This is a genomic window from Aerococcus sanguinicola (assembly GCF_008726925.1).
In the GTDB taxonomy this organism is placed as follows: domain Bacteria; phylum Bacillota; class Bacilli; order Lactobacillales; family Aerococcaceae; genus Aerococcus.
Genome location: NZ_VYWO01000001.1, coordinates 517121 through 574791, shown reverse-complemented (window position 1 = coordinate 574791; position 57671 = coordinate 517121). Strand labels below are relative to the sequence as shown.

The following is a 57671-nucleotide window of genomic DNA, read 5'->3' as shown; positions in this document are numbered from 1 at the left end:
AGCACTTGCCCATGCCCCGGGCCACGACCGCTGCATGGGAGGTCATGCCACCATGGCAGGTCAGAATGGCTTGAGCAGCAGTCATTCCTTCAATATCTTCGGGCGAAGTTTCTTGGCGGACTAGGATACAGGGCTTGCCAGCTTGGGCCCAGGCTGTAGCCTGGTCTGCGGTGAAGACGATAGCTCCGCTAGCTGCTCCAGGACTAGCCGCCAAACCGGCTTCCGACAGGAGCTCAGCCTGGTTTAGGTTTTCTGCGCTGAAACTTGGGTGGAGGATTTGGTCAAGGCTCTTAGCATCGACTTGTTGGAGGGCTTCTGCCTTGCTGATGACGCCCTCTCTAACCAGATCAACAGCAATTTTGACAGCAGCCTTGGCCGTCCGCTTGCCATTGCGTGTTTGGAGGAAGTAGAGTTTGCCTTCTTCAATAGTGAATTCAATATCTTGCATGTCACGGTAGTGGGCCTCAAGCTCCTGGGCTAATTCTTCAATTTCTTGGTAGAGATTTGGAGATTTTTGAGCAATTTCAGAGAGGCTTTGGGGGGTTCGTATGCCCGCAACGACATCTTCTCCCTGGGCGTTGACCAAGAATTCGCCAAAGAGGGCCTTGTCACCTGTTGCTGGATGGCGGGTGAAGAGGACGCCTGTTCCTGAATTTGGCCCTAGGTTACCAAAGACCATTTCTTGGATATTCACAGCTGTTCCCAGGTCATCTGGAATATCATGGAGTTGACGGTAGACTTGGGCGCGTTTATTGTTCCAAGATTTAAAGACTGCTTCCACTGCATCATAAATTTGTTGGTGGACATCTTGGGGAAAGTCAAAACCCAACTCCTTGAGATAAATCGCCTTGAAGTCTTCTACCAGGGATTTGAGGGCTTGAACGCTGAGTTCATAATCAGCGCTTACACCTTCTTGGCGCCGGGCCTGGCGGAGACGTTCTTCGAAGATCTGACTATCCAGGCCATATACCACATCAGCATACATCTGCAAGAGTCGGCGGTAGCAGTCATAGGCAAAGTGGGGGTTGTCGCTTATCTGGCCTAAGACCTCCACATTGACATCATTTAAACCGACGTTCAGGATGGTATCCATCATGCCTGGCATCGAGATTTTAGCCCCGCTGCGAACAGAGACCAGTAAGAGTCGGTCTTGCCCATTAAATTCTTTTTGGCTTTGCGCTTCCAAATTTTGGATGGCCGCTTGAATATCTGCCTTCAATTCAGGGCTCAAGCCCGATTCTGAATGTTTTAGATAGTCTAGGCAGGCTTGGGTCGTGATGGTAAAACCTTGGGGCACGGGGAGTCCCAGGCGGCAGAGTTCGGCTAAATTAGCTCCTTTGCCGCCAAGCAAAGTACGCATCCCAGCATGGCCTTGGGCGAAAGCATAAACATTTTGTGACATGGTTGCCTCCTTTGAGTCCTAAGTGATACGTCACAAAGAGTATATAATGCATCATATATAATTGCAAGCGCTTTTTTTGCTTGTGAATGGGAAGGAGTTTAAGGCCAAGGCTTTAAAACAACCTGTTAGACTTCTCTGATTTTATTATTTCACAAATTTGAATCAATAAGCTGTGCAATAAATGATATATGATGCATTATATAAAAATTGAAATAAAAAAACAGGAGAGTCTTTGTTCAAGGACTTTCCTGTTCTAATTTCCTATGCTTAGTCTAAGTTAAGGCGCATTTGGAGGTGGGGGATGCCAGCTTCTTCGAAGTAGTCGCCTTCAGCTTGGTAACCGCAGAGCTGGTAGAATCTTTCCCGGCCTGCTTGAGCGTGGAGGATGAGGTGCTTGAAGCCCATTTCTTGGCTATAGCGGCGGCATTCTGCCATGAGGGCCCGGCCGATGCCGCGTTCTCTCTTCTCGCTTAAGACAGCGACCCGCTGAATCTTAACCTCTTCTTGAGAGAGGGGGAGGAGACGGGCACAGGCCAGGGGCAGACCATCTTGGTAGGCGACGAGGTGGCTGGCCCCTTCTTCCAGGTCATCGATTTCTAGTTCTGGGTCAATGCCTTGTTCCTCGATAAAGACCTGCTGACGGATCTTCAGGGCATCTTGGTAACTTGGTGCATTCAAATCTTGAGTCCATTTAAATATCATGCGAATCTTTCCTTTTTTTGTTTTATTCTACCACTTAGCTGAGCCTAAACCTAGGTCCGAGCTCATAAAATATCTAGCGACTATTATTTTACTTGTTTGGAAGTTATGATAGAATGAGGGGATGTAAAAAACAGCTAGTGTTAAATATAAAGGATGAAGAAGATGAATCTTAAAGAAGAAGTTCAAAAACGGCGCACTTTTGCCATTATTTCCCACCCAGATGCGGGGAAAACAACGATTACAGAGCAACTCTTACTCTTCTCTGGGGCCATCCGCCAAGCCGGGACGGTTAAGGGGAAGAAGACCGGCCAGTATGCCAAGTCGGACTGGATGGATATTGAAAAGAAACGGGGCATTTCGGTTACCTCATCCGTTATGGAAGTCGACTATGATGGCCACCAGGTCAATATCGTTGATACCCCTGGGCACGAAGATTTCTCTGAAGATACCTACCGGACCCTGATGGCCGTGGATGCTGCCGTCATGGTCATCGATTCCGCTAAGGGGATCGAACCCCAGACGAAGAAACTCTTCCAGGTTTGTGCCATGCGGGGCATTCCTATTTTTACTTTTATGAATAAATTAGACCGGGATGGCCGGGACCCCATGGACTTGGTAGCTGAGCTAGAGGATATTCTAGGCATTGACGCTTATCCCATGAATTGGCCGATAGGTATGGGTAAAAGCCTGGAAGGGATTTATGATATTTACAACCAACGGATCGAACTTAACCATCCTGAAGCTGATGATCCCTTCCTGGCCTTGGATGAATCCGGGGACCTGGCCCAAAGCCATCCTATCCAATCCTCCATCTTCTATGAAGAAGCCTTGGAGAATGTGCAATTATTGCAGGAAGCCGGCAATGACTTCGATAAAGAAGCTATCGAAAATGGGAAGCTCACTCCCGTCTTCTTTGGTTCGGCGCTCACAGGCTTTGGCGTCCAAACTTTCTTAGATAGCTTTGTTGACTTTGCCCCTGCTCCTGGCCCAGTAGAGAGCCAAGATGGGGAAGTCATCAGCCCGCTCGATCCTGACCTATCTGGCTTTATCTTTAAGATCCAGGCCAACATGGATCCCCGCCACCGGGACCGGATTGCCTTTGTTAGGATCTGTTCGGGGAGCTTTGAAGAAGGGATGTCGGTCAAGTTAGCCCGCAATGATAAGAAGTTGAAGCTGAATAATACGACCCGCTTTATGGCTGATAGCCGGGAGAATGCCAGTGACGCGGTAGCAGGGGATATTATCGGACTCTATGATACTGGTAATTTCCAAATTGGAGATTCGATTTATTCCGGCAGTCATAAGGTCCAATTCAAGCCCCTGCCTCAGTTTACACCCGAGCTCTTTATGAAGGTGACGCCAAAGAATGTAATGAAACAGAAATCCTTCCACAAGGGAGTAGAGCAGCTGGTTCAAGAAGGAGCCATCCAGCTCTATAAGACCTGGTTTACGGAAGAATATATTTTGGGGGCAGTGGGTCATTTGCAGTTTGAAGTTTTCGAAGACCGACTCAAGAATGAATATAATTCAGAAGTGATTATGTCTTCAATGGGTTCCAAGACTGCCCGCTGGATTGATGAAGAGGACCTCGATCCCAATATGTCCTCTAGCCGTAACCTCCTCTGCAAGGACCGCTACGGCCAACCTGTCTTCCTCTTCGAAAATAATTTTGCTGAACGCTGGTTCCAAGACAAGTACCCTGATGTCGAGCTCAAGAGCTTACTCTAATCCTAGGCTTCAGCAAGCAAAAAAAAGAGCAGTCCCATGAATTTGGGATTGCTCTTTTTCAGGTTAAGCTAGGCAATACTTAATTGTCGTTTGTTTCTTCAGCCTTGGCATCGGAAGTCGGTTGATTATCTTCATTGAGGTCACTGACAACAATCTTGTTTTGGTCATCGAGGTCAAAGCTAATGTCATGAAGGTCAGGGTGCTTGAGATAGGTATCCGCTATTTGGTCTTCAATCTGTTCTTGGAGAACCCGACGGAGAGGGCGGGCACCGAGTTTGGGATTGTAGCCAAGTTCTACTAACTCATCTTTAGCTTCTGGACTCACTTGAACTTGGATGCCTTGGCCCTTGAGCAAGTTGTTCATTTCCTTGATCATGAGGTCAACAATCACAATAAGTTCTTCCTTGGTCAGCGGTTCAAATTCCACGATGGCATCAAAACGGTTGAGGAATTCAGGTTTGAAGTAGTCGTCCAACTTATCGAGGACGGTTTTGGTCTTGCCCTGTTGACTGGCTGCGAAGCCCACGCTGGATTCCACTCCGGCAGATCCGGCGTTGGAAGTCATGATGATAATGGTGTCTTTGAAGGAGACAACCCGGCCTTGGGAATCGGTTAGTCGGCCATCATCCATAATCTGCAAGAAGAGATTGAGCACATCAGGGTGAGCTTTTTCAATCTCATCGAGAAGAATGAGAGAGTAAGGGCGGCGACGCACTTGTTCGGTCAAACGTCCTGCTTCTTCATAGCCCACATAGCCCGGTGGTGAACCGATCAGCTTGCTGACACTGTGTTTCTCCATATATTCACTCATGTCAAAGCGAACCATGGCTTCTCGGCTACCGAAGAGCTCACGGGCTAATTGACGGGCTAGCTCGGTCTTACCGACGCCAGTAGGGCCGACAAAGAGGAAGCTGCCGATAGGACGTTCGCCAGCGCTGAGGCCTACCCGGTTGCGTCGGATGGCCCGGCTAACTGCTTCAATGGCTTCGTCCTGGCCAATGACACGGGCTTGCAAGTTTTCTTCTAAGTTAATCAGCTGGTTTTGCTCTTGTTCTTGGAGGTCAGAGACAGGGATCCCTGTTTTTTCTTCGACAATCGATTGGATGTCCTCGACTTCCACCCGAGGGCGTTTCTCAGGGACATCGACGTGGTTCTTGCGCATTTCTTGATATTTAGCTAATTGGTCACGGTAGTAGGCCGCTTTTTCATAGTCTTCAGCTTCGGTTGCCATTTGCTTGAGCTCGTCCAACTGCTTGATTTGCTTGTCTAAGGATTCCAAATCGACAAAGGGGATGGTCAAGTTCTTGCGGGAACCTGATTCATCCAAGAGGTCAATGGCCTTGTCTGGTAATTGACGGTCTGTAATGTAGCGGTCAGACAAACGGACAGTGGCTTCAATAGCTTCTGGGCTATAGATGACATTGTGGTATTTTTCATATTTGTCTGTAATACCTTGGATGATTTTTAGGGTTTCTTCTACACTGGGTTCTTCTACATAAACAGGTTGTAAGCGGCGAGCCAAGGCCCCATCTTTTTCAATTTGTCGGAATTCATTGAGGGTGGTTGCCCCAACTAATTGAAGTTCGCCACGGGCTAGGGCAGGTTTGAGGATGTTTCCGGCATCCATCGATCCTTCGGCACTGCCAGCTCCAACAATTTCATGGATTTCATCGATGAAGAGGATGATGTCATCATTGGCACTGACTTCTTTGATCAATTGTTGCATCTTTTCTTCGAATTGGCCACGGACGCCGGTTCCTTGAACTAAGGAAGCCACATCTAAAGAGATGACTTCCTTGTTTTGTAATTTTTCAGGGACTTCTTTAGCCACAATTTTTTGGGCAAGACCTTCAACGACTGCGGTTTTACCCACACCGGCTTCCCCAATTAAGACGGGGTTATTCTTTGTCCGGCGGTTGAGAATTTCAATGACCCGGCGGATTTCTTGGTCACGTCCAATGATCGGATCAAAGTGGTCGTTTTTGGCCAGGTCGGTCATGTTGGTCCCGTAGCTTGCGAGCAAGCTCTGGTCATTAGCGGTTGTTTGCCCTTGGCCAGCACTGAAATTAGCGAAGGGATTCTGTCCTTGCCCCGAGCTCGCTTGGAAACCGCCAGAATTTTGACGTAAGTTCCTAAAGATATTATCGAGGTCATTCCAGGGCAGGTTTTGATTGTTAGTTGTTTGTTTATTTGTATCTTGGGAGTTGCCATCATTGATGACTTCGCGGTAACAATGCTGGCAGAGGTTGATGGCTTGGCGCTTGCCGTTCACGTTAGCATACATATGGATAGCGGCTTGGCGCTTGCCACAGCGTTGACAAATCATAAGGTCACTCCTTTATCTCTACACATATTTAGTCAAGGCTATTTGACCAATATTGACTATACCCTTATTATACATTGACCTTTACTGACATTCAAGTCTTAAGCCTCAAATACCTGGCAAAAAATGTATAAATTATCTATCAAAAAATAACCCTATGAATCTGCTAAGAAATTAACTAAAAGCTTGCATAAAAAAACTGATAGCGGTATCATATGGTTAAGTAATCTTTACTACAGGCCCTTGTTTCAAGTGCGCAAACGTGGTAAATTATTATTTAGGAGTATGTTCATCTCTTCGGAGGATGAGTATTCTGCTACGAAGTGAAGTGAATAATATAGATTAAGGAGATAATTATTATGCAAAAAGAAACTTTCAATATTACTGCTGAAACTGGTATCCACGCACGCCCTGCGACATTGTTAGTACAAACTGCTAGCAAGTTTGAATCTGAAATTAACTTGGAATATAAAGGTAAATCTGTTAACCTAAAATCCATCATGGGCGTTATGTCTTTAGGTGTTGGTAAGGGAGCAGATGTTGAAATTACTGCTGAAGGTAGCGACGAAGAAGAAGCTATCGCAGCAATTAAAGAAACAATGACAAATGAAGGTTTGTCTGAATAATTAAAACAATGACTAACCGGTGTTCGCACCGGTTATTTTTTTTGAGAATATGCCAAGCTGATTCGTCTTAGAGGACTATGGGGGCTAGGGATATAGGCAGGCGGTCGGGACAATTTCAAAAAGAACTTTCAAAATAAGCGCGATCAAAAACAGGGTCTGGGACTTTTCTCCTAGGCTCTTTTTTGACTTAGTGAGCCTGAACTTAGGGAATTTTTCATGCTTTGTTGAAGAAGTCTTTAGGAGACTGTGCTAGAATAAAGTTAAGGGTTTATAAGTAAGGCCATTCCAAGCTAAGAAATTAAGTAGGAATTGGGGAATAATTGTTCACAGATGCCTAGAATTAGTGTACAATTTTAGCTAAGTTACTTTATGTCTGATAAGGTAATTTTGGATATAGTGAAAGGAGTTTTCTGATGAAAACATCACAATTACAAGCAATTCTTAACCGTTTAGAAGCCATGACGGCAGATGATTCTGAGATTGAGGTAAGACGCTTCGAATTTGAAGGGCAAGAACGTTGTCAAGTTCGCTATGATCGCGAAACTGAGAGCTTCGAATTGCAAGACCATACAATTAATGAAAGTTTCCAATTTGACGATATTGATTTAGTCGCCATTGAAATCTTTGAATTGTTGCAATAAGACGAAATCCGATAATCAGCACGGTGTTGCTGAGGCGCTGGGTCGTGTTTAGCACGGCTCTTTTTTTGAAGCGAATAGGAAGGGTGAAGAGCTGTAGTGAAAGCAAATAAATTGGATAGTCTAGCAGAGCTATTAGCAAAAGCAAATGAAATCGTGGATATGAATTGGCCAGGGGACCTAGAAGTTAAGCAGCTGAGCTATGATTCTAGGGAAGTTGAGCCAGGTTGCTTGTTCTTTTGCAAGGGGGCCCAGTTTGATCCAAAGTTTCTTGACCAGGCTAAGGCTAAGGGAGCAATTGCTTATCTGGGGGAAGCGATTTATCCTCAAGTTGACCTTCCCTACTGCCAGGTACGCGATATCCGCCGGGTCATGCCCCTGCTAGCTGATGCCTTCTATGATTCGCCCTACCGAGCCTTTGAACTGATCGGGATTACAGGGACCAAGGGTAAGACCACAACGACCGCCTATCTCCATGCCATGCTCGATGCTTACCAGGAGGAGAAAGGCCAAGCGCCAACCGCCTTTCTCTCCTCTAACCGTTTCGATGATGGTATCGACAGCGGGGCTTCTCAGCTAACGACCCCTGAATCCCTGCCCTTGTTTAGGCACTTTGACCATGCTCGGCAGAGCCAACGTGCCTTCATGACCATGGAAGTCTCTAGCCAGGCTTTAAAATACCGCCGGGTGGACCAAGTGGTTTTTGATGTGGCTGCTTTCTTAAATATTTCCAGAGACCATATCAGTCCTAATGAGCATCCGACTTTTGAAGATTATTTCCAAAGCAAACTTAAAATCTTCGACCAAGCCAAGTGTGCGGTGCTCGTCAAGGACAGCGATCACTATGACCGAATTCTGAAAGCTGCCCAGGACAGCCCAAGCGTTGAATCTATTATTACGGTAAGCCTTACAGATACGAGTGCGGACTATTATGCGACAGCGATTAAGGCCCAAGCTGGTGGCCAGACGTTTACCTTGCATGACCCTGAAGGCCAGCAAGAGATGACGATGAGCATGCAGGGCAGCTTCAATGTAGAGAATGCCTTAGTTGCTATCGCGATTGCTCGTCATTACGGGCTTTCTTATAGGCTAATCAACCAGGCCTTGGCCCAGATTAAAGCCCCTGGCCGGATGGAGGTCTTCCATTCAGCGGATGGCCATGTCAAGGCCATTGTGGATTTTGCCCATAATCTCTTGAGCTTTGAACAGCTTTTCCATGCGTCCAAGCAGATGTTCCCCAAGCATCGTTATCGGATTGTGTTTGGAGCGCCCGGAAATCGCGGGATTGGCCGGCGGGAAGACTTGCCTCAGGTCGCGGCTAAGGAAGCCGATGCGATTTATTTGACGATGGACGATCCGGATACGGAGTCCGTGGAAGCAATCTGTCAAACCCTCTACCAGCATGTTGTAGAGGCAGGTGGGCAGGCCAGGGTTATTTTGGACCGGCCCCAGGCAATCCACCAGGCATTTGTTGAAGCAGGCGCAGACCAAGTGGCCAATGTCGTCCTCTTAGCTGGTAAGGGCGATGAATGTTTTATGAAGGTTAATGGGAAAAAAGAAGACTATTTAGGGGACGTGCACTATGCTCAGGCTGAGCTCGAGGCCTATGACCAAGCGCAGCTCACTTCTAAATCAGAGAAAGAGGAGGACTAAAAGATGGATAAGTTATATATTGGATTATTAGGTTTAGGTACTGTAGGGGGAGGAACAGCAGAAATCCTGCTCGACCATCAGGACAAATTAAAGCGTATCCTCGGCAAAGAAGTCGTGGTTAAGGCAGCTCTCGTTAAATCAGTGGCTGATGTCTCTGGCCCACTAGCTGACCAAATTCCTCTGACAGAATCGATTGATGACATCCTGTCTGATCCTGAGATTGCCATTGTGGCTGAATTAATGGGGGGCATCGACTTCCCTAAGCAGTGTATCGAAGCTGCTCTCAAGGCTGGTAAGCATGTCGTGACAGCCAACAAGGACTTGATTGCTGTTCACGGGGCAAGCCTTAGCCGCCTAGCCCAGGAGAAGGGTCTGGATCTTTACTATGAAGCAGCAGTGGCTGGCGGTATCCCTATCCTCCGTGCCTTATCCAACTCCCTTGTCGGAGATGAATTAGTTCAAGTACGAGGCATCTTAAATGGCACCACCAATTATATCTTAAGCCGGATGACCCAGGAGGGGGCAGACTATGCTGCTGTCTTGAAGGATGCACAAGAACTCGGCTTCGCTGAAGCTGACCCAACGGCTGATGTGGAAGGCCTGGATGCGGCACGTAAGGTCGTTATCCTTACCAAGATGGCTTTTGGAGCAGAAATCAGCCTGGATGAGCTTCCTATTCAAGGGATTAGCCAAATTAAGCAAGCGGATATCCAAGTGGCCAAACAGCTCGGTTATACCATTAAATTGCTAGGGTCAACTAGCTGCCAGGATGGCCAAGTCTATGCCGAAGTGGCTCCAACCCTAGTTCCTGATAGCCATCCCCTAGCGACGGTTAATGCGGAAATGAATGCGGTTTATACGGTGGGTCAGGCGAGTGGTGAATTGATGTTCTATGGGGCCGGTGCCGGCGCCTTGCCAACTGGTTCCGCTGTCGTAGCTGATATTATCGCCATTGGTCGCAATATGAATGAGAGTACGGTGGGAGCGCCTTTCGCCCGCTTTAGTCGGGAAAGTAGCTGGTTAGCAGCCGAGGATGTGACAGGTCGGGCCTTCTTCCGCTTTAAACTGGTCAACCAAACAGGCGCCTTTGCCCGCTTAACTGAACTCTTTGCCAAGGCTAATATTAGTCTGGCCCATGTCCTCCAACTGCCTAGCGAGAGCGAGGAAGCGGAAGTAGTTGTGGTGACAGATCTCATGACCATGGCAGAGAAAGCCCACTTGCTCGAACTGGTTGAGGCTGCGGAGCAGATGGCATGTGCCGCTTCTTACAATGTTTTAGACTAGGAGGCAGACGATGACACATTTACTTGTCCCCGCTACCTCAGCTAACCTGGGCCCAGGTTTTGATTCCATTGGCGTGGCGGTGAGCCTCTATTTAAGAATCGATATTCTAGAAGCCTCCGATCATTGGTGGATTGACCATGATTTGGGAGAAGATATTCCTCATGGAGAGGATAATCTAATCATTCAAACCATCCAAAAACTGGCTCCTGAAACCCCCGCCCACAAGCTGCGGATGACTTCTGACATTCCCTCAGCCCGTGGTCTAGGTTCTAGCTCTAGTGCAATCATCGCTGGTATTGAACTAGCTGATCGCTTAAGCCATAAGGGCTGGTCGGAGGAAGAGAAGATTAACATGGCCAACGCCATTGAGGGCCATCCAGATAATGTCGCCCCAGCCCTAGCAGGGGGCTTGGTCATTGGTGTGGCCTTGGAAGCTGACCGGGTCTTGTGGACCAAGCACACCTTCCCCCATATTGCTTTTGTGGTAACCATTCCCAATAAGCAGCTCCTAACCAGCCAGGCGAGAGCTGTACTGCCTGAAAGTTTAGACTTTGCCCAAGCGGTTCGAGCCAACGGCATTGGCAATGTCCTAGCCAGTAAGCTGGCTGTCGGCGAATTGGAAGAAGCCGGCCATTTGATGGAAATGGACCTCCTGCATGAGACTTATCGCAGTCCCTTAGTTCCCGAGCTTAAGCAGGTGCGCCAGGACTTGCTTGGACAGCCCGGAGTATACGGCACCTATTTAAGTGGTGCAGGGCCAACGATCATGACCCTGGCTCACAAGGAGAATGCGGAAGCCTTGGCTGCTTTGCTCCGCCGCGACATTGAAGATGCCCAGGTTCGTGTCTTAGACCTCGATGAAGAGGGCGCCCGCTGGGTCGAATAGAATTATTTGCTAGCAAAAAAGGCGCCCAGTCATTTTGGACTGGGTGCCTTTTAAGCACTTAGTTTATTTCAAATATTTAGCAGCGGCTTGGTCGAGGATGAAGATGGCATTGGGGTGGTTTTGGAGGACACTAGCAGGCACTTCCTCTGTCACTGGGCCTTCTAGGGCCGCTTGGACGATTTTTGCTTTTTCTTCACCGAAGGCTAAGAGGATAATCTGGTCTGCCTTCATAATGCTTGCAATCCCCATACTCAAAGCCTGGGTGGGAACCTCCTCAATGCTGTCGAAGAAACGTTGGTTGGCTTCGATGGTCGATTGGGTAAGGTCAACCAGGCGGGTTAAACTGTCGAAGGAAGAGCCAGGTTCATTAAAGCCAATATGTCCATTATGGCCAATCCCTAAGATTTGGACCTGGATAGGATGTTGGTCAATAATAGCTTCATAAGTTTTGACCTCAGCTTGGGGATCCTCCGTAGAACCATCGGGGAGGTAAGAGGCTGAGAAAGGCTTAGCGTCAAAGAGTTCTTTGTGCATGAAGTAATGGTAGGATTGGGGATGGTCAGCAGCTAGGCCATAGTATTCATCCAGGTTAATGGAAGTGGCTTGGCTGAAATCAAGATCAGATTCTCTGAGAAGTTGGTAGAGTTTCTCAGGTGTTGACCCGGTAGCTAAACCAAAAACACTCTGTGGATTGGCAGTCAGTTCTTCCTTAAAGCGTTCAAAAACAGCTTGAGAAGCGCTTTCTTTGTCGGCATATACTTGGTAGGGCATGTCTAAGTCCTTCTTTCTATTTAAAGCTTTAGTCCTATTTTACCATGAATGAGCTTGAAAAAACTTTCATTCTATCTTATTAGGAGGATTTGCCTTAGCGAAAGAGGCTTGAATTTCTAGGGGGACAGAGTAAAATAGGGTCAATAAGAGCCTGTAACGGTTTCGATTGTTCTGGGCAGTGATGAGAAAGGAATGAGTAGTGATGTCAGAAATTTATAAGGCCAAGCAGGTTATCTTAAGTCATGACGAATTAGAGGATGCCTATGTTGAAGTGGCGGATGGAAAATTTGTAGGGGTGTATGACGAACTTGAGCCAGGCCGCGATTATGTCGACTTGGGCGCAGTCACCCTAGCTCCTGGTCTCTTTGACCTTCATATCCATGGCTTCTTAGGCCATGATGTCATGGATGCAGATCCTGAAGGTCTGGCAGCCATTGCGGAAGGCCTATTGAGCTGTGGGGTGACCTCTTGGTTGCCAACGACCTTGACTGCACCGACGGAAGAGCTCAACCAAGTTTGCCAGATGGTTGGCGAAAAGGCGCCTCAACTAAGGGGCGCTAAGGTCCAAGGAATTTTCTTAGAGGGGCCATTCTTTACTGAGAAGTACAAGGGAGCACAGAATCCAAATTATATGTTGGACCCAGAAATTGACCAACTGAAGACTTGGCGGAAGCTTTCCCAAGGCCTGGTTAACCGGATTGGTATTGCGCCAGAAAGGGAGGGGGCTGTCGACTTTGTCAAGGCGGCCAAAGCCCTTGGCGTCCATGTGGGGATGGGCCACTCGAATGCGAGCTATGACCAAGCCAAGGCCTGCTATGAAGCCGGGGCTGATTTCTTCGTCCATACCTATAATGGCATGTCGGGCCTCCACCACCGTGAACCTGGTATGGTTGGAGCGGCTCTCAGCTTGAAGGAAGTCTATGCTGAATTGATCTGTGACGGTTACCATGTCCATCCACGCGCTGCTCAAATCTTAGTCGACCAGAGAGGGAGCCAAGAAACCCTCCTTGTCACGGATTGTATGCGGGCAGGTGGCCTCGCTGAAGGGCCGTCTAAGCTCGGTGAATTTGAGGTTATTGTCAAGGACGGTGCTGCCCGCTTGAAAGAAGGGGGCAATTTGGCCGGTTCTATTCTGGAATTAAAAACAGCTGTCAAGCACGTGGTTGAATGGGGCTTGGCTTCCCTCCCTGAAGCTGTCCGGATGGCTTCTTACTATCCAGCCAAGTCACTAGGCTTGGAGAATCTTTGTGGACAGATTAAAGCAGGAATGGACGCTGACTTTATTCTCTTGGATGAAAACTTAGAGCTCCAGGCCACTTATCTTAAGGGAGAATGCCGCTACCAAGCCTAGGCTAAGGATAATAAAGGAGTTGTCTAATGACCATTTTCCTGTTTGTTATCGCGCTAAGCCTTCTTGCCCTCTTGCTCTGCCGGGCGATCAAAGCCCGGCTTTACCGCTATGACCTAGCGGAGGACCTGGTTCTTGCTTTGGGGCCCCGGGCTTACCGGCAAGCGGTCCAGGTGCGGGGCCAGGATCGAAGCAAGCCTCTCTTGATTTGGCTCCATGGTGGTCCGGGCGTCCCCAATCCAGCACTTAGCTATAGCTACCAGCAGCGTTTAGCCAAAGACTTTATCATCTGTTATTGGACCCAAGCTGGTTCGGGCCGGTCTTATTATTTCAATCCAGACAGAAGCCAAGAGGGGCCTAGCTTCCAAGAATTGGAAGCGAGTTTGGATGATTTGGTGGACCAAGTCTGCCAGCGCTATGGCAAGAAAAAAGTTGTCTTACTCGGGCATTCTTTTGGCTCTATGCTGGGCCTGCGCTATGCTAAGTCCCATCCAGAAAAACTCTGGGCCTATGTTGGAGTCAGTCAAATTACGGATATGATCGCCGGCGATTTCCTTATTTTGGATTTGGTTGAGGGGCAGATGAACCGTCTGGCTGACCGCCGAGCCCTAGCTTATCTAAGCCAGGCTAAGCAGGCCACCCGTCACGCCCTGCAGTCGCGTTACATCGAGGCAAAAAATTACCTAGCAGTTGAACGCTTGGCTCAAAATTACCTGCGGACAATCTCGTTGAGGGACCAAGCCAGGCTCGTATGGCAAGTTTTGACCTCGCCGGACCTCAACTGGGCTGACCTGCGTTGGTACGGGCTGATTGCTTGCCAAACGCAGCGCTTTACCCAAATCCAAGCGGACCTGATGGAAGAGGCACAGAAGATGGATTTGTCCACGATTGAGCGTTTAGAAGTCCCCCTGCTCTTAATTTCAGGAGCCTTGGACTGGCAGGCCCCTTTAGGTCAGGTTTTTGATTTCTTTGACCAGGTTCGTGCGCCCCAACAGGCCTTTCGCATGCTTCCTGGGGCAGGCCACAGTCCCTTTCTCTCACATCCTAAGCTCTTTAGCCAGTGTGTGAAAGACTTCCTCTCCTACCACTTGAAATAAGAGCTTGTGCGATAGCTCCTTCTGACTTGGATTAAGGGAGCTTGGCAAAGTTTGAAAATAATTTGTTGATAATATTCACAAGGAGACTGAAAGTTACAGTCTCTTTTTTTCATCATTTTCTTTTGCATCCGAATGAGGAATGATTGACGATGACCATAATTGATTAGTTCGGACCTTCATTATCAAAAAAAGTGATCGAATATGATCGAAAGTGATTGAAACGCTAGTTAAAACATGGTATTCTATTAAATGAGAGGGGGTGTTGAAAACGCTTGCGACAGAAAGAAGGCAACTCATAGTTGAGATGCTCAAGAAAGAAGCCCTAGTCAAGGTAACGAATTTGGTTGATGAACTCGGGGCTTCTGAGGCGACAATCCGCCGCGACTTGTCAACTTTAGAAGATGAAGGTAAGCTAACTCGTGTCCATGGTGGTGCAAGACGGCATTATTCGTTGGATAATGAGAAGTCACTCGATGAGAAGTTAAGCCAACATATCGAAGACAAAGAAGCAATTGCTAAAGCAGCTGCCGCCCTGGTTCAAGCTAAGGATATTATTTATTTAGATGCCGGGACCACTACCCTGCAAATGGTGCCACACCTCGCGGGATTAGATATCTTGGTTGTCACTAACGGCATTGAACAGGCTATGGCCTTGAATGCTCAGGCAATTGATACCATCATGTTAGGTGGCCACTTGAAGAAGAACACGCGGGCTGTAGTCGGTTCCCAAGCTTTTCAGCAACTTGCTAATTATCACTTTAACAAGGTCTTTATGGGAATCAATGCCATCCATCCCAATTTTGGGATGACCACGCCTGATGTTGAGGAAGCTAATATTAAGCAACAAGCCATCAGCCAGGGTGGCCAGGTCTATTTCCTCGCTGACAGCAGCAAGTTGGATAAGATGTCCTTTGCCAAGGTGGCTGATGCGGATACCGGAATTGTGATAACGACTGAGTTGAGCCCCGAGCTCAAGCAACAATGTAGCGAACAAATTAACTTAAGAGAGGTGAAGGGATGATTTACACAATTACTTTCAATCCGGCCGTCGACATGGTCTACCAGTTAGATCAATTAGTTGAAGGCGGATTGAACCGCTCAGCTGAAGAGAGCTTTGTGGCTGGAGGTAAGGGGGTCAATGCCTCGATTCTTCTGCGCCGCTTGGGTCACGAGAACCGGGCGACTGGCTTCCTAGGTGGCTTTACCGGTCAGTTCATCAAAGATGAGCTCCAGGCTGAAGGCATCGATCCTTACTTTATTGAGGTTGATGGTTTTACCCGGATCAATGCTAAGATCAATACTCGCCAGGCAACAGCGACTGAGGTCAATGGCGAAGGCCCACAAATTCCACCAGCCAAAAGGGAGGAACTGGCAGCTTTCTTTACCAGAGAACTCCAAGCAGGTGATGTGGTCTTCTTAATGGGGAACAAGGCCCCTGGCATGACCGCTGATGACTTCAAGCAGATTGCTGATATCTGCCTGGATAAGGGAGCACGCTTCGTCTTAGATACGAACCGTGACCTTCTAAGAGCTTGCCTTGCTTCCAAACCTTTCATTATTAAACCCAATAATGAAGAGTTGAGTGAAATCTTCAAGGTCAAGATTGAAAGTGTTGAGGACATCATCCACTACGCCAAGAAGCTGCAAGAAGAAGGGGCAGAGAATGTCCTCGTCTCCTTAGGGGCTAAGGGAGCCCTCCTAGTCGCAGCTAACGGCGAGGTTTACCAGTCTGATGTGCCGGATGGCCAAGTGGTCAACCCGACTGGAGCTGGCGATTCCATGCTGGCAGGCTTCATGGCTAAGTACTTAGAGACCGAAGACTATGCCCAGAGTCTAAAACAAGGGGCAGCGTCAGGTTCTGCCACTACCTATTCCGCAGGGATTGCAACAGCTGACAAGGTTTATGCCCTATACGAAGAAATTAATGTCAATCAAATTAAATAGAAGCATCTGAGGGGAGTTATTTATGGCATTAGCAGATTTATTCATCCAAGACGCAATGGACTTGGATTTACAGACAACAACGAAGACAGACACACTCAAACACCTAGCAGCGAATTTTGCCCAAGCGGGTGGTGTGACAGATGTTGATGAGTATGTGGCTAAATTGGAAGCCCGCGAAGAGATGTCAACCACGGGTGTGGGCGATGAAATTGCGATTCCGCATGCCCAACATCCTTCCATTAAACAAGCAGCCGTTATCTTTGGCCGGAGCAAGGAAGGGATCGAATGGGAGTCCATGGATGGTCAACCCGCTAAATTAATCTTTATGATCGCTGCACCTGAAGGGGAAGGCAATGAGCACTTACAAGCCCTCTCTAAATTATCTGGTGTTTTGATGAAGCCTGAAGCTAAGGCGGCCTTGCTTGAGGCAGAATCTACGGCTGATGTGGTCGCTATCATGGATCAGTTTGACCCTGATAAAGAGGAAGAAACTGAGGAAGAAGAAGTAGAGGCAGCGCCAGCTGTTGCTGACGACGATGTTTACATCTTAGCGGTTACGGCTTGTCCAACCGGGATTGCCCATACCTATATGGCTGAAGAAAAATTAAAACAAGCTGCTGACAAAGCAGGGTATAAGATCAAGGTTGAAACCAACGGCCAAGGCGGGGTGAACCACCGTTTGACCAAGGCTGATATTGATGCAGCAACAGCCATCATTGTGGCAGCTGACCGTAAAGTAGAAATTAACCGTTTCGATGGCAAGCCTGTTATCTTCCGCAAGGTAGCTGATGGGATTAATATGGCGGATGAATTGATTCGTCAAGCTGCTGAAGGGGAGGCAAAGACCTTCCATGCCAGTGAATCTAGCCATGAAGAAGAGGAAGACTCAAGCAGCGAATCCTTGGGACGTCAAATCTACAAGCACTTGATGAATGGGGTTTCCCATATGCTGCCTTTCGTTGTTGCAGGTGGGATGCTTATTGCTATCTCCTTCTTCTGGGGAATTAATTCTGCTAACCCAGCAGACCCAAGCTTTAACGAGATGGCCCACTTCTTAAATACCCTAGGGGGCCTGGCCTTTGCTATGATGCTACCCGTATTAGCAGGTTTCATCGGCCAATCCATCGCGGATACACCAGGCTTAGTAGTCGGAGCCATGGGGGGCGTCTTTGCAAATCCTGGTATTTTAACGGCCTTTAACCAAGAGGGCTACTTCGCCACAGCTGCGCCTTCTGGTTTCCTTGGCGCACTTGTCGCTGGTTTCTTAGCTGGCGGTATTATCTGGCTCTTGAAGAAAGCCTTTGCTTGGTTGCCTAAGTCTCTGGAAGGGATGAAGCCAATCTTCATCTACCCACTCTTTGGTGTCCTGCTTATGGGCTTAGCCATGTTCTTTGTCATCAATAAACCAATGGGCATGATCATGAATGGTTTAACCAACGGCCTAGCGTCAATTCCTAGTGAATTAGGTGTCGTCTTAGGCTTTATCGTAGGTGCCATGATGTCAATCGATATGGGTGGTCCTTTGAATAAGGCAGCTTATGTGACAGGGACAGCCCTAGTGACCCAAGCTAACGGAGCAGGTTCTGATGTGATGGCTGCGGTTATGGTTGGGGGGATGGTGCCTCCAATGGCGATTGCAATCTCAGCTACTTTAAACCGTAAATTATGGCCAGAAGCCCAACGTAATTCAGCTATGGTCAACTATGTCATGGGGGCTGCCTTCATTACGGAAGGTGCCATTCCTTTCGCTGCCTCTAATCCAGTCCGCGTTATTCCTTCCCTAGCAATCGGAGCCGGAGTGGCTGGTGCCTTGAGCATGTTCTTTAACTGTGTCAGCTATGTGCCACACGGTGGGATCTTTGCCGTATTGACCAATGGGGTGACAAACCCTGTTCAATATGTGATTGCTTGGTTGGTTGGTTCTGTAGTAGGAGCTTTACTCTTAAACTTCTTCCTCAAACGCGACCAAAAAGCTAAGTAATTCCTATGGGATTTTATCGAAAGATATAGTAGAATAGATATGTAAACGCATTAATAAGCTTTAAACTAAGGAGGACCTATGACCTTACAATTAACAGGTATTGCAGCAAGTGATGGGATTGCAATTGCCAAGGCCTACTCACTAGCTGAACCAGACTTAAGTTTCGAAGAAAAAACGATTGAAGATGTCAAAGCCGAACAGCAGCGCTTTGAAGCGGCTCGTTTAGAAGCCCGTCAAGAAATTGAAAAAGTCTATGAATCGGCATTAGAAAATGTCGGACCAGAAGCAGCAGCTGTCTTTGACGCTCACTTACAGATGATCGATGACCCTGAATTTAACGGGCAGATTACAGCTAAGATTGAGAGCGACCAAGTCAATGCTGAAGCGGCCCTACGTCAAGTGGCAGACTTCTTTATCCAAACTTTTGAAGCCATGGTAGATAATGCCTATATGCAAGAACGGGCAGCGGACGTGCGCGACGTCTCTAACCGTATCTTAGCCAAATTATTAGGCGTGAATATCCCTAATGCAGCAACTATCGATGAAGAAGCCATCGTGATTGCTCGTGACTTGACGCCTTCTGATACGGCTCAGTTGAACAAGCAATATGTCCTTGGTTTCGCAACCGATATTGGAGGCCGGACCTCCCACTCGGCTATCATGGCGCGGTCCTTAGAAATTCCTGCTGTGGTAGGGACGGCTAAGATTTCCCAGTCAGTCAATGACGGCGATATTGTTGTCATCGATGGCTTGGATGGGGAAGTTCTGGTTAACCCAAGTGAAGAAGAACTTGCAACTTACCGTAAGAAGGCAGCTGCCTTCGAAGAGAAGCGTAAACAATGGGCACTCTTGAAAGATGCTGAAACCGTTACTAAGGATGGCCAGCACTTTGAACTCTGCGCTAATATTGGGACCCCTAAAGACGTGGATGGGGCCCTCGATAATGGGGCAGAAGGGATTGGCCTCTACCGGACGGAATTCCTCTACATGGATTCTGATGAAATGCCAACCGAAGAAGCCCAATACGAGTCATACAAGAAGGTACTCGAAGCGATGGGTGATAAGGCTGTTGTTATTCGGACCATGGATATTGGTGGGGACAAGGAATTGCCTTACATGGACCTACCAGAAGAGATGAACCCCTTCTTGGGCTACCGGGCTATCCGGATTGCCCTTGACCAGAAGGACCTCTTCCGCACCCAACTCCGGGCCTTACTCCGTGCCTCAGCCCATGGTCACTTGAAGATTATGTTCCCAATGATCGCTAGCTTACAAGAATTCCGCGAGGCCAAATCTTTCTTAGAAGAAGTGCGCCAAGAGCTTGAAGGCGAAGGCCATGAAGTCGCTTCAGACATTGAAGTGGGCATCATGATTGAAATTCCTGCGGCAGCTGTCCTTGCTGACCAATTCGCTAAGGAAGTGGACTTCTTCTCTATCGGGACTAATGACCTGATCCAATACACCATGGCAGCAGACCGGATGAATGAACATGTGTCCTATCTCTACCAACCATATAACCCTTCTGTCCTGCGCTTAATCAAACATGTCATCGATTCATCGCATAAAGAAGGTAAATGGACAGGCATGTGTGGGGAAATGGCTGGCGACCAAATCGCCGCTCCCTTACTCGTTGGTATGGGCTTAGATGAATTCTCTATGTCAGCTTCAAGTATCTTGAGAACGAAGGCTTTGATGGCCGAATTAGATACCAAGGAAATGGCAGCCTTAGCTGACAAAGCCTTGAATGAAGCCACCACTGCCGACGAAGTAGTGGCTATGGTGAAAGAAGCCGTTACAATCGATTAATGAGCGCCTAGGCGCAAGGAAGAGTCTCGGATAGAGGCTCTTCTTTTTTAGCTTGAATGGTCAGACCTTGCAGGCCCAAGCTAAAAATGGTAGGATAGACTGATGATTGCAAGCTATGAATGCCAGGCGTTAGCACGGATAGAAAGGATGCCAGCCCATGCCAGCTTTGGAATACCGATTAATTAAAAAAGAAAAACATACGGGAGCCCGCCTAGGGGAAATTAAGACCCCCCATGGTATCATTGAAACACCCATCTTTATGCCAGTAGGAACTCTAGCTACCGTTAAAAGTTTATCGCCAGAGGAATTAAAGGCTATGAATGCCCAAATCATCCTTAGCAATACCTACCATCTTTGGTTGCGTCCTGGGGATGATATCGTGAAAGAAGCAGGGGGTCTCCATCAATTCATGAACTGGGACCGGCCTATCCTGACCGACTCAGGAGGCTTCCAAGTTTTCTCCTTAAGTGATAGTAGGAAATTAACTGAAGAAGGGGTCCACTTCAAGAGCCACCTCGATGGCCGGAAACTCTTCTTGAGTCCTGAAAAAGCCATTGAAATTGAAAATAATTTAGGGGCAGATATTATCATGTCCTTGGATGAGTGCCCAGACTTTAACCATGATTATGACTACGTCAAACACAGTATTGAGCGGACCACGCGTTGGGCCGAGCGCGGGCTCAAAGCCCACCAGCGACCCGATGACCAGGCCCTCTTCGGGATTCTCCAGGGAGCTGGCTACAAAGACCTGCGCTTGCAGCATGCTAAGGATATGATCAGTTTAGACTTCCCTGGTTATTCGATTGGTGGTTTGTCTGTGGGAGAATCCAAGGAAGACATGTACCAGGTCTTAGACTATCTGACACCCGTGATGCCGGAAGGGAAACCCCGTTACTTGATGGGGGTAGGGAGCCCAGATGCCTTGATTGAAGGGGTGATCCGTGGGGTCGATATGTTTGACTGTGTCTTGGCTACACGGATTGCCCGCAATGGGACCTGCATGACCAGCCAAGGACGTTTGGTAGTCAAGAATGCCCCTTACCAGCGAGACTTTAATCCGATTGACCCGAACTGTTCTTGCTATACCTGCCAGAACTTTAGCCGGGCCTATGTCCGCCACCTCTTCAAGGCGGATGAAACTTTCGGTCTACGTTTGACCTCGATTCATAACCTTCACTTCCTGCTCGACCTCATGGCCCAAGTCCGCCAGGCGATTCGTGAAGATAGGCTCTTAGATTTCAAGGAAGAATTCTTTGAAGCTTATGGACTAAATGTAAAAAATCCTAAAAACTTTTAAGAATTAAGGGACTAAGCAGCCTTTTGCCCGCTGACCTATGTTAGAATAGAGGTATTCAATCTTAATTACTGGAAGGAGCGACAAATTTAAATGAATTCATTCTATATTGCAGCATCAGGCGGAGGCTTGATGAGTCTTCTGTTATACTTTATTGTTTTTGGTGGGATTATGTACTTCTTAATGATCCGCCCACAAAAGAAACGTCAAGAGAAACATCGGGACATGTTGTCTTCAATGGGTGTGGGGGACCATGCGGTAACAATTGGTGGCCTCCACGGTATTATTGATGAAATTGATGAGGTTAAGAATACCATTACCCTCGATTGTGAAGGGGTTCTTCTGGTCTTTGAACGTTCATCCATTGCCCGGACCCAGAAGGCTGATCCAGCAGGGACTGCAGCGGCTAATGCTGCCATCTCCAATGCGGCCGAAGCCCAAGCCAATGAAGAACAAGCCCCCAGTCAAGAAGCGGACCAAGTAGAAGAAAAGGATGGACTTGAAGTGCGCGAAGGTCAAGCGGATCCTCAAGACGAGGACTAGGAAGAGATGCCGTTAGCGGAAGCCATCGCACTTAGCGACTGGGAACGCTTCTGGCTGAAAGCAGCCTTCGAGCGTAAGGCCAAGCAATTTCAAGAAGAAGGTTATTCTGAAATTAGCAGTCAGGATGTTGAAGCCTACTTTACGACTTATGCCTGGAAGAAGGAGAAACCCAAACGTATTCGTCAAAAACGTCAGGCTGTGAACGCGCTCACAGCCAATGACTACTTCGACTACGCCTATTTGGAAGCGTCCACGCTGTCGGTTCCTAAGCTTGATGATATGGATATCTCGAATCTTTTATAGACGAAAACAGGATGCCAGAAGGAAATCATTGTGATTTGGCAATCCTGTTTTTTCTTGTTTTAACTGACTGAGCCTGAGTCTTATTCCTAGCGACCTTCTTCAGGACAATCCAGGCTTAGCTTTGTTATAAAAATATTTTCTTCAAGGGGAAATTTCTATCATTCTGAAAATTATTATTTTCATGTATAATAGAGGGTAGGTAATTATGGCCTGGTCCAAATGAAAACGTAAAATTGAGGGAGTGAATTGAGGTCTTATGTCTAGAAGTAAAGATGATTACATGAAAGCAATCTACCAATTGGATGGTGGTGACCGTAATATCTCAAATAAGGAAATTAGTCAAGCGCTCCAAGTCTCTGCTGCTTCGGTTACTGAGATGTTAAACAAGTTGCAGACGGAAGGCTATCTTGTCTATACCCCTTACCAGGGCGTTCGCTTAACTGAAGAGGGCTCTTATTTTGCCTCGCAAATTATTCGCCGGCACCGGCTCTGGGAAGTTTTCTTACATGATAAACTGCACTATCCATGGGATGAGGTACATCCAGAGGCTGAGGTCTTGGAACATTATGTTTCTGATGATTTCATCAACCGTTTGGAGGCCTATCTGGATTACCCTAAATATTGTCCGCATGGCGGCGCCATCCCAGACCAAAAAGGACAGTCTAGCTATGAAGCGATGGAAGCCCTGGCCAATTTGGACTTAGGAACTTCTTTCATTGTGCGTCGGGTGGTAGATGATGACCAGCTCCTAGCTTATTTGGATGAGCATAATTTGCAGATTAACCAGGCTTATGAATTGATGGAGAGAGAATCTTATAGTAATGACCTCGTCTTAAAAGACTTAGACCAGGACAGCCAGCTAAGATTGAATGCCGGCGCTAGTCAAAATATATTTGTCGAAGTGCTATAGCCCGTGCGAGAGGAATGGGGGGAGGATTATGCGGACCATTGGGATTCTAGAATTTGAAGAACCCCAAATCCAAGCAGACAGGAAAATTTTGCATGTCGATATGGATGCTTTCTATGCTTCCATTGAGCAGCGCGATGAACCCCGATACCAGGGCAAACCTCTTGTAATCGCCCGTCATCCCAAAGAGAATAGTGGCAAGGGAGTCGTTGCGACTGCTAGTTATGAAGCCCGTAAATTTGGGATTCATTCAGCGATGAGTGCGGCAGAGGCCTACCGCCTCTGTCCCCAAGCCATCTTCGTTCCTGCCCGCCACAGTTACTACCGGGAAGTATCGGCTCAAGTACGGGAAATTTTCTCCCGCTATACCGACTTAATCGAGCCCTTGTCGATCGATGAAGCCTTCCTCGATGTGACGGAGAATAAGGTCAAGCAACCCTATGCCATGTACCTGGCCCGGGATATCCAAGAGACGATCTACCAGGAGCTCCGGCTGACCGCTAGTATTGGGGTATCCTATAATAAGTTTCTCGCTAAGCTGGCTTCGGATTACCGGAAACCTGGGGGCATGACTGTCATTACACCTAAGCGGGCTTTGGCCTTTTTGGACCAGCTGCCTGTTGATGATTTTTATGGGATTGGTAAGAAGTCTGCCGAGCGCTTACATGCACGTGGGGTCCATCAGGGCAGTGATTTGAGGGCCCTGAGTCAGGAAGAATGCCTGGAAATCTTTGGCAAGTTAGGCTTGCGGATCTATGAACGGGTTCGGGGGGTGGACGACCGGCCCGTCCGGGTTAAACGTCAGCGGAAGTCCATTAGTAAGGAGACCACCCTCTATCCCTTCCTCTACCATGATGATGAAGTTCGCCAGCAGCTCCAACGACTAGCTGCTGAAGTGAGCCAATCAGCTGAAGACAAGGGACTCCACGGCCTGGTGGTGACCCTCAAATTCCGTTATCCAGATTTTGCTACGATGACCCGGCAGCGGTCCTTACAGCGTCCTATCTATGATGCGGAAGAGATTGCCTTCCATGCTGAAGACTTATGGGAGGAATACGGCCAGGTTGACCAAGGAATCCGTTTATTGGGGGTGGGCTTGTCCGAACTCACTGCCCAAGATTTTGAAAACCTGAGCCTGCCCCTTAAGCCGCCAACTCCAGAAAAGCAAGGAAAGAAAAAGGAGAAGACAGATGACGACTAAGCATGAGCAAATATTGAATTATATTCGTGATTTGCCGATTGATACCAAGATTTCAGTGCGGCGCATTGCTCGTGATTTGAAGGTATCCGATGGTACCGCCTATCGCGCAATCAAAGAGGCAGAAAACCAAAACCTTGTTCGCACGGTGGAGCGGGTAGGGACGGTTCGAATTGAACCTTATGACTATGATCAGACCAAGCGGCTCACAATCCGTGAAATTGTTCGTTTGACGGATTGTACGGTCCATGGGGGGGAAAGGGGTCTGGATGGTGAAATCACAAAATTCATTATAGGGGCTATGCAGGAGGAAGCAGTCATGACTTATCTCAGGCCTGAAGCCCTGATGATTGTCGGGGACCGGGAAGATATTCAGCGAGTAGCCCTAGAGCATGGCATGGCCGTCCTGATCACCGGGGGCTTCCAACCCTCCCAAGCTAATATTGACCTGGCCAACCAGAAGCAGATTCCTATTATGAGCGTAGCCTTCGATACCTATTCCACCGCCACGGTCATCAATAAGGCCATGATTGAGCGGGCCATCCAGCAAGATATTGTCTTAGTTGAAGATATTTTTATTCCCTTTGAGAAGACCTTCTATCTTTTTACGGATAGCCATGTCGAGGACTACCGCAAGCTCAATGAGAAAACGAGCCACAGCCGCTTCCCTGTCGTTAATAAGGACCATGAATTGCAGGGGATTGTCACGGCTAAAGACCTCCTTGGTCGAGATAACCAGGAAATCATTGAATCCTGCATGACAGGCGATCCCTTGGTAGCCAAGCTCTCTATGAGTGTGGTTAGTGTCACTCACATGATGGTATGGGATGGCCTGGAGCTCCTGCCGGTAGTGGACGATAGCAACCGTCTCTTGGGGATTGTTTCCCGTCAAGATGTCTTGCGGACTCTAGAATATAAGCAGCACCAGGTCAACCGCAATAGTCGTTTGGAGTCTATGCTTGAAGAGAAGTTAGAATGCCTCGATAATAGCCTGGAAAATCCCCGCTACCGGATGCTTTCAGATGCCACTATGTCCAACCAGTTAGGCACCCTATCAACGGGACTGCTGTTGGGCGTGATCCAATTAGTGGTTGAGCACTACTTTGCCGATGTCGTCCAAAAAACAGCCATTATTGAAAGTGTAAATTTTCTCAACTTGCGACTGGTGCAACTGAATAGTACCTTGGAAATCCATCCCCGCATCTTGACCTTGGGCCGACGCCATGCCTATGTTGAAGTCCATGTTTACCATGGCCAGCAGCTGATGGCCAAGGCTACTTTAACCATGCAAATTCCCTTGGATATGAAGGAGTAGATTCTTTATGGAAGAAATTTTACAAGCTATTGAAGCCTATGACACGATAATTATCCACCGCCACCAGCGGCCAGATCCCGATGCTCTCGGGTCACAACTCGGCTTAAAGGCGGTGCTGGAAGCGACTTATCCCAATAAAGCCATCTATGCTGTTGGTCAGGATGAGCCCTCACTGGCTCAGTTCGCCCGCATGGACCAAATCAGTGATGAAAGCTACCAGCAAGCCTTAGTTATTGTCAATGATACGGCGAATACAGGCCGGATCGATGATGACCGCTATGCTTCAGGGGACCGCTTAGTCAAGGTTGACCACCATCCCAACAATGAGCCTTACGGCGACCTCTCTTATGTCGATACGTCAGCAAGTTCTTGTTCAGAAATTTGGGCAGGAACGGTTTTAGATGCCAAAAATAGCTTGCAAATGACCGATCAGGCGGCTCAGAATTTCTTTTTGGGCATTGTAGGAGATACTGGCCGTTTCCTCTTCGATAATACTAGCCCGGAGACTTTGTCTATTGCTGGTAAGCTCTTGGCCTATGACTTTCCAGCGAGTCAATTAATGCAGGCTGCCATGGAAATTTCACCTGGCCAGGCCGGTCTCCAGGCTTATGTCTTGGACCATACGGAACGAAGCCAGGATGGACTCGTGGCGAGTGTGAGCTTGAGTCAAGCGACACTCCGTGAACTCGGTTTAACGGAGGCGGAAAGCCACTCGATTGTGCAATTACCTGGGCAATTTCATGGTGTCCTAGCCTGGGTAATCTTTGTTGAACAAGAGGATGGGACCTATCGCTGTCGGATCCGTTCCAAGGGGCCAAGCATTAATACCGTCGCCCAGGCTTTCGATGGGGGCGGCCATCCCAAGGCGAGTGGGGCCAGCATTGCTTCGGCAGCCGACCAAGCCAGGCTAGTCGATGCGCTCCATGTGGCTGCCCGCAATTATAGAGAAGACAAGCTAAGTCCATCTTAGCAAGCGCGAAAGGAGTCTACGATGACATTTTCAGACTATGAATTTTCCCCTTTTATTGAGGAAGCGATTGAGGACCTCGGCTTCTATGAGCCAACACCCATCCAAGAAGAAGTGATTCCCCTGGTCCAGGCCAACAAGAGTTTGGTGGCACAGAGCCAAACGGGGTCAGGAAAGTCCCATGCTTTCCTTCTCCCGCTTTTGGATAAGATTGAGGATAAAGACCGAACACAAGTGGTCATTACTGCCCCAAGTCGTGAATTAGGTGAACAGCTCTACAAGAATGCCAGTCAAATTAGCCAGTTTGCCCCCTTTGACTTGCGAATTGAAAGGGCCTTTGGAGGCACAGATACCAAGCGCCAGGCTGAACGCTTATCCCACCACGTCCCCCATGTGATTGTGGGGACCCCTGGTAGGATCCTCGACCTGGTCCAACAGCAATTGGTTAACCTCCACTACTGCCAGCACTTTGTTGTGGATGAAGCGGATATGACCCTAGATATGGGCTTCCTGGAGACAGTGGACCAAATTGCTAGCCGGATGCCAGAAGACCTCCACATGTATGTCTTCTCGGCAACCATTCCAGAAAAACTCCATCCCTTCCTCAGAAAGTATATGGCAGCACCGGAATGGGTGACAATCGAGAATGAACGCTTGATCTCGCCGACTATCCGTAATATCCTCTTGCCTGTGCGTGGACGCCAGCGGGAAGACTTGCTCTATGAAGCGCTCACCGTGGGCCAACCTTATCTGGCCCTGGTCTTTGCGAATACCATTGACAAAGTAGACCAGGTCTATGAAGACTTACGTCAACGGGGCTTGTCTGTGGCTAAGATCCACGGCAATATGTCGGCTCGCGACCGCCGTCGTGTCATGCGCCAGATCCAACAACTCGACTTCCAATATGTGGTAGCAACAGATCTGGCTGCCCGGGGCATTGATATCGATGGGGTCTCCCATGTGGTGAATTATGAAATCCCCCATGAATTGGAATTCTTTATCCACCGGGTAGGTCGGACTGGCCGCCAGGGGCTTCCTGGCACTGCCATCACCTTCTATGAGCCAGACCAACAGCCAGCTGTTGAATGGTTGGAAAAGAAGGGTATCCGTTTTGAGGTCAAGGACCTGAAAGATGGTGAATGGCGGGATGTTAACCACCATGACCAAAGACGCCAGAGAAAGGCCCAACACCAAGAAGAAACAGACCATACTGTTCAAGGGATGATTGCCAAGAATAAGCGAAAGAAAGTCAAACCAGGTTATAAGAAGAAATTAGACCGGCAAATTAAAAAACATAAGTCCACCAAGGCGCGGGAGAAGCGACGCAAGCAGCTCAGAGCCCAGCGTAAGGCGAATAAGGACCGGAACTCTTTTTAATAAATAAAAATTATCCCCCCTAAAGTAGACTAGCCAAATGGCTTTCTGCTTTAGGGGGATTTAATATCTACTAGAAAAAACGCCTTTCAGCATAACTGAGAGGCGGTTATTAAGCGAGCTATGGTCTAGCTTGCTAGGTAGAGGTACATTATCACTGCAAAGATAGCCATAAATAAACCAACAAAGAGGGAGAAGACAATTCCCCATTTATAAATTAATCCCGTATCTTCTTCGGCATTAGCTGTTGACGCACCTAGGACGACATTGGAAGGGCCAATGGCATTGCCGACAGAGGCTCCAGCGGATTGACTGGCCACCAGTTGATGAATGCTTAACTGGGGCATAGCTTGGACAACCGACTGGTGGATGGGGATAAAGAGAATATTCCCCGAGGTGGTTGAAGAAGTCATAAATGAAGAGAAGATCCCAATCAAGGGGGCAATGGCAGCATAGATGAGGGGCGTTGAAACGGCAGCAATGCCCAGGGCAATGACGGTATTTTGGCCTGAGTTAACCAATAACTTAGAAACCATGAGGAAGCCGATGGTAGAAATAGTTGGGGTAAGGGCGTCTGCCCAAACATCTTGACCAAGTGAAGCCCCTAAGTTTTCTGCGTGATCATAGCTTCCTTTAGCTCGGTAATAGAGATAGGCAAACAAACTACTGGCTAATAGATAAACAGCTGGTGAGGTTAAGGGCGCAAAAGGTGAGTAGGCCGAGCTGCCTTCGGTTACAAATTGGTAACCCGTTGCAAAGCTCTCATATGAAAGTAGGGAAAATTCAAAACTTGAGATCCAATTCGAAATGGTCGGAATTCCTAGCATGATAATAGATAAGGCAATGAGCAGATAGAAGGGAGCAAAGGCCTGGTTCAAGCTCAAATTGCCCCAGTTCTCTTGGTCACTTGCTCCTCCATCAAAATTATCTTGCATAATAGGGGATTGGCTAGGATCCAAGTGGTCAGATGCTTCCTTGTAGCGGTCCCATTTCGCTAGGGCGACCATAGCTCCCATGGCAATAATCCCCGGCAAAACAACGCCAATGGTAGCTTCGACCTGGGTGGCAAGCAACTGGCCGCCACCGTAAATTGTGGAAATAATCAGGATGGCTGGCAGGCCTTCTTTAATGGCTTGCCACTTCCCATAAAGCCAAGCGGTAAACAAGCCTCCGATGAGAGCGGCTATCCATAATAGGATGGAGGTATAGAGTAAGCTTAAGCTTTCATTTTCGAGTTGGACAAGTCCTAAAGTGGTTGTCCAAGCAACCCCCAAGGAGCCAAATAAGTTCGACCAGGATGAAGAGGTCAAAGTGATTAAAACGGCATAGGCTGGCTTAACGCCAATGCCAATCAGGATCGGCGCAACGATTGCCATGGGAGCACCGAAACCTGTGACGCCTTGGAGGAGGGAAGTGAAGACCCAGCCAAAGATTAAAATCAGGTATAAGTAATTATGGCTGATAGCCGTAATCCCTTCTTTGATTGCTACAAAGGCCCCAGCATGGCGGCAGAGCTGGTAGAAAAGGAGGGCGGTCCAAATCACCAAGACGACTTCCAAAGCATCCCAGGCTCCCTGAGCCAGAGAAACCGTGAGGCCATAGAGTGGCGTTTCAAAGACAAAGTAGGCGGTTACTAAGCCAACGATTAAACTGATAATGGCTGACCGGATGGCCGACCATTGCAGGACGACCAAAGTTATAATTAAAGTTATCATGGGTAGAATTGCAACCAACCAAGACAAAATGCTTAGTGGTAATTGATGATCCACATTATCACTCCTTATATTTATTCTTCCTCTTCTTTATAACACGATGAGAAAACAATGCAAATATTTCGGGTTATTTCATCTTTTTCTAATATTATGACCCGAATTATTTGCTATCTAGGCTATTTATTGTTATTGTTTGTCTGAATGATCAGAAAAGGAGGAACTTATGAGTAAAGAGACAAAAATTGAACAGTTACAGGATATTATTAAAATGGCCTCTGTCAATGGGGATGAATTAGAAGTTGCCCAATATTTTCAGAATCTTTTTGAAGAGGTAGGGATTGAAAGCCAGCTCATCGAACACGAAGAAGAGGGACGGGCATCCTTGCTTGCAGAATTATCGGGCAGTGGAGAGGGGGATATTCTAGCTCTTACGGGACACTTTGATGTGGTAGCCGTTGATGATCCTGATGATTGGGACCACCATCCTTTCCAAGGCCAAGTAGAAGATGGCAAAGTTTATGGCCGAGGCACAGCAGATATGAAGGCAGGTTTACTAGGTCTAGCCTTGGCTATGATTGAATTGAAAGAGGAAGACTTTGACTTTGATGGCAAAATTCGCTTCATCGGAACTGCCGGTGAAGAAATTGGCATGCTAGGATCCAGAGCAATCACTGAACAAGGCTATACGGAAGATTTGGCTGCTATGATTGTCGGTGAGCCTGTGAATCCGGGAGAGATTAATACCTCTCACAAGGGCTCACTCAACTATGATCTGGTCGCTCAGGGCCGGGCCAGCCATTCATCGACACCTGACGAGGGAATTAACGCGGTCATGATCCTCACCCAAGCTATCGAACGCGTCCAAGAGAAGATGGATCAAGTTCGTCAAGATTATCAAAATGATGTGCTAGGAGAAACTTACAATTCCTTCACTGTCATTTCGGGCGGGACCCAAGCCAATTCCATTCCGGAACAAGCACGGGCAACAGCTAATGCTCGTACCATTCCTGAATTTTCTAACGATCAAATCATTGCCTTGATTCAAGAAACTATAGATGAGTTAAATGAGGAGCTGGAAGAAGGCCGAGTGAGTGTTGAAGTTACCCAGAATAGCCAGCCTGTCATGTCCGCTGAAGATAGCCAACTGCTTGCAAGCTTCCTAGAAGTTCTAGGAGACCTTGAGGTGACGTCCTTTAATGCAGTAACCGACGCCTCTAACTTTACAGCGGTCGACCAAGACTTCTCCATGGTAATCTATGGCCCAGGACACTTAGACTTGGCCCATGTCTTGAACGAATATGTCGAGGTCGATGCTTACTTGCAATACATTGAGGATATTAAGAAGATTATTAAAGACTACTATAAGCAGTAGGCCTTTCGCTAGAAATTGAATATTCTGGCAAATACTCTCCTGCTTATCAATAAAAATCCTAAAGCAAGCTTCAGATGGACTTGCTTTAGGATTTTCTCTATTTATTCTTATCGTTAAAATATTTTTCGATTTCTTTTATTTTTTCTTTAATCTCTTCCTCACTTAATTGCACCACATGCGTCCTTAAGGTCATGATCCAGAAGCGGAGCAGGGCTAGGAGGATGATCAATTCCGACTGGAAAGGAATCATGATGCCCAAGAGGTTGACTAGGCTAAAGACAACTAGGGGCTGGGTCATACTGAAGAGCCCAAGGTTAAAGCGGTGAGCAAAGTTTAACTTGAGTGTCGTCCCCAAATTTAGAATCTGAGCAAAGAGGCTAATGACCAGGGCTAGGAAAGCGAGATAAAAGAAGGAAGAAAGGTATAAACTAGCAAATAGGAGGACCAGGGTGAGGCCTGATATTTGCGTCAGCTGGCGGATGAGGGCTTGACTATTGGCTTGGTTCAAAGCTTGGCCCTGGCTTCCGAGGTCTTGGTAGGCGACCTGGTAGTCCTGGTTGAGGGCGCCAATCGTCACATGGTCTTTTTGAGCATGGATGATAAGCTTGGGTTTCTGCTCAATGCCTTGCATCTCCTGGGCTGAAATTTTGTCATTAGGGTCGAAGGCGAAGGTGATGAGGTCTGTCTTATTCACGAAACCTTCTGATTCGGACTGAGTAATCTGTCCATCCTTCATTTCAAAGGCTGGGATTGACTGGGCTACCTGCTCGCCATTGTCTTCAATCAGTTCCATCACAGGCAAAATATTGGCGAATAGTGCGGCTGTACTTACCAGGCTTAGCAGGGCCAAATAGGCTATCTTCTTGCCGAGTTTCATTGTCAGAGCGGGAAGGGTGCGCTCAATTTTAAAGATACTATAGATAAATAATTTCCAAGTTGCTATCATATGATGCCTCTTTCTAGCTTCTGTACTTCCTATTAAGTATAGCAAAATCCAAGCAAGACTGGCAAAAAACTTCCGGCCTTAACCGAAATTTAAAAGCCTTGAGCGGATGTTTTGAATCTTTGCTTAAGACTTGTTACACTTTAAGCAGAATAAAAAAAGGAGGAAGTTAAATATGCCATTTGAGTTACCAGAATTACCTTATGCTTATGATGCTTTAGAACCTTACATTGATGAAGAAACAATGAAATTGCACCATGACAAGCACCACAACACTTATGTGACCAATGCCAATAAAGCCTTGGAAGGTCATGATGAATTTGCTGATAAGACAGCCAAAGAAATCCTAGCAAATATTGACCAAGTGCCTGAAGATATTCGCCAAGCTGTCATTAATAATGTGGGTGGCCACGACAACCATAGCGAATTTTGGAAGATGCTTGCACCTAATGCTGGTGGTGAAGCGACCGGTGAAATTAAAGAAGCCATTGACAAGACATTTGGTTCCTTTGACCAATTCAAAGAAGAATTTGCTAGCGCAGCAAGCGGCCGCTTCGGTTCAGGCTGGGCTTGGTTAGTCGTTGAAGAAGGTGAATTGAAGATTGTTTCAACACCAAACCAAGACTCACCTGTTATGAATGGTCAAGCACCCGTTCTCGGCTTGGATGTTTGGGAACACGCTTACTATCTCAAGTATCGCAATGTCCGTGCAGACTATATTGATGCTTTCTGGCATCTAGTGAATTGGGACTATGTGAATGAATTATACGCAGCCGCTAAATAGTTGACGGCTAGCTTAAGGAGTTGGGCGACGACCCAGCTTCTTTTTTGTTTAGCTCCTTTTGTCTAGTCCCTGCTTCCTTTATAATTAAGTCGAGGAGGGATTAGATGTCAAATTGGATGAAATGGGCCAAAGAGCTCCAAGCACTAGCCCAGGCTGGCTGCTATTACACCGAGAATGCTTTTGATTTAGAACGCTATGAACGCATACGGGCGATTTCACATGAGATGTTTGACCAGCTGACGGATGCTTCGGCGGAAGAGATTGCTATGGTCTTCAGTCAAGAGGAGGGTTACCAAACCCCTAAAATCGATACCCGGGCTGTGATCTGGCAGGGGGATAAGATCCTCTTAGTTAAGGAAAGAAACCAACAGTGGGCCCTGCCAGGAGGCTGGATGGATATTACGGAAAGCCTGGCCTCTAACTGTGAAAAGGAGTCTCTGGAAGAAGCTGGAGCTAAGGTCCATGCTGACCGCTTGCTCTTTATCGAGACAAGCCATGCTAATGATACCTTTTTCACTGTGGTTAAGGTATTTGTTGAATGTCAGCTGGAGACTTTGGATTTTCAGGCGAATAGTGAAACGTCTGACTGTGCCTTCTTTGCTCTGGATGATTTACCAGATTTATCAATCTACCGGACTTCCGCTGACCACTTGGCCAAGTGCCTAGAGGCTAAGCAAGCAGGTTCGGACTGGCAGGTTAGCTTTGACTAAGAACTTGCATCCATTTGGATTAAAAGGCTAAAGCAAAAGTCGCTGAGTTATCTTAGCCTAGAGAACTCAGCGACTTTTTAGGCTTTATCCTGGTCTTTCTTTTCTTTGCGGTAGAGGGTGAAGAGGCCAGCCGCTGTTGTCGCTGATAGGGCAAGGCCACCGGTCAGGGCACTTGGCCAGAAGCTCAGCTTGACCTGGTGCTTGCCGGCCTTTCCGAGAGGGATGGCAGTGAATCCACCATCTAGGACGGGCCGGCTGTCGACCGCTTCGCCATCAACAGTGAAGGTCCAGTTTTGATTGTAAGGAAAGCTGAAGACGAGCCAATCCTGGTCTTCCTGATTTTCAACCTGGCCTTCGATTCGTCGGTTCGAGAATTTGTCGATGTCTAGGGCTATGTCCTGGACTTGGCTGCTTGTTCCTTGGACCAGTTCTGGATTTAGGCGGTAAAGATTGACATTGTTTAAGTCGATGTCATCAGCCAGCAGTTTAATGGAGAAGTGGTGCCTTTGCCCGGCTTCGTTGGCTGCTATATTATAGACTTGGACACTGTTAAAGCTCTTTTCATAGGGCATAGCCTCGCCATCTAGGTAGAAGGCCACGTCATCTTCACTTAGCTGGCCTGGGACAGTCAAATAGTAGGAATCGTTTGAGTTCACCTGAATGTCGAAGTGGATCCAGGCATCACCTTTATCCTGACTTCGCCGGTAGTGGGTATTAATTTGCTTGGCGTCAGCACTTTCGACCTGGTCTAATGTCAGCCCAGCAAAACTCGCTACTTGGAAATATTGGTAGTAGTCCGTCACATCCTGGCGGTTGGCGACTTGGAGGAGCTGGTCTTGAAGCAAGATAGGGTAGGCGTTGTGAACTTGAATATCAAAAATATCCTCAGGCAGGCTATAGGCTAGGGGGAGGGCATTGTCATTTTCGTAAGCCATAAGATGGGGATCAGATTGGACGAGGGGATAGAGCTTGGTGTCTGGCCGGTTGCTGGCGGCTTGGAGGTGAATCTGCTGCGTCCCATCATCTGAAGGTTGTGGCTTACTTTCGACGATGTAACGGGCGCCGAAGAAGGCATCGGTGACTAAACTTCCGTTGTTATAGGCGACGAAACCCTCGCTACTAGGCAGGCCTAGATAACGGTAGAGTTCGGTGCTTGCTTTTTCGATGGTTGAATTAAAGTGGCTGAGGCCGTAGTAGTTGAGCTGCATGGGGTCGTTCTTAGTTCGCTGGAAGAGTTTACTGATGCGGTAGAAGTCATCGTGGTCAGGTTTTATTTCTTCTATAAAGTCTTTTGTTAAAAGCTCATAGTCAGCGACTTCAGAATGGCTGAGATAGGAAATCGATGACAAGGTCAAACAGCTGTTGGCAGATAATTCAATGACGGTGAGCAGGTAGATCAAGAAAGTTGACCAACGGGGCCGGCCTTCTATGAAGAAGAGGGCCAGGCTAAAGAGGATAAAAAGCACAAAGCTAGCTAGGACATGGCTGCCCTCAAGGTAGTCAAAACGCTTGCTTTGGCTGAGCACATAGACAGTGGAAGCGGTGAATAGAGCCAAGAAGATGAGGGCAGTCTTCAACTTGAAGCTCTGTAGGAGCCGGTAGCCCCGGTAGCCTAGGAAGAGACAAAAGAAGCTAAAGACAAAGCTGAAGCGGTAGGGATACCAAATGGGGGGTTGGAAACCATGCCAAATAATATTTACGGCTTGAATATTCATGGATAGGACGAGTAAGAGGAGGACGAGGCCGGCTCCCCACTTTTCTTGGCGAGAGACCTTCTTCTGGGTGAAGTAGAGGCCAAGAGCGATGAGCCCCAAACTCCCGATATATACATTCGGTAGGCCCTCAGGCATCTGGTCAAAGTTGAAGGGAGCTAGGTAGAATTTGCTTAGGAGATCTTGGATGGGGTAGGCTAATTCCCAGGTCCAGTTCACTTCACTGGCATAGGTGCCCTTGCTGAGGCTGAGGGCTTGGTAGGTTGGGAGGAGAACCAGGGCAGAGAGGCCAGCTGCAGCCAGTGAAGTCCAGCTAAAGCGCCAGACTTGTTTCAGGCTAGCCTGCCAGTTAGTCTTGTGGAAGTCTCGGATGAGAGCATAGACCATATAGAGGATTAAGAAGAGGCAAACCATATAGCCCATATAATAATTGCTGATAAGGATATAGGCCAAGCTCAAGATATAGACGGGCCAGCTGCCATGCTTCAAGAGCCGTTCTAAACCATAGATGACCAAGGGCAGGAAGGCATAGCCGTCCAGCCACATGACATTTAAATGGTTGGCCGAGACATAGCCAATCAAGGCGTAGGCGAAGGAGAAGGCGAGGGACCGCCAAGAAACATCTCCATACAGGCGGCCGAGCAAGTATTGGAAAGTCCCACCAGCCGTAGCAATTTTTGCTGCAATGATCAAAGCGACAGCCAGGGTCATCCACGACTGGGGAAAAAGAAGTAAGATGAGAAGGTAGGGGCTCATTAAATAATAAGACCAGGTCCCTACCATTTCACCGCCCAAGGCCTTCTGGAAGCTATAGAGGGCCTGGCCCCATTGGCCCAGGAGAACATTGCGGTAATAGGCATAAAAATCAATATACTGCTGGCCTAAATCGACGGTGTAGAGGCTACCATCGCCAAAAGGAAAGAGATCTAAGCCTAAGAAATAAAAGAGCATAAGGATAGTGAAGGGTAAGGCAAAGCTTGCCAGCAGGGCCCAGGCTAAGGGATGCTGGTGGATCTTTTCTCTCAGGGTCAGGTAGTAGTGGCTGATAGCCTTCATAGGGAGCCTCCTTTTGAAATCTTGTCTTCCACTTATCTTAATATACCCTGCTTAAATAGCCAAGCCCTTTTATCCTTTAAGCTTAAGATAAAAATCAGCCCTGCGGCTTTCATTCAAACGGTCCATTTGCTATAATAAATGTCTGAAAGAAGGTGAAGAATTGGACAAGCAGCAAGTCAAGCGCAAAGAAACGCACTGGGATCGTTATTTAAACCGTTTAAATATTTTGTTGGTCCTAGTTTTTGCTGGATTTGCCCTCTTGATCTTCCGTTTGGGCTATTTGCAATTAGTCAATGGTCAAACCTTCGAAGAATTAGTCCATTTAACCGAAACGAATGTGGCTAAAGAGGGTGTTCCTCGGGGTTATATTGTCGACCGTGATGGCCATAAATTAGTGGATAATGAAGGCTTACAGGCAATCGGCTATACACGGGGTAAGAATACCAGTGGGGAAGATATGGCTAAGACAGCCCGTCGCTTAGCTGACTTCATTGAAATGGATACGGAAACCTTAACCGAGCGCGACCTGAAAGACTATTGGGCAGCGAGCCACGAAGACGAACTGAATGACCGCTTAAGCAGTGAGGAGAAACGCCTAAAAGGCGGGCAGCTCTATGATGCCCAGCTCAATCATATTCAGTCAGAAGATCTGGATAAATTATCTGACCAAGATAAGGAAGCGGCTGCTATCTACAAGCAGATGAATAGTGCTTATGCCTTCAGTACGACTCTGATCAAGCATGAGAATGTCACCAATGAAGAAGTGGCCCGTGTTAGTGAGCATAGTGCCGACTTGCCTGGGGTAACGACTACCATCGATTGGAAGCGGGTTTATCCTGAGAAGGACCTTCTGCGCAGTGTCTTAGGCTCTGTCACGACAGAGAAGGAAGGCTTACCGAGCCACCGGGCCAACCGCTATCTTGCTAAGGGCTATGCCCGCAATGACCGGGTCGGCCAATCCTATCTGGAAGAGATGTATGAAGCCGACTTGAGAGGGGCCAAGGCTAAGTATGAGACTGAAGTCAACCAGAATGGGGAATTGGTCCAAAACCGGCAAAAATATTCCGGTGATATCGGTAATACCCTCCGTCTAACGATCGATACCAATCTGCAAAAACAAGTCGAAGCCATCGCCGAAGACTATTTAGAAAACAAGTCAACTGGGGAGAATAACCAGATCTATGTGGTAGCGACTGACCCACGCAATGGCGAAGTCCTCGCCTTGGGGGGAAAACGACGGGGTGAAGATGGCAAGCTCTATGACGATGCCCTAGGAACGATTAATGCCTCCTTTGAAATGGGGTCAACCGTGAAGGGAGCTACCATTGCAGCGGGCTACTATTATGATGTTCTTGAGCCAGGAGCCGATAATACCTTTGTCGACCAGGCAATGAATTTCTCTGGCACACCGATTAAGGCGTCCTGGTGGCATGCCTTTGATCCAAGTCGCCGGGTGGTCTTGGATGACCGCAAGGCCCTAGCTGTTTCCAGTAACGTTTATATGATTCGCGTGGCTATGGCAATCGGCGGGATGCCGGAATATACAGATGGCATGTCCCTGGTTGACCTTGACCCTAACCTAGGGAATAAGTTGCGCCATGTCTATGCTCAGTTTGGTCTGGGCGTTGAAACAGGCATCGACTTACAGAATGAATCAACCGGCCTAAATGGCGGCGATGCGGCACCAGGTAATTACTTGGATATGTCATTTGGACAGTTCGATACCTATACCCCGATGCAGCTCAACCAATATGTGGCAACGATTGCTAATGGGGGTAAACGTTATGCACCTCATCTGATGAAATCTATCGAAAAGACCGACACCAGCCCGGATGCTAAAGAGAATTTTAACCAGTTAATCTATAAGAGCCAGCCTCGCTTGCTCAATGAAGTGCAAGTTGACCCGGCAGCTATCCAAGCCATCCAGGAGGGCTTCCGGGCAGTCGTAGCCGATCCAGATGGTTTGAGTCATGATCTCTTTGGCGGTTTCCCAGTTCCTGTCGCTGCTAAGACAGGGACAGCAGAGACCAATGACCGGGGGATTGTTAACAGTACCTTTGTGGCTTACGCACCTTATGATAATCCTCGGATTGCTATCTCTATTGTCATCCCAGCCAAGTCTTCCTCGGCTGCAGATGTGGATGCCCAGAGTGTGGGTTATGATGTCCTAGCCGCCTATTTTGGCCAGGGGTCGACTCGCAATGAAGCAGATGGCGACCAGGAGGCCAGCCAAGAGTCAAGCAACCAATAAAAATCATTTTGCAAAGTCTGAAATCATATGCTAGAATATTATGGTATGCTATCAAAGAGCAAATGAAATAAAATCAATGGGAGGTAGTCCAATGCGCGTTAACATTCTTTTAGAAAATACTGAATGCAAGGGTGAACGTTTATACCTAACTGAAAAAAATAAACGTAACAATCCTGATCGTTTAGAATTAAAGAAATATAGTCCAAAATTAAAACGTGTCTGCTTATTCCGCGAAGTTAAGAAATAAGTTCAAGACAAAGGATGCCATAGCCTTCTCTGGAGTGAGAGGCTTGGCGAAAAAGAGGGAGAAGACTTTTCCCTCTTTTTATTTTACCTTGCTAGCAAGCTCCTCTATAATTAATCTATGAAGTCTAAAGGGAAAGGAGGATTTTATGAAGCAAAAGTTACCCTTTGTGAGCTATAGTTTGCTCGCTATTCAAATTATTATTTGGTTAGTAATGACCGGCTTAGGTGGGAGCCAGCGTGCAGATTTATTAATATTATTTGGCGCCAAAGTCAATGCTCTGATCGCAGCTGGCCAATATTGGCGCTTGCTGACCCCTATCTTTATCCATATTGGTTTGACTCACTTGCTTTTTAACTCGATTACCCTCTACTACTTGGGGCCCATGGTGGAAAATATCGTCGGCCACTGGCGGTTTTTAGCGATTTATTTGCTTTCAGGGCTGATGGGAAATCTCATGAGTTATCAGTTCTCGGATGCAATTTCAGCCGGGGCATCAACAGCCTTGTTTGGTCTCTTTGCTTTCTTTATTGTCAAGGCTTACTTGCACCCAAATAACCCCTATTACGAAGCCCTGGGCCGAACTTACAAGACACTTATTATTATGAATATTGTTCTGAACTTGCTAGCTTCTAATGTGGATTTGGCAGGCCATCTTGGAGGGGCGCTCGGTGGCCTCTTAGCTAGCTTTATTTTCGCCCAGAATCGAAATGAAATAAAAGTTTGGCAGGTTGTCTTAGCTTTAGGTCTATACCTGGTCATCGCTTATGTCATTATGGCGAATCAAGGCATTTACCAGCTATTATTTTAGTTAGTCTAGAAAGAGGAGGATATTCAAATGACTGAATATATTATTGGAATTGATTTGGGAGGGACTTCTGCTAAAATAGGCTTGTTCGACCAAGAACTGGAGGAAGTCGGCCGTTGGCAAACGGCTACGGATGCCAAGGACGGCGGTCGGCAAATTGTTCCTGACCTGATTGCATCCATTCAAAGTGAACTCCAAGCGCGGAATGTGTCGGCTAATGATCTCATTGGTATTGGCATGGGGACCCCAGGGAGTATCGACCGCCAGGCTGGAAGAGTCGCAGGGGCCTTCAACCTGGGTTGGGCCAAGTCTCAAGATATCAGAGGGCCTTTCCAGGAAGCTTTCCCAGACGTGACCGTTAAGCTAGAAAATGATGCGAATGTGGCAACCCTTGGTGAGCGTGCCAAGGGAGCTGGGAAAGACTACCAAAACCTTCTATTAGTTACCCTGGGCACAGGCATTGGCGGTGGCTTGATTGTCGATGATCACTTGCTAATTGGCGCTGGTAATGCCGGCGAGATTGGTCATATCCAGGCTAATCCCGAAGGCTTCCGCTGTAGCTGTGGCAACCGGGGCTGTATTGAAACCATCGCTTCTGCAACGGGTTTCCGTCAAACGGCTCTGGCCCGGTCTAAGCAGGAAGACACAGCTGAAACTTCCTTTAAGAGCTTTGTTCAAGCCCATCCTGACCGAATTGATGCCAAGTTAATTTTTGACAAAGCGATGGCTAAGGATGCTTTTGCCCAAGCGGTTGTTGAAGAGTGCCTGACTTATCTGGGCCGGTGCTTAAGCCAGATTGCAAATACTATCCATCCCCAATGTATTCTTCTGGGCGGTGGGGTAGCCCAGGCTGGCAATTATTTAATCAAAAACTTAAAACCAGCCCTGGAAGCCGGCCTCTATCCTGGGATTAAAGATAGCATCGACCTCAAACTTGCTAGTCTCGGCAATGATGCCGGCATGATTGGGGCCGCTTCCCTTATCCAAAATGATCTAAAGGAGTAAGATACAATGAATCAAAATATTATTTTATACATTTTAATCGCAATTATCCTGGCTTACGGGCTCTACCTTGCCTACCAGTGGTGGCAACGCAAGCAGGTGGCAACGACCCTATCCCAGGAGGATTTTGAAGCAGGGATGCGCCAGGCTCAAATAGTCGATGTCCGCGAGGCCAATGAATTCCGCTCAGCCCATATTACAGGCGCCCGGAATGTTCCCTATTCCAGCCTCCAACAAGGGATTCCAGGTTTCAACAAGAGTCAACCAATCTATCTCTATGATGATGGGGTAGCTTTAGCTGGCCGGGCAGCGGCTAAATTTTACAAGGCTGGCTTTACAGATCTCTATATCCTCCAAGGAGGTTTTAGAGAGTGGGACGGGCGTACCAAGCGCCAGGATCATTAATGGGAGAAGTCGCCTTTTTTAAAGACCCAGACTTAACAACCATTGATATTGCTAAGCACCTACTCGGTTGCTTATTGGTTAGCGACCTAGACGAGGGAAGGACAGCGGGATGGATTGTGGAGACAGAAGCTTACCTCGGCCATAATGATCGGGCAGCCCATGTATATGGAGGCAAGCGGACGCCGCGAACCGAAGCTTTCTATCATGAGGCAGGGATCTTCTATATCTATAATATCCATGGTCAATTATGCCTAAATATGATTACTCAGTCTGCTAGCCTGCCGCAGGGGGTCCTCATTCGCGCCTTGGAACCAGCGGAAGGGCAGGAGATCATGGCCGAGCGCCGGCAGAAATCTGGCTGGGAATTAGCGAATGGGCCAGGTAAACTTTGCCAAGCTCTGGCGGTCAATAAGGCAAGAGACTATGGGACATCTGTCTTAGAAGGTCCCTTGCACTTGGACTTAGGCCAACGACGCTATCCAGGTCAGATTGTCTCTTCTCCCCGTATTGGCATCCCTAACAAGGGGGAATGGACCGATAAGCACTTACGCTTCTATGTCCAAGGCCATCCTGCAGTCTCCAAGTTGCCCAAGCGTTCGGCTAACTTAGCTCAAGCTTGGAAAGAGGAATTGCCAAAAGGCTAAAAAACTGTTACAATTTTATCTAGTGATAAATAAAAAAGTAATGCGCAAGAGGCCTTAAAATCATCTGTCCCAAGCGAGTGGGAGTTGGTGGGAAACCCATGGCAGATCTTTAGGGTGTAGCTTGCAAACTGACATTTTGTCCGGTTTAAGGCCGTTATCTTCGAGTTTAAAAATTAGGTGGCACCGTGTAAACTTACACCCTATCCCTCTCGGGGATGGGGTGTTTTTATTTATGAAGTGCTCGGTCTGCTAGCTGAAGATACGACAAATGAAGAAAGGAAGTCTCTAATGCAAGAAATTGATATGCCAACGAAGTACCAGCCCAATGAGGTTGAGGCTGGGCGCTATGACCAGTGGCTAGACGCTAAGGTCTTTGAGCCCAATGCGAATCCTGATGTGGAAGCTTATTCGATTGTGATTCCACCACCAAATGTGACGGGTAAGCTCCACTTGGGCCATGCTTGGGATGTGACGCTCCAGGATATGATTATCCGCCAGAAACGGATGCAAGGCTATGACACGCTCTGGTTGCCTGGTATGGACCATGCGGGTATCGCTACCCAGGCCAAGGTGGAACAGAAGCTGCGTGAGGAAGAGAATGTTTCCCGCTATGATCTGGGACGGGAAGCCTTTATTGAGAAAACCTGGGAGTGGAAGGAAGAATATGCCGAAACGATCCGCAAGCAGTGGGCTAAGATGGGGATTTCGGTAGATTATGACCGGGAACGTTTTACCCTGGATGAGGGCCTATCTGAAGCGGTTCGTAAAGTCTTCGTGACTCTCTATGAGAAGGGCTTAATCTACCGCGGGGAATACATTATTAACTGGGACCCTGTCTTTCAGACGGCTCTTTCTGATATTGAAGTAGTCTACAAGGATGATGCGGGGGCCTTCTACCACTTGGAATACCCCTTGGCTGATGGGTCAGGCAGCTTACGCCTTGCAACCACCCGCCCTGAAACGATGCTCGGAGATACCGCAGTAGCTGTCCATCCTGATGATGAACGCTACCAAGACTATATTGGTAAGACTGTCATCCTCCCCTTAGTCGGCCGTGAAATTCCTGTGATCGCAGATAGCTATGTCGACCGTGAATTTGGGACAGGGGTGGTTAAGATTACCCCAGCCCACGATCCTAACGACTTCGCCGTCGGTAACCGCCACCAGCTTGAACGCATCAATGTCATGAATGCTGACGGTACCATGAATGAAAAAGCGGGCAAATACCAGGGCATGACCCGGGAAGACTGCCGCAAAGCCATTGTTGAAGACCTCAAAGCTGACGGCAGCCTGGTTGAAATTGAAGAAATGGTCCACAGTGTTGGGCATTCCGAACGTTCTGATGCCGTGGTTGAGCCACGTTTATCTACCCAGTGGTTTGTTAAGATGGCACCGCTAGCTGAGAAGGCCTTGGCCAATCAAAAGACGGAAGACCGGGTGGACTTTTATCCCCCACGCTTTGAACAAACCTTCAGCTCATGGATGGAGAATGTCCACGACTGGGTGATTTCACGCCAACTCTGGTGGGGTCATCAGATTCCTGCTTGGTACCATAAGGAGACAGGCGAAATTTATGTGGGCATGGAAGCCCCTGCTGACGAAGAGAACTGGACCCAGGATGAGGACGTTCTCGATACCTGGTTCTCTAGTGCCCTCTGGCCGTTCTCTACCATGGGCTGGCCCGATGAGCAGGCAGCTGACTTTAAGCGTTACTTCCCAACCAATACCCTGGTAACGGGCTATGATATTATTTTCTTCTGGGTGAGTCGGATGATCTTCCAATCCCTAGAATTTACCGGTCGTCGTCCCTTCCAGAATGTTTTGATCCATGGTCTTATCCGTGATGCGGAAGGTCGCAAGATGTCTAAGTCTCTGGGTAATGGGGTTGACCCCATGGATGTTGTGGACAAATACGGGGCAGATGCGCTCCGCTGGTTCCTGGCAACCGGGTCTACACCAGGCCAAGACATCCGCTACTATCCAGAAAAATTAGAAGCTGCTTGGAACTTTATCAATAAGATTTGGAATGCTAGCCGCTATGCGCTCATGAACCTGGATGGGCTCAGCTATGAAGAAATCGATTTGAGCCAAGTAAACAATATCGTTGATAAGTGGCTGCTGACCCGTCTGAATGAAACGATTGAGAAAGTTAGTCGGAACTTTGATAAATTCGAATTTGGTGAAGCTGGTCGTTCGCTCTACCACTTCATCTGGGATGACTTCTGTGACTGGTATATTGAAATGAGTAAGGAAGTTCTAAACGGTGATGACCAAGCCGCTAAGTTAACGACGCGGTCTGTTCTCGCTTATGCCCTCGACCAAATCTTGCGCTTGCTCCACCCCATTATGCCTTTTGTTACTGAAGAAATCTGGCAAAATGTCCCTCATGAAGGTGACAGCATCGTGACCGCAGCTTATCCTAAGGTCCAAAGCCAACAAATGGATAAAGAAGCTGCCAAGCAAATGGAGGCCTTAATTAGTCTTATCCGTTCCGTCCGCAATGCCCGTAATGAGAATAATGTTGCGCCTTCTAAGGCCATTGATATCCTCATAAAGGCCGATAGTCAGGAGACCCAGGAGATGTTAGAAGCCAATGGGGCCTACCTCGACCGCTTCCTGAATCCTGACCATCTGACCATCGGGACGGATCTGCAAGTGCCAGATAAGGCAATGACCCTCTTCTTCGATGCAGGGGAAGTTTACCTCCCCTTAGCCGGATTCTTAAACTTAGAAGAAGAAATTAGTCGCTTAGAAAAAGAAGCTGATAAATGGCGGGATGAAGTCGCTCGGGTTGAGAAAAAACTCGCCAACCAAGGCTTTGTCAACAATGCGCCTGAAGCTGTCGTGGCTAAAGAACGCGAAAAAGGTGAGCAATACCAAGAAAAACTCCAAGCAACACTGGACCGTATCCAGGATTTAAAGGCTTAGTAGATATGAAAGAAGAGGTTGGAACTAAGATTCCAGCCTTTTTTTATTGTGGTTAAATATCAAAGCTAGCCGGGGCACACAGCCTTAGTCGGGTTCGCAAAGGCAGAAAGGGAGTGACTTCAGCAAAGTGGAACGATCGGCTTGCAGCCGCTCTTATCCTCTTTGCCTCCAGTCATCCCTTTCTGGACGCCTTTGCTCACACCCTGTTTAGTCGGGTTCGGTCGCGCAGCTTCCTTGTCACTTCACAAGTCTCCGCCGCAGTCTGTGAGACTGCTCTGGTGACTTGCTCCAGTGAAAGGAAGCTAACCGCGCGTCCCACATCCTAGTCGGGTTCGCAAAGGCAGAAAGGGAGTGACTTCAGCAGAGTGGAACGATCGGCTTGCGGCCGCTCTTATCCGCTTTGCCTCCAGTCATCCCTTTCTGGACGCCTTTGCTCACACCCTTGTGTCTATTTATGCGCTTTATGGTAATTGATTGACAAGATAAAAAAACTTAGTATAAAATGGAAGGGATCTTCTAATTTAATGAAATTCATTAGGGATAGCGCCAGGCCTAGGAATAGGTGACGAGGACTGGACCCATCGAATAATCGGCGGATGGTTCAGAGGCTGCATGGTCTATAGGCCTACTCTTAAAGACACAAAGGGGTAGGCCAAATGCTAGAAGATCTAGTTATTCTAACTTTAGGAGGAAATATATATGTGTGGAATTACTGGATTTATTGGTCAAGGGGACATAACGGAGGCCCTCTTGAATGGATTGGAACGCTTAGAATACCGGGGTTATGATTCGGCTGGTATCTGTACGGTGAATCCCGAAGGCCAAGTGCGACTCTTTAAGGCAGCAGGGCCTATCCAAGCTTTGCGGGACAAGGTAGAAGCTGATCCATCAGCGCATGCAGGGATTGGCCATACACGCTGGGCCACTCATGGGGTCGCTAATGAGACCAATGCCCACCCCCACCAATCTGCGGATGGGCGTTTTAGTCTTGTTCACAATGGCGTAATTGAGAACTACCAGGAACTGAAAGCGAAATACCTGGCAGACTACCCCTTCAAGAGTCAGACCGACACGGAAGTAGTGGTTGCCTTAATCGCTTATTTTGCAGATAAAGACCAGCTTACTGGAAAGGAAGCCTTTCTGCGCACTCTTGAAGAAATTGAGGGCTCATATGCCTTTGTTCTCTTGGACAAGACCAGTCCTGACCATCTATATGCAGCTAAGAATAAGAGCCCGCTCCTACTCGGACTAGGCCAGGGCTTTAATTGCTTGGTGTCAGATGCTATGGCAGCTATTCAGTTGACCGACCAATACCTTGAGATCCATGATGGGGAAGTCATCGACCTCGAAGCGGCAAACTATCATATTCAAGATGCTAATGGTCAGCCAATCCAACGCCAAGCTTATACAGCGCGCTTGAATGCGGATGACTTAGAGAAGGGGACTTATCCCTACTACATGCTCAAAGAAATCGATGAGCAACCAGCTGTCCTGCGTCGGATTGTCCAAGCCTATAGCAATGACCAGGGACAATTAGTTGTCGACCCTGACATCTTAGCGAAGATTCAAGCTTCTGACCGGCTCTATATTATTGCGGCAGGGACTTCTATGCATGCCGGCTTAATGGGTAAGGCCTTGATTGAGAAGCTTGCTCAAATTCCAGTCGAAGTCTGTATTGCGTCGGAATTTGCCTATGCCCGTCCCTTGCTAAGTGAGAAACCTTACTTTATCTATATCTCCCAGTCTGGGGAAACCGCTGATTCGAGACAAGTTCTGGTTCAGACCAATGCGGAAGGCTATCCCTCACTAACCATCACCAATACGCCAGGCTCGACGCTATCGCGTGAAGCCGATGATACCCTCCTCCTCCATGCAGGACCAGAGATTGCCGTTGCTTCGACCAAGGCCTATACCGCTCAAATTGCTGTTCTGGCGATTCTGGCGGATGCCCTAGCCCAAGCCCAAGGCAAAGACCTTTCCTTCGATATGAAGCAGGAACTCGGGCGGACAGCCCAGGCGATGGAAGCAGCCGTTAGCGAAAAGGACCACTGCCATGACCTGGCCCGACAATATTTTACCGACCAGTCAACGGCCTTCTACATTGGCCGGTCGCTCGATTACTATTCCAGCTTGGAAGCGGCTCTTAAATTAAAAGAAATTTCTTACATCCAAGCAGAAGGTTTTGCGGCGGGCGAATTGAAGCACGGGACGATTGCTTTAATTGAAGAAGGCACTCCTGTGATTGCTATGATCACCCAGGAGCAGACAGCTGCTATGGTGCGGAGCAATGTGGAAGAGGTCCGGTCGCGAGGGGCCCAAGTAATCCATATTGCGAGCGAAAATTGTCAAAAAGAGGGCGATCAATTGCTTGTGATGCAGGTAGAAGAATGTCTCCTACCACTTGTAAGCATCGTCTATGCTCAACTGCTCGCTTACTATGCCACGATTGAACGCGGCTACGATGTGGATAAGCCAAGAAATTTGGCTAAGTCTGTCACTGTTGAATAAGGAGCGCTAGCTCAAAGCTATATAAGCCAATGAAAAGGCCGCAGGAGAAGATCTAGTCACTTCTCCTGCGGCCTTTATGAATTTTGTCATGAGAAAAGGGCTCCTAAGAGCCCCTGTGAAGAATTATAATTTGTTGACATTAGCCGCTTGTGGTCCACGGTCGCTTTCTTCAATTTCGAATTCTACTGATTGACCTTCTTCAAGCGTTTTGAAGCCTTCATCGTTGATTGCTGAGAAGTGTACGAAGACATCGTCAGCACCTTCACGTTCGATAAAGCCAAAACCTTTTGCTGGGTTAAACCATTTAACTGTTCCTTGTTCCATAATGTATAAAAATCCTCCCTGTGCCTGAGCACAATAAATTATTTAGTGAAGCTTAAGAGGAAAAATTAGCCGTTTTAATGCGAGTTAAAACTTTTAAATTAAAATCCTAAAGGTCACTGACTATTATTATATCAGTAGTTTATAAGTTGAGCAAATCATAAGTCTCTGAATTCGAGTAATTTTAAAAAATACCGAATTCACGTAGGCTAACAAAGTCTTCGCTGCCAACGACGATATGGTCGAGTAGGTCGATGCCTAGGAGCTTGCCGCAGTCTAAGAGTCGTTGGGTAAAGTCGATATCGGCTTGTGAAGGAGAGGGGTTGCCTGAAGGATGGTTATGGCCAACAATGATACGGGCGGCGCAACAGCGGACTGCCGCATGGAAAATTTCCCGGGGATGAGCCACACTCATATTCAAGGAACCGATAAAGATGGTCTGCTTACGAATGACTTCATGTTTAGTATTGAGGAAGAGCACTAGGACATGTTCTTGTTTGTAATGGCGCATCTCATTCAGTAGCCAGTTGCCAGCGTCTAGACTGGAAGCGATTTGGCCATATTTTTGGCATTGGGCTTGGTTGACCCGCTTGCCAAATTCAATGGCTGCGAGAAGCTCAGCTGCTTTTGCCTGGCCAATGCCAGGTATCTTGGTCAGTTCCTCTATGGAAGCATAGCGCAAGTCATAGAGATTGTCATAATATTTGAGCACTCGGACCGCTAAGTCGAGGACTGAGGATTGGCGGCTTCCTGTCCTTAAGAGGATGGCCAGGAGTTCATAATTCGCTAAATGGTCGGTTCCTTCTGCGATTAGACGCTCACGGGGACGCGATTCCTTATCCAAGTCCTTGAACTGAAGAATTAAGGGTAAATTTTTTGTCATTTTTCTGCCTCCTTATTAATATATAACCCATTCGGCGACTAATTCATCAAATGAGATATCAAAAATAAAAAGACAAAAAGCTCCCCGGTCTGGGCGGAGGCGTCTAGAAACTTAAATATTGGCTGTTAATCGCTGCCAAGCTGTCGCTTAAGCGCTTGTTTGTGGTCATATTGGATGACCAGGGCGAGGAGGTAAGCAAGGAGGACGAACCAGGCCCCTTGGGGAAGAAGAAGGCTAGCTAGGATCAGGCTAGCAATCAGGCTGACTAGGGCAAGTAAACGGTAGAAGCTCTTTTCACCCTGCAAGAAGGGGCCTTGGACTTCTGAGCGAGCGAATAGGGCGGCGAGGGTCAGAAAGAGTGCGAGATAGAAAGCGGTATATTGGTGGAGGACTAAGCGGCTATTGGTATAAAGAATGAGATAGCTATAGATGATCAGACTGCCAACATAGGCTAGGTGGGGCATGAGCTTGACTAATTTGTGACTGAGCAGGCTGGAATGGACGAGGATATAGGAGAGGATGAGGAGGCGGGGTACCGGCCAACCAAATTCAAAATAAGCGAGGATAAAGATCAGCCAGATTAGAACTTCGCATAGGATGAGGCCCTTGAGGCTCTTCACCAGGCTCAATCCTTTACCGTCTGTGAAGCAGTAGAAGAGCTCTGTTAGGAGCCATTGGAAGGGAAGGATCAAGGCCCAGGCTTGCCAACGCCATTGGTCGACTTGGAAGGCTAGGATAAGAGCAGATAGACTGGCTAAAATAAGACTGTAGACCTTGAAGTTGGCCAGTCTTTTAATGATTTTCATGCTGGTCTCCTCCTCTCTTTTCGATAACAATGAGCCGGGGTGGGAGATTGCGCTGGTTGAGGAATTGGACCTGGCTAATGTTATAGCTTTCTTGGGGATACTGGGCCAGGTGTTGGCAGACCGTCTCGTATTCCTCCATGCCCCCTGGATGACCGAGATAGGCAGCAACTAGGATCTTTGCTCCCGCTTTTAAGTACTGGCAACAGCTATCGATGGCTTGACAAGTGCTTTGGCCTTGCGTAATAATAGCCTTGTCTGCCCCGGGCAAATAGCCTAGGTTAAAACAAGCCAGGTCAATCTCTAAGTCATCGGGTAAGTGTTGGTCCAGCTGGGCATGGTCAGCTTGGATAAGCGTCACTTGCTGGGCCAAAGCTTCTTTATTTAAGCGGTCTTGACTGCGCTGGATGGCCTGCTTTTGGATATCGAAGGCATAGACTCTACCTTGTGGACCGACTAGGCGGGCTAAAAAGGCGGTGTCCTGGCCTGTCCCAGCCGTTCCATCGAGGGCTGTCATGCCAGGGCGGAGAGCTTCTTCTATAATATGATGATAGATTTGGATAATGTTATGCATGGCATGCGACTCCTGTTCTAATTGGGATTTCAAAGCTTAGGCCTATTATAGCATTTCCACCTAGATTACAAAAAGGTTACAAATATTAAAAGTCCATACTTTTATAAAATTCACCCCATTTCATTTCGATTTGAATTATAATAGAAACAAGTAAATTAAAACAGGAGGCTGACACGTTGAAATTGACATTAAATAAAGCTCAACTTTTGAAAACTGGTGCCTTAATCTGTGGGTCTGCAGCCGTTGTGGCAGCAGTTAGTGCCGACCTAACAGAAACTGTATCTGCAGACCAAGTCGCAGTGACAGCAACAAGTACGCGAACCAACCAATTCTTAAATAAAGTGATTCCCCACGCAACAGAACTTGCGGGTCAAAATGACCTCTATGCCTCTGTTATGATTGCTCAGGCCGTTCTCGAATCGGGTTGGGGATCAAGTAGCCTGTCTCAAGCACCCTATAACAACCTTTTTGGGATTAAAGGGAACTACCAAGGTAATTCAGTGGTGATGAATACCTTAGAGGATAACGGGTCAGGGACTTATTATGGGATCCGTGACGGCTTCAGAGCCTATCCTTCCTACCGGGAGTCCTTAATTGACTATGTAGGGCTCTTGAAGAACGGGCCTTCTTTTAATCCTAATTTCTATAGTGGGGCATGGAAATCCAATACTAATTCTTATCGCGATGCAACCGCTTGGCTGACCGGCCGCTATGCGACGGACACTTCCTATGGTCCCAAGCTTAATAATCTGATTGAAACGTATGGCTTAACAGCTTATGACCAGGGGGGAAGTGGTCGTTCCGTTAAGGCGCAACCCCTGCAAACGACTAGCCAAAAACAGACGGCCAGCAAGTCCTATACGGTTAAGCCAGGGGATGGCCTCTATACCGTTGCCCGTAACTTAGGGACCACTGTTTCCGCCCTTAAGGCCCAATACGGTTTGACCTCTAATTTAATCCATCCCGGCCAAGTCTTCAGTGTTGGCGCTTCAAGCAGTTCCCAAAAGACTCAGCCAGCACCAGCTAGTCAGACCTCTCAGCAAGCAAACACGTCGTCGACTGCTAAGTCTTATACGGTTAAGCCAGGGGATGGCCTCTATACTGTTGCTCAGAATTTAGGGACCACCGTTTCGGCTCTCAAGGCCCAATATGGCTTGACGTCTAACTTAATCCACCCGGGCCAGGTCTTTAGTGTATCTGGGTCTAAAGCAAGTTCAAGCCAGACCGCACAGGCCCCAAAAGCGAGCGGTCAAAAGCAAACGACCGGCAAGTCCTATACGGTTAAGCCGGGAGATGGCCTCTATACGGTCGCACAGAACTTAGGAACCACGGTGTCAGCCCTCAAGGCCCAGTATGGCTTAACGTCTAACTTGATCCACCCTGGCCAAGTCTTTAGTGTGGGAGCGTCTGCTTCATCCCAAAACGCTAAACCAACACCCAGCCGTCAAACAGGCCAGCAAGCTAATCAGCAAACGGCTGGCAAGTCCTACACGGTTAAACCAGGCGATGGCCTCTATACCGTTGCTCGGAATTTAGGGACTACCGTTTCAGCCCTTAAAGCCCAATATGGTTTAACGTCTAACTTAATCCATCCTGGCCAAGTCTTCTCTAAGTCAGCTAGCCAAGGAAGTTCAAGCCAAACAGGAAAAACCACCGCACCAACGCCATCTGCTCCGGCTAATCCAACGGCAGCAACCAGTCGCGGGCACAAGGTTCAAGCTGGGGACACCCTCTGGCGGATCGCTTCAGCTAATGGCATGACCGTTCAAGAATTGAAAGCTTTAAATGGGCTCACCGGCTCCAATATTTATGTCGGCCAAGAACTGAAACTGAGCCAGGCCCCTGCTAAAGCAAGCCTTTCGCAGACAAGCAGCCAGACAGCAGCCCAGGCAGCTAAAGCAACGCCAGCTCCAGCTCCAAGCCCTGTTCAAACACCTGAAGCTAATCAAGCTAGCCAAAACCAGCAAAATGTCAGCCCAGCTAGTTCTCAAGGCCAAGCTTACACCATCCAAGCAGGGGATAATCTTTACCGGATCTCGGTTAACCATGGTGTAGGGCTCGATGAGCTCCTTGCTGCCAATAATTTGAAACAAAATTCACTCATTCTCCCTGGCCAAAGCTTAACCATTCCGGCTAAGTAGACTTTCTTGGAGAAGTTGATAAGCCAAGCCCTGAAAAGAGGGGCTTGGCTTTTTGACAAGCTGAAATTAAAATTGGCATCTTGGCCCATCCTGTGATACAATGAGTCCATATGAAAAAAGGGTTAGAAGCAGTAGACAAGCTTGTCATGTCCAGAGAGTATGCGGTAGCTGGAAGCATACCATGACCTTTGTTGAACTCGTCTAACAGACCTCCATAGCTCAAACACTGCTTAAGCTATGGCGTTTCGTCCGCGTTAAGGTTATGAGAAGTTTCATTCATCTTAGGTGGTACCGCGTAAAGACGCCCTAGCAATTTTGCTAGGGCTTTTTGTATAGAAAAGGAGAAGAAGATGACATTTAATCACTTAGAAATTGAAAAGAAATGGCAGGCTTATTGGGATAAGCACGATAGTTTCAAGACCTTAGACGACCATTCCTTGCCTAAATACTATGCCTTGGATATGTTTCCTTATCCATCAGGTGCTGGCCTCCATGTTGGCCACCCGGAAGGTTATACAGCCACCGATATCGTTTCACGGATGAAGCGAGCCCAAGGTTACAATGTCCTCCATCCCATGGGTTGGGATGCTTTTGGCTTGCCAGCTGAACAGTATGCCTTGGATACCGGCAATGACCCAGCCCAATTTACTGAGCAAAATATCCAAACCTTTAAACAGCAAATTAAATCTTTAGGCTTTAGTTATGACTGGAACCGTGAAGTAAATACGACAGATCCTGCTTATTACAAGTGGACCCAGTGGATCTTTACCAAGCTCTATGAGAAGGGCCTAGCTTATGAAGATGAAATTATGGTCAACTGGTGTGAAGCCTTAGGAACGGTCCTCGCCAATGAAGAAGTTATTGACGGGGTCTCCGAACGGGGGGGTCACCCTGTTGTTCGGCGCCCGATGAAGCAATGGGTATTGCGGATTACAGCTTATGCTGACCGTCTCTTAGAAGACTTAGATGACCTCGACTGGCCAGAGAGCATTAAAGAAATGCAGCGTAATTGGATTGGCCGGTCAGAAGGGGCCCAAGTCCGCTTCCAAATTAAGGACAGTGAGGAAAGCTTTGAAGCCTTCACGACGCGGCCTGATACCCTCTATGGGGCAACTTTCTGTGTGCTATCGCCCGAGCATCCTTTAGTGGAGAAGATTACTAAGGCGGACCAAGTTCAAGCTGTCCAAGCCTATGTCGAAGAGGCCTCACACAAGGCAGACCTTGAACGGACGGATTTGGCTAAAGAGAAAACTGGGGTCTTCACAGGGGCTTATGCCATTAACCCTCTGAGTGGAGAAGAGATTCCTATTTGGATTGCGGACTATGTGCTGATGTCTTATGGGACAGGTGCTATTATGGCTGTTCCTGCCCATGATAGTCGAGACTATGAGTTCGCTAAGCAATTCAATATTCCAATCAAGGCAGTTATTGAAGGTGGCAATATTGAAGAGGAGGCTTATACGGGAGACGGCAAGCATATTAATTCCGCTGACCTAAATGGCTTGGACAAGGAAGAAGCTATCCAAAAGGCCATTGAACTCCTCGAAGCTAAAGGAGCAGGCGAAGCGAAAGTCTCCTACCGCCTACGCGACTGGGTCTTCTCCCGTCAACGTTATTGGGGGGAACCAATCCCTGTTATCCACTGGGAAGATGGATCCACAACAGCCGTTAAGGAAGAAGACTTGCCTGTCCTCTTGCCTAAGGGAGAAAATATTCGGCCGAGTGGGACAGGGGAATCCCCTCTGGCTAACTTCGACGACTGGCTTCATGTGACGGATCCAGAAACAGGCATGAAGGGCAAACGTGAAACCAATACCATGCCACAATGGGCAGGTTCTTCTTGGTACTTCTTACGCTATTGTGACCCCCACAATGACCAAGCGGTGATTAGTGAGGAAGCAGCTAATTACTGGCTCAATGTGGACCTTTATATCGGCGGGGCAGAACATGCGGTGCTTCACCTTCTCTATGCCCGCTTCTGGTATAAGTTCCTCTATGATTTAGGCATTGTGCCAACCAAGGAGCCTTTCCAAAAACTCTTCAACCAAGGCATGATCTTGGGTGAAGGCCATGAGAAGATGTCTAAATCAAAAGGCAATGTGGTGAACCCAGACGATGTGGTAGAGGCTTATGGGGCAGACACTCTTCGCTTGTACGAAATGTTCATGGGGCCTTTAGATGCTTCGATTGCTTGGAGTGAAGAAGGCTTAGCTGGGTCACGGAAGTTCTTAGACCGGGTATGGCGTCTAATGGTTGACCAAGAAGGCGAGCTCCGTGATCGGATTACGACCATTAATACAGGTGAATTAGACAAGGTTTACCATCAAACGGTTAAGAAGGTTACGGAAGACTATGAAAAATTACACTTCAACACAGCGATTTCTCAATTAATGGTCTTCATTAACGAGGCTTACAAGGTAGATGCCCTACCATTTGACTACATGAAGGGCTTCGTTCAGTTACTCGCACCAATTACTCCTCATTTAGGCGAAGAATTGTGGGAACGTTTGACCGGAGAAGCTGGGATTTCTTATGTGCCATGGCCAGAATACGATGAAAGTCTCCTGACCGATGACCAGATTGAAGTGGTTTACCAAGTTAATGGTAAGATCAAGGCTCATGACGAAGTTCCTGCTGATTTGTCTCGTGATGAATTAGCCGAACGGGCTCAAGCCCATGAACTTATTCAAGCTGAGCTTGCAGGTAAGACCGTCCGCAAAGTCATTGCTGTGCCCAATAAGCTCGTTAATATTGTGGCTAACTAAGGGAGCGATCGTGTGAAAAAGGTTCTAATTGTCCATGATATATCCTGCTACGGCAAGTGTTCGACTACGGTTGCCCTGCCTATCATTTCGAGTATGGAGCTGACGGGGACTATCTTGCCGACAGCCCTCTTGTCCACCCACACGGGCCCAGGCTTTGAAAATTATACCTACTTGGACCTCAGCCAAGAGATGCCAAAAATTGTTAAGAATTGGCAGACCTATGGCCTTAAGTTTGACGCTGTTTATGTTGGTTACCTCGGCAATATTCAGCAGATTGATTTTCTGCTGGAGACCCTGCCTGAGCTGCTAACCGAAACTGGCAAATTCTACTTGGATCCTGTGATGGCAGATGACGGTGCCTTCTATCCCGGCTTCGACCAGGCCTATGCGGATAGGATGCGCAGCCTATGCGATATTGCCGACCTGATCATGCCCAATCAAACAGAAGCCAGTCTGATCTATGGCTTGCCTTATCAGGAAGGCTTAGTGGAAGATAATCTTTTCCAAGAATTTGTCCAAGCCTGTAACCAGTCCGGAAAGACCTCGCTTGTTCTCACTGGAGCAGGCTATGATGGTCAAGGGCAGACAGGCGCGCATTATTATGATGCAGATAAGGATGAAGAAGGCTTAAAACAATCAGCCTTTGTCGGTCGCAAGCTCCATGGGACGGGGGATATCTTCGGTAGTATCCTGGTCGGCGCCCTAGTGAACGGTTTCAGTCTGGCGGAGGCCTCGGCTTTTGCTGTGACCAAGGTCAGCCAAGCCTTAGCCCGTTCCATCGACGAACCGGATGTGGACCGTGAAGGCCTAGCCTTTGAGACTTTGCTCGGTGACCTATCAGCCATAGTCCGCCAAAAGAAAGAAGCATAACTTGATCATTTAATCGGAGCATAGCCTGACGCAGAGACTTTCTCTTGTCGGCTATGCTTTTATGATGTCTTTATAAATCTGTAAATTTGCCAGGCAAGTTATTGCAAAGTGAATTTGAATTATATATCATGTAGTTAATGTTTAAATTAACTTTGGTTCATCCAATGAAAGAGAGTTGGAAGATTAAATGGAAAACGAACAAGCTCCGATTCGGTCGGATGCTGCCGAGCGCATGAGTTCAGGCTCAGCCTGGATGACTGTGGGGACCTTTGTCTCGCGCTTACTCGGCTTGCTTTATATTATTCCTTGGGTCCGCTGGATGGGGGATCCCCAGACAGCAGCGGAAGCCAATGCCCTCTATGACATCGGCTACAAGTATTATTCTATTTTTCTGGTGATTTCAACAGCAGGGGTTCCTTCAGCTATCGCCAAGCAGATGGCTTATTACAATGCCCGTAAGCAATATGGAACCAGCCAGCAGCTTTTTAGGAGCGGGGCTATCTTGATGTTAGTGATGGGCCTGGCTTCTGGCCTGGTGCTCTTCCTAGCGGCGCCTTGGCTGGCGGAATCGACACCAACGCGGGAGGTCAGCCATGCTGTCTTTACGATTCGCTCCTTGGTTCCGGCCTTGGTCTTATTCCCCTTGCTTTCGATCTTTAGGGGCTTCTTCCAAGGCCACCAAGATATGAAGCCAAGTGCCATTTCACAGATTACGGAACAATTCTTCCGGGTGGCCTACATGTTAGCCTCCGTCTATATTATCCGCCGTGTGCTAGATGGGTCGGTAGTGACAGCTGTCAGCCATTCGACCTTTGCTGCCTTTATCGGTGGGGCAGTGGCGATTCTAACGCTTGCTCTTTATTACCTGCGCCACCGCAAAGAATACCCTGTCTCACTGACCAAGAAGGCGACCTACCAGGTCAAAACCTCAGGCATGATTAAAGAGATTATAATGATTGCCATTCCTTTCATTATTACAGGGTCAGGGATTGAACTCACCCAACTAATTGATACCAATACCTTTATGCCGATTATGGAAAGGGTTTCTAATCTGGCCCAGGCTGATATTATTTATGAGTATGGTATTTTTTCAGCTAATATTAATAAATTAGTGACCGTCCTTGTTTCCCTGGCCCTGGCTATTGGGGCGACCTCGATTCCTGTGATCTCAGACACCTATTCCCGAGAGTTGGACCAAAAAGAACGGTCAACTAGCCAGCCTGTCCTAAATGAGACGGGGCACTTGGTCATCCATAACCTGCAGCTCTTCTTAATGGTTATGCTGCCTGTTGCTCTGGGCTTATTTATCCTAGCGGGGCCTGTTTATAACTTGGTCTATCGGCCAGATCCTCTGGGGAGCATGTATTTGCGAATTACCTGCTTTACGGCGCTAGGCATGGGGGCCTATACCGTCCTCGTTTCAGTCCTGCAAGCTATGGACCACCATAAGCAGGCCTTGATTGGTCTGGCTTTAGGGCTCGTCATGAAGTTAGTTTGGCAGTATCCTTTGATTTATTTCCTAGGAGCACCTGGCGCTATGCTAGCGACCATTATTAGCTTCACCACCATCGCCCTCTACTACCTCTACCACATCCACCGCTTGGTTGGTTTCCGCTACCGAGAACTCTTAAATGAAAGTATACCAATTGTACTTTCTGCTTTGATGATGTTTCTTGCTTCAGGCCTGGTTTACCTTATCTTAGCTTATCTCTTGCCAATGCCTAATCTTCTGGGATCCATCCTGATTAGCCTCTTGGTGGTTGCTGTTGGCGTCTGGGTCTACCTTCTATTAATGCTTAAGAGCCATAAGTTAGACCTCGTTCTCGGCGTCCGTGCTGAAGATATGCGTCGCAAATTAGGCCTTAACTAAGTTTTAGGAACACAGTGAACCTTAAACAAGTTTACTGTGTTTTTTATTTCATAAAATATGTAAGCGCTAGCATAAAATTGTGATTTATATTATAATGGACTTAGGAGGGAAGGGGGCTAATCGATCTGATTAATATTACAAATGTTACAAAATATATGAAACATTTGTAACAAAACCCTTTCTATTCCTTGTGATTAGCGGTATGATAGAAGCACTTAGAAGAATAAATGTTAAAGCGAGGGGGTTTTAACAATGGAAGCAAAGACAATGAAAAA

At 47.7% G+C, this 57671-nt stretch carries 47 protein-coding genes (2 of these 47 running past the window's edge); 36 read left to right on the top strand and 11 right to left on the bottom strand.

What is annotated here, in order from left to right; genetic code table 11:
• Together ppdK and F6I03_RS02770 are read right to left on the bottom strand one after the other, a co-directional pair.
• Nucleotides 1–1402: the 5' portion of a pyruvate, phosphate dikinase gene (gene ppdK / locus F6I03_RS02775; RefSeq protein WP_070430283.1), read on the bottom strand. 1238 nt of this gene lie to the left of the window's left edge; 1402 of the gene's 2640 nt are visible here — the first part of the coding sequence; its start codon is at nt 1400–1402; its stop codon lies off the left edge, out of view.
• Between the two features lie 267 nt (nt 1403–1669).
• On the bottom strand, nt 1670–2104 hold the full coding sequence (locus F6I03_RS02770; protein WP_070430282.1) for a GNAT family N-acetyltransferase: 435 nt from the start codon (nt 2102–2104) through the stop codon (nt 1670–1672).
• A gap of 153 nt (nt 2105–2257) precedes the next feature.
• Between F6I03_RS02770 and F6I03_RS02765 the strand changes: the two genes are divergently transcribed.
• The gene (locus tag F6I03_RS02765; protein ID WP_070430281.1) at nt 2258–3832 is read left to right on the top strand and encodes a peptide chain release factor 3; all 1575 of its coding nucleotides are present in this window, start codon (nt 2258–2260) and stop codon (nt 3830–3832) included.
• A gap of 79 nt (nt 3833–3911) precedes the next feature.
• Here the strand turns inward: F6I03_RS02765 and F6I03_RS02760 are convergent, their stop codons facing one another.
• A complete protein-coding gene (locus F6I03_RS02760; RefSeq protein WP_070430280.1) occupies nt 3912–6158 on the bottom strand; it encodes an ATP-dependent Clp protease ATP-binding subunit in 2247 nt (748 codons plus the stop codon).
• Between the two features lie 356 nt (nt 6159–6514).
• Here F6I03_RS02760 and F6I03_RS02755 point away from each other — a divergent pair, with 356 nt between their 5' ends.
• The 5 genes from F6I03_RS02755 to thrB all read left to right on the top strand — a co-directional run bounded on the left by F6I03_RS02755 (nt 6515) and on the right by thrB (nt 11242).
• Nucleotides 6515–6781: a phosphocarrier protein HPr gene (locus tag F6I03_RS02755; protein WP_070430279.1), complete on the top strand. Its 267-nt coding sequence runs from the start codon at nt 6515–6517 to the stop codon at nt 6779–6781.
• A gap of 413 nt (nt 6782–7194) precedes the next feature.
• Entirely contained in the window at nt 7195–7422 is a 228-nt protein-coding gene (locus F6I03_RS02750) for a YkuJ family protein (protein ID WP_070430278.1), read from the top strand.
• Between the two features lie 96 nt (nt 7423–7518).
• Nucleotides 7519–9072, top strand: a complete 1554-nt coding sequence (locus tag F6I03_RS02745) for a Mur ligase family protein (RefSeq protein ID WP_070430277.1) — start codon at nt 7519–7521, stop codon at nt 9070–9072.
• 3 nt (nt 9073–9075) lie between these two features.
• Entirely contained in the window at nt 9076–10356 is a 1281-nt protein-coding gene (locus tag F6I03_RS02740) for a homoserine dehydrogenase (protein ID WP_070430276.1), read from the top strand.
• 10 nt (nt 10357–10366) lie between these two features.
• Nucleotides 10367–11242, top strand: coding sequence for a homoserine kinase (gene thrB / locus F6I03_RS02735; protein WP_070430275.1), 876 nt, complete (start codon nt 10367–10369; stop codon nt 11240–11242).
• A 63-nt stretch (nt 11243–11305) separates the two neighbouring features.
• Here the strand turns inward: thrB and nagB are convergent, their stop codons facing one another.
• The gene (nagB, locus tag F6I03_RS02730; RefSeq protein ID WP_070430274.1) at nt 11306–12013 is read right to left on the bottom strand and encodes a glucosamine-6-phosphate deaminase; all 708 of its coding nucleotides are present in this window, start codon (nt 12011–12013) and stop codon (nt 11306–11308) included.
• A 202-nt stretch (nt 12014–12215) separates the two neighbouring features.
• Here nagB and nagA point away from each other — a divergent pair, with 202 nt between their 5' ends.
• The 14 genes from nagA (at nt 12216) to F6I03_RS02660 (ending at nt 28093) form a co-directional block, all read left to right on the top strand.
• The gene (gene nagA, locus F6I03_RS02725; RefSeq protein WP_070430273.1) at nt 12216–13364 is read left to right on the top strand and encodes an N-acetylglucosamine-6-phosphate deacetylase; all 1149 of its coding nucleotides are present in this window, start codon (nt 12216–12218) and stop codon (nt 13362–13364) included.
• A gap of 26 nt (nt 13365–13390) precedes the next feature.
• Nucleotides 13391–14458, top strand: a complete 1068-nt coding sequence (locus tag F6I03_RS02720; protein WP_070430272.1) for an alpha/beta fold hydrolase — start codon at nt 13391–13393, stop codon at nt 14456–14458.
• Nucleotides 14459–14720: 262 nt separating this feature from the next.
• A complete protein-coding gene (locus F6I03_RS02715) occupies nt 14721–15479 on the top strand; it encodes a DeoR/GlpR family DNA-binding transcription regulator (RefSeq protein WP_141752296.1) in 759 nt (252 codons plus the stop codon).
• On the top strand, nt 15476–16402 hold the full coding sequence (gene pfkB, locus F6I03_RS02710; RefSeq protein ID WP_070430270.1) for a 1-phosphofructokinase: 927 nt from the start codon (nt 15476–15478) through the stop codon (nt 16400–16402). Before F6I03_RS02715 ends, pfkB begins: the two co-directional genes overlap by 4 nt.
• A gap of 22 nt (nt 16403–16424) precedes the next feature.
• Nucleotides 16425–18383 carry a fructose-specific PTS transporter subunit EIIC gene (locus F6I03_RS02705; RefSeq protein ID WP_070430269.1) on the top strand — a complete coding sequence of 653 codons (1959 nt, stop codon included), beginning with the start codon at nt 16425–16427 and terminating at the stop codon, nt 18381–18383.
• 78 nt (nt 18384–18461) lie between these two features.
• Nucleotides 18462–20189, top strand: a complete 1728-nt coding sequence (gene ptsP, locus F6I03_RS02700; RefSeq protein WP_070430268.1) for a phosphoenolpyruvate--protein phosphotransferase — start codon at nt 18462–18464, stop codon at nt 20187–20189.
• 157 nt (nt 20190–20346) lie between these two features.
• On the top strand, nt 20347–21486 hold the full coding sequence (gene tgt / locus F6I03_RS02695; protein WP_070430267.1) for a tRNA guanosine(34) transglycosylase Tgt: 1140 nt from the start codon (nt 20347–20349) through the stop codon (nt 21484–21486).
• 90 nt (nt 21487–21576) lie between these two features.
• The gene (gene yajC / locus F6I03_RS02690) at nt 21577–22026 is read left to right on the top strand and encodes a preprotein translocase subunit YajC (RefSeq protein WP_070430266.1); all 450 of its coding nucleotides are present in this window, start codon (nt 21577–21579) and stop codon (nt 22024–22026) included.
• A 6-nt stretch (nt 22027–22032) separates the two neighbouring features.
• Nucleotides 22033–22329 carry a post-transcriptional regulator gene (locus F6I03_RS02685; protein WP_083290490.1) on the top strand — a complete coding sequence of 99 codons (297 nt, stop codon included), beginning with the start codon at nt 22033–22035 and terminating at the stop codon, nt 22327–22329.
• Between the two features lie 256 nt (nt 22330–22585).
• A complete protein-coding gene (locus F6I03_RS02680) occupies nt 22586–23239 on the top strand; it encodes a metal-dependent transcriptional regulator (RefSeq protein ID WP_070430265.1) in 654 nt (217 codons plus the stop codon).
• A 28-nt stretch (nt 23240–23267) separates the two neighbouring features.
• Nucleotides 23268–24437: a DNA polymerase IV gene (gene dinB, locus F6I03_RS02675; protein WP_070430264.1), complete on the top strand. Its 1170-nt coding sequence runs from the start codon at nt 23268–23270 to the stop codon at nt 24435–24437.
• The gene (locus tag F6I03_RS02670) at nt 24427–25749 is read left to right on the top strand and encodes a DRTGG domain-containing protein (protein WP_070430263.1); all 1323 of its coding nucleotides are present in this window, start codon (nt 24427–24429) and stop codon (nt 25747–25749) included. Before dinB ends, F6I03_RS02670 begins: the two co-directional genes overlap by 11 nt.
• 7 nt (nt 25750–25756) lie before the next feature.
• On the top strand, nt 25757–26719 hold the full coding sequence (locus F6I03_RS02665; RefSeq protein WP_070430262.1) for a DHH family phosphoesterase: 963 nt from the start codon (nt 25757–25759) through the stop codon (nt 26717–26719).
• Between the two features lie 21 nt (nt 26720–26740).
• Nucleotides 26741–28093 (top strand): DEAD/DEAH box helicase, encoded by a 1353-nt coding sequence (locus F6I03_RS02660; protein ID WP_070430261.1) that lies wholly within the window; start codon nt 26741–26743, stop codon nt 28091–28093.
• 125 nt (nt 28094–28218) lie between these two features.
• Here F6I03_RS02660 and F6I03_RS02655 read toward each other — a convergent pair whose 3' ends face one another.
• Nucleotides 28219–29859 (bottom strand): L-lactate permease, encoded by a 1641-nt coding sequence (locus F6I03_RS02655; RefSeq protein WP_070430260.1) that lies wholly within the window; start codon nt 29857–29859, stop codon nt 28219–28221.
• Between the two features lie 166 nt (nt 29860–30025).
• On the opposite strand from F6I03_RS02655, the gene F6I03_RS02650 reads away from it, so the two are divergent.
• On the top strand, nt 30026–31174 hold the full coding sequence (locus tag F6I03_RS02650) for an ArgE/DapE family deacylase (protein WP_070430259.1): 1149 nt from the start codon (nt 30026–30028) through the stop codon (nt 31172–31174).
• 97 nt (nt 31175–31271) lie between these two features.
• Here F6I03_RS02650 and F6I03_RS02645 read toward each other — a convergent pair whose 3' ends face one another.
• Nucleotides 31272–32120, bottom strand: coding sequence for a DUF1189 domain-containing protein (locus F6I03_RS02645; protein WP_070430258.1), 849 nt, complete (start codon nt 32118–32120; stop codon nt 31272–31274).
• 172 nt (nt 32121–32292) lie between these two features.
• Here F6I03_RS02645 and F6I03_RS02640 point away from each other — a divergent pair, with 172 nt between their 5' ends.
• Nucleotides 32293–32901, top strand: coding sequence for a superoxide dismutase (locus tag F6I03_RS02640; protein WP_070430257.1), 609 nt, complete (start codon nt 32293–32295; stop codon nt 32899–32901).
• Nucleotides 32902–33005: 104 nt separating this feature from the next.
• Nucleotides 33006–33611: an NUDIX hydrolase gene (locus tag F6I03_RS02635; RefSeq protein WP_070430256.1), complete on the top strand. Its 606-nt coding sequence runs from the start codon at nt 33006–33008 to the stop codon at nt 33609–33611.
• A gap of 77 nt (nt 33612–33688) precedes the next feature.
• Here F6I03_RS02635 and F6I03_RS02630 read toward each other — a convergent pair whose 3' ends face one another.
• Nucleotides 33689–36379, bottom strand: coding sequence for a YfhO family protein (locus F6I03_RS02630; RefSeq protein WP_150983053.1), 2691 nt, complete (start codon nt 36377–36379; stop codon nt 33689–33691).
• Between the two features lie 160 nt (nt 36380–36539).
• Here F6I03_RS02630 and F6I03_RS02625 point away from each other — a divergent pair, with 160 nt between their 5' ends.
• The 8 genes from F6I03_RS02625 (at nt 36540) to glmS (ending at nt 47169) form a co-directional block, all read left to right on the top strand.
• Nucleotides 36540–38630, top strand: coding sequence for a penicillin-binding transpeptidase domain-containing protein (locus F6I03_RS02625; RefSeq protein WP_150983052.1), 2091 nt, complete (start codon nt 36540–36542; stop codon nt 38628–38630).
• 91 nt (nt 38631–38721) lie between these two features.
• Nucleotides 38722–38877, top strand: coding sequence for a 50S ribosomal protein L33 (gene rpmG / locus F6I03_RS02620; protein WP_067975665.1), 156 nt, complete (start codon nt 38722–38724; stop codon nt 38875–38877).
• A 145-nt stretch (nt 38878–39022) separates the two neighbouring features.
• Nucleotides 39023–39685 carry a rhomboid family intramembrane serine protease gene (locus F6I03_RS02615; protein ID WP_070430254.1) on the top strand — a complete coding sequence of 221 codons (663 nt, stop codon included), beginning with the start codon at nt 39023–39025 and terminating at the stop codon, nt 39683–39685.
• Nucleotides 39686–39712: 27 nt separating this feature from the next.
• Entirely contained in the window at nt 39713–40687 is a 975-nt protein-coding gene (locus tag F6I03_RS02610) for an ROK family protein (protein WP_070430253.1), read from the top strand.
• Nucleotides 40688–40693: 6 nt separating this feature from the next.
• Nucleotides 40694–41089, top strand: coding sequence for a rhodanese-like domain-containing protein (locus tag F6I03_RS02605; protein ID WP_070430252.1), 396 nt, complete (start codon nt 40694–40696; stop codon nt 41087–41089).
• Nucleotides 41056–41733 (top strand): DNA-3-methyladenine glycosylase, encoded by a 678-nt coding sequence (locus tag F6I03_RS02600; protein ID WP_224788482.1) that lies wholly within the window; start codon nt 41056–41058, stop codon nt 41731–41733. Before F6I03_RS02605 ends, F6I03_RS02600 begins: the two co-directional genes overlap by 34 nt.
• Nucleotides 41734–42021: 288 nt before the next feature.
• Nucleotides 42022–44661, top strand: a complete 2640-nt coding sequence (locus F6I03_RS02595) for a valine--tRNA ligase (protein WP_070430250.1) — start codon at nt 42022–42024, stop codon at nt 44659–44661.
• A gap of 699 nt (nt 44662–45360) precedes the next feature.
• On the top strand, nt 45361–47169 hold the full coding sequence (gene glmS / locus F6I03_RS02590) for a glutamine--fructose-6-phosphate transaminase (isomerizing) (RefSeq protein WP_070430520.1): 1809 nt from the start codon (nt 45361–45363) through the stop codon (nt 47167–47169).
• 123 nt (nt 47170–47292) lie between these two features.
• Here glmS and F6I03_RS02585 read toward each other — a convergent pair whose 3' ends face one another.
• The 4 genes from F6I03_RS02585 to F6I03_RS02570 form a co-directional block, all read right to left on the bottom strand.
• Nucleotides 47293–47493, bottom strand: coding sequence for a cold-shock protein (locus tag F6I03_RS02585; protein ID WP_067975685.1), 201 nt, complete (start codon nt 47491–47493; stop codon nt 47293–47295).
• Nucleotides 47494–47674: 181 nt separating this feature from the next.
• Nucleotides 47675–48373, bottom strand: coding sequence for a RadC family protein (gene radC, locus F6I03_RS02580; RefSeq protein ID WP_070430519.1), 699 nt, complete (start codon nt 48371–48373; stop codon nt 47675–47677).
• 125 nt (nt 48374–48498) lie between these two features.
• On the bottom strand, nt 48499–49179 hold the full coding sequence (locus F6I03_RS02575) for a hypothetical protein (protein ID WP_070430518.1): 681 nt from the start codon (nt 49177–49179) through the stop codon (nt 48499–48501).
• A complete protein-coding gene (locus F6I03_RS02570) occupies nt 49166–49750 on the bottom strand; it encodes a class I SAM-dependent methyltransferase (RefSeq protein WP_070430517.1) in 585 nt (194 codons plus the stop codon). The genes F6I03_RS02575 and F6I03_RS02570 overlap by 14 nt, the downstream gene beginning before the upstream one ends.
• Nucleotides 49751–49926: 176 nt before the next feature.
• Here F6I03_RS02570 and F6I03_RS02565 point away from each other — a divergent pair, with 176 nt between their 5' ends.
• The 5 genes from F6I03_RS02565 to F6I03_RS02545 all read left to right on the top strand — a co-directional run.
• Nucleotides 49927–51891, top strand: a complete 1965-nt coding sequence (locus tag F6I03_RS02565; protein ID WP_070430516.1) for a muramidase family protein — start codon at nt 49927–49929, stop codon at nt 51889–51891.
• A gap of 350 nt (nt 51892–52241) precedes the next feature.
• Nucleotides 52242–54656, top strand: a complete 2415-nt coding sequence (leuS, locus tag F6I03_RS02560; protein WP_070430515.1) for a leucine--tRNA ligase — start codon at nt 52242–52244, stop codon at nt 54654–54656.
• Nucleotides 54657–54668: 12 nt separating this feature from the next.
• Complete coding sequence (locus F6I03_RS02555; RefSeq protein WP_070430514.1) at nt 54669–55526, top strand: pyridoxamine kinase; 858 nt, start codon at nt 54669–54671, stop codon at nt 55524–55526.
• A 187-nt stretch (nt 55527–55713) separates the two neighbouring features.
• Entirely contained in the window at nt 55714–57396 is a 1683-nt protein-coding gene (locus F6I03_RS02550) for a polysaccharide biosynthesis protein (RefSeq protein ID WP_150983051.1), read from the top strand.
• Between the two features lie 252 nt (nt 57397–57648).
• Nucleotides 57649–57671: the 5' end (the start) of a LysM peptidoglycan-binding domain-containing protein gene (locus F6I03_RS02545; RefSeq protein WP_070430512.1), read on the top strand. The gene runs 1882 nt beyond the window's last position; 23 of the gene's 1905 nt are visible here — the first part of the coding sequence; the start codon lies at nt 57649–57651; its stop codon lies off the right edge, out of view.

Bases quoted from the DNA above. Each gene is read 5' to 3' on its own strand.
- F6I03_RS02770 (WP_070430282.1), bottom strand. From the start codon at position 2,104: ATGATATTTAAATGGACTCAAGATTTGAATGCACCAAGTTACCAAGAT.
- F6I03_RS02765 (WP_070430281.1), top strand. From the start codon at position 2,258: ATGAAGAAGATGAATCTTAAAGAAGAAGTTCAAAAACGGCGCACTTTT.
- F6I03_RS02760 (WP_070430280.1), bottom strand. From the start codon at position 6,158: ATGATTTGTCAACGCTGTGGCAAGCGCCAAGCCGCTATCCATATGTAT.
- F6I03_RS02755 (WP_070430279.1), top strand. From the start codon at position 6,515: ATGCAAAAAGAAACTTTCAATATTACTGCTGAAACTGGTATCCACGCA.
- F6I03_RS02750 (WP_070430278.1), top strand. From the start codon at position 7,195: ATGAAAACATCACAATTACAAGCAATTCTTAACCGTTTAGAAGCCATG.
- F6I03_RS02740 (WP_070430276.1), top strand. From the start codon at position 9,076: ATGGATAAGTTATATATTGGATTATTAGGTTTAGGTACTGTAGGGGGA.
- thrB (WP_070430275.1), top strand. From the start codon at position 10,367: ATGACACATTTACTTGTCCCCGCTACCTCAGCTAACCTGGGCCCAGGT.
- nagB (WP_070430274.1), bottom strand. From the start codon at position 12,013: ATGCCCTACCAAGTATATGCCGACAAAGAAAGCGCTTCTCAAGCTGTT.
- nagA (WP_070430273.1), top strand. From the start codon at position 12,216: ATGTCAGAAATTTATAAGGCCAAGCAGGTTATCTTAAGTCATGACGAA.
- F6I03_RS02720 (WP_070430272.1), top strand. From the start codon at position 13,391: ATGACCATTTTCCTGTTTGTTATCGCGCTAAGCCTTCTTGCCCTCTTG.
- pfkB (WP_070430270.1), top strand. From the start codon at position 15,476: ATGATTTACACAATTACTTTCAATCCGGCCGTCGACATGGTCTACCAG.
- F6I03_RS02705 (WP_070430269.1), top strand. From the start codon at position 16,425: ATGGCATTAGCAGATTTATTCATCCAAGACGCAATGGACTTGGATTTA.
- ptsP (WP_070430268.1), top strand. From the start codon at position 18,462: ATGACCTTACAATTAACAGGTATTGCAGCAAGTGATGGGATTGCAATT.
- tgt (WP_070430267.1), top strand. From the start codon at position 20,347: ATGCCAGCTTTGGAATACCGATTAATTAAAAAAGAAAAACATACGGGA.
- yajC (WP_070430266.1), top strand. From the start codon at position 21,577: ATGAATTCATTCTATATTGCAGCATCAGGCGGAGGCTTGATGAGTCTT.
- F6I03_RS02685 (WP_083290490.1), top strand. From the start codon at position 22,033: ATGCCGTTAGCGGAAGCCATCGCACTTAGCGACTGGGAACGCTTCTGG.
- F6I03_RS02680 (WP_070430265.1), top strand. From the start codon at position 22,586: ATGTCTAGAAGTAAAGATGATTACATGAAAGCAATCTACCAATTGGAT.
- dinB (WP_070430264.1), top strand. From the start codon at position 23,268: ATGCGGACCATTGGGATTCTAGAATTTGAAGAACCCCAAATCCAAGCA.
- F6I03_RS02670 (WP_070430263.1), top strand. From the start codon at position 24,427: ATGACGACTAAGCATGAGCAAATATTGAATTATATTCGTGATTTGCCG.
- F6I03_RS02665 (WP_070430262.1), top strand. From the start codon at position 25,757: ATGGAAGAAATTTTACAAGCTATTGAAGCCTATGACACGATAATTATC.
- F6I03_RS02660 (WP_070430261.1), top strand. From the start codon at position 26,741: ATGACATTTTCAGACTATGAATTTTCCCCTTTTATTGAGGAAGCGATT.
- F6I03_RS02650 (WP_070430259.1), top strand. From the start codon at position 30,026: ATGAGTAAAGAGACAAAAATTGAACAGTTACAGGATATTATTAAAATG.
- F6I03_RS02645 (WP_070430258.1), bottom strand. From the start codon at position 32,120: ATGATAGCAACTTGGAAATTATTTATCTATAGTATCTTTAAAATTGAG.
- F6I03_RS02640 (WP_070430257.1), top strand. From the start codon at position 32,293: ATGCCATTTGAGTTACCAGAATTACCTTATGCTTATGATGCTTTAGAA.
- F6I03_RS02635 (WP_070430256.1), top strand. From the start codon at position 33,006: ATGTCAAATTGGATGAAATGGGCCAAAGAGCTCCAAGCACTAGCCCAG.
- F6I03_RS02630 (WP_150983053.1), bottom strand. From the start codon at position 36,379: ATGAAGGCTATCAGCCACTACTACCTGACCCTGAGAGAAAAGATCCAC.
- rpmG (WP_067975665.1), top strand. From the start codon at position 38,722: ATGCGCGTTAACATTCTTTTAGAAAATACTGAATGCAAGGGTGAACGT.
- F6I03_RS02615 (WP_070430254.1), top strand. From the start codon at position 39,023: ATGAAGCAAAAGTTACCCTTTGTGAGCTATAGTTTGCTCGCTATTCAA.
- F6I03_RS02610 (WP_070430253.1), top strand. From the start codon at position 39,713: ATGACTGAATATATTATTGGAATTGATTTGGGAGGGACTTCTGCTAAA.
- F6I03_RS02605 (WP_070430252.1), top strand. From the start codon at position 40,694: ATGAATCAAAATATTATTTTATACATTTTAATCGCAATTATCCTGGCT.
- F6I03_RS02595 (WP_070430250.1), top strand. From the start codon at position 42,022: ATGCAAGAAATTGATATGCCAACGAAGTACCAGCCCAATGAGGTTGAG.
- glmS (WP_070430520.1), top strand. From the start codon at position 45,361: ATGTGTGGAATTACTGGATTTATTGGTCAAGGGGACATAACGGAGGCC.
- F6I03_RS02585 (WP_067975685.1), bottom strand. From the start codon at position 47,493: ATGGAACAAGGAACAGTTAAATGGTTTAACCCAGCAAAAGGTTTTGGC.
- radC (WP_070430519.1), bottom strand. From the start codon at position 48,373: ATGACAAAAAATTTACCCTTAATTCTTCAGTTCAAGGACTTGGATAAG.
- F6I03_RS02575 (WP_070430518.1), bottom strand. From the start codon at position 49,179: ATGAAAATCATTAAAAGACTGGCCAACTTCAAGGTCTACAGTCTTATT.
- F6I03_RS02570 (WP_070430517.1), bottom strand. From the start codon at position 49,750: ATGCATAACATTATCCAAATCTATCATCATATTATAGAAGAAGCTCTC.
- leuS (WP_070430515.1), top strand. From the start codon at position 52,242: ATGACATTTAATCACTTAGAAATTGAAAAGAAATGGCAGGCTTATTGG.
- F6I03_RS02550 (WP_150983051.1), top strand. From the start codon at position 55,714: ATGGAAAACGAACAAGCTCCGATTCGGTCGGATGCTGCCGAGCGCATG.